Annotated in this window: 34 protein-coding genes and 2 pseudogenes; 12 read left to right on the forward strand and 24 right to left on the reverse strand. The window is 73.7% G+C overall.

Annotated elements, in window-relative coordinates; genetic code table 11:
• Positions 1-142, reverse strand: a pseudogene (locus PUR61_RS16620) (electron transfer flavoprotein subunit beta); the annotation flags it as partial.
• Between the two features lie 439 nt (positions 143-581).
• On the opposite strand from PUR61_RS16620, the gene PUR61_RS16625 reads away from it, so the two are divergent.
• On the forward strand, positions 582-2,039 hold the full coding sequence (locus PUR61_RS16625) for a hypothetical protein (RefSeq protein ID WP_329879623.1): 1,458 nt from the start codon (positions 582-584) through the stop codon (positions 2,037-2,039).
• Between the two features lie 2 nt (positions 2,040-2,041).
• Positions 2,042-2,674 carry a hypothetical protein gene (locus PUR61_RS16630; RefSeq protein WP_329879624.1) on the forward strand — a complete coding sequence of 211 codons (633 nt, stop codon included), beginning with the start codon at positions 2,042-2,044 and terminating at the stop codon, positions 2,672-2,674.
• A 29-nt stretch (positions 2,675-2,703) separates the two neighbouring features.
• On the opposite strand, the gene PUR61_RS16635 is transcribed toward PUR61_RS16630, so the two are convergent.
• The gene (locus PUR61_RS16635) at positions 2,704-4,698 is read right to left on the reverse strand and encodes an ATP-binding protein (protein WP_329879625.1); all 1,995 of its coding nucleotides are present in this window, start codon (positions 4,696-4,698) and stop codon (positions 2,704-2,706) included.
• Between the two features lie 465 nt (positions 4,699-5,163).
• Here PUR61_RS16635 and PUR61_RS16640 point away from each other — a divergent pair, with 465 nt between their 5' ends.
• On the forward strand, positions 5,164-8,325 hold the full coding sequence (locus PUR61_RS16640) for an AfsR/SARP family transcriptional regulator (protein WP_329879626.1): 3,162 nt from the start codon (positions 5,164-5,166) through the stop codon (positions 8,323-8,325).
• A gap of 401 nt (positions 8,326-8,726) precedes the next feature.
• Here the strand turns inward: PUR61_RS16640 and PUR61_RS16645 are convergent, their stop codons facing one another.
• From PUR61_RS16645 to PUR61_RS16655, 3 genes are all read right to left on the reverse strand, one after another.
• Complete coding sequence (locus PUR61_RS16645) at positions 8,727-9,524, reverse strand: family 1 encapsulin nanocompartment shell protein (protein ID WP_329879627.1); 798 nt, start codon at positions 9,522-9,524, stop codon at positions 8,727-8,729.
• The gene (locus PUR61_RS16650; RefSeq protein ID WP_329879628.1) at positions 9,521-10,633 is read right to left on the reverse strand and encodes a Dyp-type peroxidase; all 1,113 of its coding nucleotides are present in this window, start codon (positions 10,631-10,633) and stop codon (positions 9,521-9,523) included. The genes PUR61_RS16645 and PUR61_RS16650 overlap by 4 nt, the downstream gene beginning before the upstream one ends.
• A 211-nt stretch (positions 10,634-10,844) precedes the next feature.
• The gene (locus tag PUR61_RS16655; protein WP_329879629.1) at positions 10,845-12,203 is read right to left on the reverse strand and encodes an MFS transporter; all 1,359 of its coding nucleotides are present in this window, start codon (positions 12,201-12,203) and stop codon (positions 10,845-10,847) included.
• A gap of 255 nt (positions 12,204-12,458) precedes the next feature.
• Here PUR61_RS16655 and PUR61_RS16660 point away from each other — a divergent pair, with 255 nt between their 5' ends.
• Entirely contained in the window at positions 12,459-12,863 is a 405-nt protein-coding gene (locus PUR61_RS16660; RefSeq protein ID WP_329879630.1) for a winged helix-turn-helix transcriptional regulator, read from the forward strand.
• 109 nt (positions 12,864-12,972) lie between these two features.
• On the opposite strand, the gene PUR61_RS16665 is transcribed toward PUR61_RS16660, so the two are convergent.
• The 4 genes from PUR61_RS16665 to PUR61_RS16680 all read right to left on the reverse strand — a co-directional run bounded on the left by PUR61_RS16665 (position 12,973) and on the right by PUR61_RS16680 (position 16,829).
• A complete protein-coding gene (locus PUR61_RS16665) occupies positions 12,973-13,626 on the reverse strand; it encodes an FMN reductase (protein WP_329879631.1) in 654 nt (217 codons plus the stop codon).
• Entirely contained in the window at positions 13,623-14,750 is a 1,128-nt protein-coding gene (locus PUR61_RS16670; protein ID WP_329879654.1) for an LLM class flavin-dependent oxidoreductase, read from the reverse strand. The genes PUR61_RS16665 and PUR61_RS16670 overlap by 4 nt, the downstream gene beginning before the upstream one ends.
• A 184-nt stretch (positions 14,751-14,934) precedes the next feature.
• Positions 14,935-16,137 carry an MFS transporter gene (locus PUR61_RS16675; protein WP_329879632.1) on the reverse strand — a complete coding sequence of 401 codons (1,203 nt, stop codon included), beginning with the start codon at positions 16,135-16,137 and terminating at the stop codon, positions 14,935-14,937.
• Positions 16,138-16,232: 95 nt separating this feature from the next.
• Positions 16,233-16,829: a TetR/AcrR family transcriptional regulator gene (locus tag PUR61_RS16680; RefSeq protein WP_329879633.1), complete on the reverse strand. Its 597-nt coding sequence runs from the start codon at positions 16,827-16,829 to the stop codon at positions 16,233-16,235.
• 165 nt (positions 16,830-16,994) lie between these two features.
• On the opposite strand from PUR61_RS16680, the gene PUR61_RS16685 reads away from it, so the two are divergent.
• Positions 16,995-17,756 carry a PP2C family protein-serine/threonine phosphatase gene (locus tag PUR61_RS16685; protein ID WP_329879634.1) on the forward strand — a complete coding sequence of 254 codons (762 nt, stop codon included), beginning with the start codon at positions 16,995-16,997 and terminating at the stop codon, positions 17,754-17,756.
• A gap of 169 nt (positions 17,757-17,925) precedes the next feature.
• On the opposite strand, the gene PUR61_RS16690 is transcribed toward PUR61_RS16685, so the two are convergent.
• The 3 genes from PUR61_RS16690 to PUR61_RS16700 all read right to left on the reverse strand — a co-directional run bounded on the left by PUR61_RS16690 (position 17,926) and on the right by PUR61_RS16700 (position 22,311).
• The gene (locus PUR61_RS16690; protein WP_329879635.1) at positions 17,926-20,511 is read right to left on the reverse strand and encodes a collagenase; all 2,586 of its coding nucleotides are present in this window, start codon (positions 20,509-20,511) and stop codon (positions 17,926-17,928) included.
• Between the two features lie 364 nt (positions 20,512-20,875).
• Positions 20,876-21,391 carry an RNHCP domain-containing protein gene (locus tag PUR61_RS16695; protein ID WP_329879636.1) on the reverse strand — a complete coding sequence of 172 codons (516 nt, stop codon included), beginning with the start codon at positions 21,389-21,391 and terminating at the stop codon, positions 20,876-20,878.
• Between the two features lie 347 nt (positions 21,392-21,738).
• Complete coding sequence (locus tag PUR61_RS16700) at positions 21,739-22,311, reverse strand: DoxX family protein (protein ID WP_329879637.1); 573 nt, start codon at positions 22,309-22,311, stop codon at positions 21,739-21,741.
• Between the two features lie 320 nt (positions 22,312-22,631).
• On the opposite strand from PUR61_RS16700, the gene PUR61_RS16705 reads away from it, so the two are divergent.
• Both PUR61_RS16705 and PUR61_RS16710 read left to right on the forward strand, forming a co-directional pair.
• Positions 22,632-23,228, forward strand: coding sequence for a TIGR03086 family metal-binding protein (locus PUR61_RS16705; protein WP_329879638.1), 597 nt, complete (start codon positions 22,632-22,634; stop codon positions 23,226-23,228).
• A 186-nt stretch (positions 23,229-23,414) separates the two neighbouring features.
• A complete protein-coding gene (locus tag PUR61_RS16710; RefSeq protein WP_329879639.1) occupies positions 23,415-24,044 on the forward strand; it encodes a hemerythrin domain-containing protein in 630 nt (209 codons plus the stop codon).
• On the opposite strand, the gene PUR61_RS16715 is transcribed toward PUR61_RS16710, so the two are convergent.
• The 12 genes from PUR61_RS16715 to PUR61_RS16770 form a co-directional block, all read right to left on the reverse strand.
• Positions 24,028-24,819, reverse strand: coding sequence for a VOC family protein (locus PUR61_RS16715; RefSeq protein ID WP_329879640.1), 792 nt, complete (start codon positions 24,817-24,819; stop codon positions 24,028-24,030). The two genes, PUR61_RS16710 and PUR61_RS16715, sit on opposite strands and share 17 nt — an antisense overlap.
• 243 nt (positions 24,820-25,062) lie before the next feature.
• Positions 25,063-25,839 carry a hypothetical protein gene (locus PUR61_RS16720; protein ID WP_329879641.1) on the reverse strand — a complete coding sequence of 259 codons (777 nt, stop codon included), beginning with the start codon at positions 25,837-25,839 and terminating at the stop codon, positions 25,063-25,065.
• On the reverse strand, positions 25,836-27,317 hold the full coding sequence (locus tag PUR61_RS16725; RefSeq protein ID WP_329879642.1) for an ABC transporter ATP-binding protein: 1,482 nt from the start codon (positions 27,315-27,317) through the stop codon (positions 25,836-25,838). Before PUR61_RS16725 ends, PUR61_RS16720 begins: the two co-directional genes overlap by 4 nt.
• Positions 27,314-28,108, reverse strand: coding sequence for an ABC transporter permease subunit (locus PUR61_RS16730; RefSeq protein WP_329879643.1), 795 nt, complete (start codon positions 28,106-28,108; stop codon positions 27,314-27,316). Before PUR61_RS16730 ends, PUR61_RS16725 begins: the two co-directional genes overlap by 4 nt.
• A gap of 106 nt (positions 28,109-28,214) precedes the next feature.
• On the reverse strand, positions 28,215-29,162 hold the full coding sequence (locus tag PUR61_RS16735) for an ABC transporter permease (protein ID WP_329879644.1): 948 nt from the start codon (positions 29,160-29,162) through the stop codon (positions 28,215-28,217).
• Positions 29,159-30,784: an ABC transporter substrate-binding protein gene (locus tag PUR61_RS16740; protein WP_329879645.1), complete on the reverse strand. Its 1,626-nt coding sequence runs from the start codon at positions 30,782-30,784 to the stop codon at positions 29,159-29,161. The genes PUR61_RS16735 and PUR61_RS16740 overlap by 4 nt, the downstream gene beginning before the upstream one ends.
• A gap of 3 nt (positions 30,785-30,787) precedes the next feature.
• Positions 30,788-31,636, reverse strand: a complete 849-nt coding sequence (locus PUR61_RS16745; RefSeq protein WP_329879646.1) for a class I SAM-dependent methyltransferase — start codon at positions 31,634-31,636, stop codon at positions 30,788-30,790.
• A complete protein-coding gene (locus tag PUR61_RS16750; RefSeq protein ID WP_329879647.1) occupies positions 31,633-32,859 on the reverse strand; it encodes an MFS transporter in 1,227 nt (408 codons plus the stop codon). Before PUR61_RS16750 ends, PUR61_RS16745 begins: the two co-directional genes overlap by 4 nt.
• On the reverse strand, positions 32,856-34,046 hold the full coding sequence (locus PUR61_RS16755; protein WP_329879648.1) for a dipeptide epimerase: 1,191 nt from the start codon (positions 34,044-34,046) through the stop codon (positions 32,856-32,858). Before PUR61_RS16755 ends, PUR61_RS16750 begins: the two co-directional genes overlap by 4 nt.
• Entirely contained in the window at positions 34,043-35,245 is a 1,203-nt protein-coding gene (locus PUR61_RS16760; protein WP_329879655.1) for a PLP-dependent cysteine synthase family protein, read from the reverse strand. Before PUR61_RS16760 ends, PUR61_RS16755 begins: the two co-directional genes overlap by 4 nt.
• Positions 35,246-35,250: 5 nt before the next feature.
• Positions 35,251-36,042, reverse strand: a complete 792-nt coding sequence (locus tag PUR61_RS16765) for a Rossmann-like domain-containing protein (protein ID WP_329879656.1) — start codon at positions 36,040-36,042, stop codon at positions 35,251-35,253.
• Between the two features lie 182 nt (positions 36,043-36,224).
• Entirely contained in the window at positions 36,225-37,544 is a 1,320-nt protein-coding gene (locus tag PUR61_RS16770; protein WP_329879649.1) for an ATP-grasp domain-containing protein, read from the reverse strand.
• Positions 37,545-37,732: 188 nt separating this feature from the next.
• Here PUR61_RS16770 and PUR61_RS16775 point away from each other — a divergent pair, with 188 nt between their 5' ends.
• The 5 genes and pseudogenes from PUR61_RS16775 to PUR61_RS16795 all read left to right on the forward strand — a co-directional run.
• Complete coding sequence (locus PUR61_RS16775) at positions 37,733-38,320, forward strand: GNAT family N-acetyltransferase (protein WP_329879650.1); 588 nt, start codon at positions 37,733-37,735, stop codon at positions 38,318-38,320.
• On the forward strand, positions 38,317-38,961 hold the full coding sequence (locus PUR61_RS16780; protein ID WP_329879651.1) for a terpene synthase family protein: 645 nt from the start codon (positions 38,317-38,319) through the stop codon (positions 38,959-38,961). Before PUR61_RS16775 ends, PUR61_RS16780 begins: the two co-directional genes overlap by 4 nt.
• A 141-nt stretch (positions 38,962-39,102) precedes the next feature.
• Positions 39,103-39,771, forward strand: a complete 669-nt coding sequence (locus tag PUR61_RS16785) for a TetR/AcrR family transcriptional regulator (RefSeq protein ID WP_329879652.1) — start codon at positions 39,103-39,105, stop codon at positions 39,769-39,771.
• A gap of 148 nt (positions 39,772-39,919) precedes the next feature.
• Complete coding sequence (locus PUR61_RS16790) at positions 39,920-41,440, forward strand: MFS transporter (RefSeq protein ID WP_329879653.1); 1,521 nt, start codon at positions 39,920-39,922, stop codon at positions 41,438-41,440.
• Positions 41,441-41,721: 281 nt separating this feature from the next.
• A pseudogene (locus PUR61_RS16795) lies at positions 41,722-42,051 on the forward strand (ubiquinol-cytochrome c reductase cytochrome b subunit); the annotation flags it as partial.

Genomic DNA, 42,051 nt, shown 5'->3' on the forward strand with positions numbered 1-42,051 from the left:
ACGCCTGCTCCACGCCGTACTCGTCCAGCTCCGACAGAAGGCCGTCCACGCCCTCCCGGTCGGTGGTGTGATCGTCCGAGAAACGACGGTCACCCGTCGCGTCCGGCACGTGCTTCACACAGACAACGATCCTCAAGCTCATGAGCGATTCTCCTGGTACGGGTGCACTTGGTACGGGTGCACTGGTCCACGGCCTCAGGTCATGCCGAGGGTACTGAGTGCCAAGTCCGGCGCACCGCGCCCTGCGTGCGGCGCGCGCCACCTGGACCGGCATGCCCTGTCGGCTCTCTTCGACTGGCGTCAGAGGCTCTCCCGAGAGAATACGGCACTCAGTACCCCTCGTAAAGGAACTCAGTACCCTTCGGCCCTCCGGCGGGTCCGGCAGAGGGGCCGCGAACGGCGCCCGCGAGCCGGCGAGCCGCGGGAACGGGCCGGGCGGTGGACCGGGGAAAGACTGCGCGCAAGGTTTGCGCAAGCACCTGCCAGGACCCGTCATGGAATCCGCCAGACCGCCCGGGCAGACCCTCGTCGGGGCCGCCGAGACCCGGGGCCCCGGACCGGGATCAAGGAGGGGGACCGACATGACCTTGGTGCACGGGGAAGTCCGCCACGGGGAACGGCGGAACGGACAGCAGGGCGGGGAACGGCCGGGCAACCGGCGGTCGTGGGCCACGCTGACCGACTGCAAGGAGGTGCTGGTGGTCGTGCACTCCATGGTGTACGGCCAGCGGCTGCACGACATCTACCCGCTGCTCGGCGCGGACCTGCGGGTCCACGTCCAGTTCACGGTGGCGCCGCACGCCTTCAACGGGGGTGCGGCGGCACACGTCCGGCGGCTCGGTGGCACGGTGCTGCCGTGGGCGGAGGCCGTCCGGCGGGAGTTCGACCTGGTGCTGGCAGCCGGCTCGCAGGGGCTGGAGCAGTTGCGCGGCCCGCTCGTCCGGCTGCCGCACGGGGCCGGGCACATCAAGCTGTCACCCGGGCAGGCTGGGGTGGCAGGGGTGGCAGGCGCGACCGGCCCGGCGGAGGCGACGGGCGGGGGCTCGGCCGGCGAGCGCGCGGCAGGAGGAGACCCGACGGGCCGGGGTGCGGCGGGGGCGGAACCGGTGGGCGCCGAGTCCGGGCGGTCCGCTCGAACGGTCGCCGGGCTCGGGCCCGAGTACGTCACCTGGAACGGGCAGCTGGTGCCCACCGCGTACGCGCTCGCCCACCAGGACGACCTCACCGAACTCGGCCGCGGCTGCCCGGAGGCGCTGCCGATCGCCGAGGTGGTCGGCGACGGCTGCTACGACCGGATCGCCGCCGCGCTCCCCGCCCGCGAACGGTACCGGGCGGCGCTCGGGCTGCGGCCCGACGAGCGGCTGGTGGTGGTCTGCTCCACCTGGGGCAGCGGCTCGCTGTTCACCAGGCTGGACGCGGTCCTGCCGCGGCTGGCCGCCGAACTGCCCCGGCACGGCTACCGGACCGCGCTGCTGGTCCACCCCAACGTCGCCGCCCAACACAGCCCCTGGGCCGTGCGCTCCTGGGCGACGGCGACCTCGCGCGGGGCCGTCACCGTGCTCTCGCCCGAGGAGGACTGGCGGCCGCTGCTCGTCTCGGCCGACTTCATCATCGGCGACCACGGCTCCGTCACCCTGTACGGCACGATGACCCGGGCGCCGATCCTGCTCGCCGAGTACCCGCACCGGGACGTCAATCCGCGGTCGCCCGGCGCGCTGCTCGCCCGCACGGCGCCGTCACTCACCCCCGCCCACCCGCTGACCGCCCAGCTCGCGTACGCGGCGGAGCAGTACCGGCCCGAGGAGTACGCCGCCATCGCCGCGCGGATCAGCTCCGAGCCGGGCCGGTTCGACCGGCGGATGCGGCGGCTGCTCTACCGCGTCCTCGGTCTGGGCGAACCCGCCCACGCGCCGGAACCACCGGCGCTGCCCCTTCCCCTGCCCCTGTCGCTCGTGTCGTCCTCGGGGGGCGCGGGGTTCGCCGGGCCCGGCGAAGACGGCGGATCTGCCGGACACGGCGGACACGGCGGGTGGGGGTGACCGTGGCCGCACTGCACACGGTGCGGCTCGCCCCGGCCGACGGCCTCGCGCCGTCGGCCGGGGCGCCCGCCTCGCTCTTCGAGGCCCGCGTCCACTCCCCCGCCGGTTTCTGCCACGGTCTGCTCACCAGCTGCCTGCGGAACGATCCGGACGGCGACCCGCTCGCCCGCACCTTCGTCGACGAGCACCTGGCGCTCGACCTCACCGACCCCGACGCCGGCCGGTGGCGCCACCATGCCGACGTCCTCCACCTCCGCGCGCCCGATCCCCGACAGGCACTCGCCCGGCTCGCCGCCGTCCTTCGGGCGCACCCCGGTTGCGCGGTCGCCTCGGCCGAGTGCGGCGGCGGCTCGTTCCTCGTCCTCGCCCGGACGGGAGGACGGCTGGCCCTCCGGCTCCGGCCCGGCACCGGCGGTCCGCCGTCCTCCTGGCCGCGGTCGGCCGTCGGTTCGCTCGCCCACGCCTGGTTGGCCGCCGGGCGGGCACTGGCCGAGATCACCACGTTGGCCGCCTCGGCGTCCTCCCCGCACGGGTCGCTCGGCGGCGGGTTCGGCCGCGGACGGCGACCCGGCACACCCTCCCCGCCGGCCGCCCCGCCGACCGGGCGCCCACCCGGACGGCCCGACGGCCGGTGAGCCGAACCGACCTGCGCCCGGCGGCACCACTACTCCGGGCCCGCCTCCCCGTCGTCCGGCGGGGAGGCGGCGGCCCCCAGGGCGTCGAGGCCGGCGGCCAGGCGGGCTGCGTCGGGGGCGGCCAGCGCCCGGTAGTGGGCCAGCGACTCCCGGTACCGGGCCGCCGCCTCGGTGAGGCGCCCGCGGTCACGGGCCAGGTCGCCGGTGAGTTCGAGGACGCGGGCCTCCCAGTGGCGGGCCTGACCGGTACGGAACTCGGCCAGCGCCTCCGCGTAGCAACGCTCCGCCTCCCCGTCCGCACCGAGCGCCGCGTGCGCCTGACCGAGGAAGGCGAGCGCCCGCGCGGCCTCGTACGCGGCGGGCACGGCGACCAGCTCACGGTGGGCGCCGGTAATCACCGGGACGGCCTCGGCGGCCCGCCCGGCGGCGAGCAGGACGTCACCCAGCGCCAGACGGGCGAGGGCGGTGCCACGGGCGTAGCCCCGGGCCTCACGCAGGGTGACCGCCCCGCGGAGGCACTCGGCCGCCTCGGTGAGCCGGCCCGCCGTCCGGTGGGTCTGGCTCAGGCCGTAGAGCGCGTCGGCCTCGACGAGCGGGTCGCCGACCGTCCGGGCCAGCGCGAACGCCTCCTCGAACCAGGCGGCCGCCTCCTCCCCCTCCCCGGCGTTGCGCAGGCCGGTGCCGCCGGAGGTGAGCATCCGCAGCTCCCCGGCCCGGTCGCCGGCCGCGCGGGCGGCGGCCCGGCCGATCCGGTGCGCCTCGATCCAGAGCCGGGCCGGACGCCGCCGGAGGAACAACGGCCACATGGCGTCGACGAGTTGCCAGGCGACGGCGGTCCGGTCGGTGGCGGCGGCCCAGCGCAGCGCGTCCGCGAGCCGGTCGGCCTCGGCGTCCAGCCAGCCGAGGGCCTCCGCCTCCTCGGTGAACTCTCGTGCGCGGGGCACCGGTTGCCGCGTGTAGTCACGGCCCAGGGTGCGGTGGCTCGGGCTGAGCAGCGCCTCGGCAGCGGTCGCGGAGGCCAGGTACCAGTCGAGGACACGGTCGACGGCGGCCCGGCCCTCCGGCGCGTCACGGACCTCGACGGCAAGCGCCCGGGCGTGCAACTTCACCAGATCGTGAAAACGGAATCCGCCCTCCATCTCCTCCAGGAGGTGGACGTCGATCAGGCCGTCGAGCAGCCGGTCCGCCACGCCGGGCGCCAAGTCGCCCACGGCGCAGGCGACATCGAGCGTGAAGACGGGGAAGGGCAACAGACCGAGAAGCCGGTAGAAGCGCGCCGCGTCCGCGTCCAGCACCTCGAAGGACGCGTCCAGCACCTGGTGCACGGCCTCTCCCTCCACGTCGAATGCGGCGAGCCGGTCGGATTCGTGGCCGAGCGCCTCGGCGGTGGCGGCGAGCGACTGGACCGGGCGGGCCGCGATCCGGGCGGCGGCCAGACAGACCGCGAGCGGCAGGCCCGCGCAGCGCTCCACCACCTCGGCGGCGGCGGCGCGTTCGCGGGCCACCCGGTCCTCGCCGACCCGCTGGGTGAGCAGTTGCGCCGCCGCGTCGTCCGAGAGCAGGTCGACCTTGCGGAACACCGCCCCGTCTATGCCGAGGCCGGTGAGGCGCCGCCGGCTGGTGACCACGACGACGGCGTGCTCCGAACCGGGCAGCAGCGGGCGGACCTGCGCCGCCGTGGAGGCGTTGTCGAGCAGCACGGCGATCCGGCGCTCGGCGGCCAGCGAGCGCCACAGCGCGGCCCCCTCCGCCAGGCTGCCGGGCACCGGCGTGATCCCGAAGGCCCGCAGGAAGGCGCCCAGCGCCTCGGCCGGGTCGGCCGGCCCGCCCGGGGCGTGACCGCGCAGGTCGGCGTAGAGCTGGCCGTCGGGGAACCTGCCGGACAGGCCGCGCAGCCACTGGGTGGCGAGCACCGTCTTGCCCACCCCGGCCGGCCCGGTCACCACCACCGTGACGTCGGCGGCGTCGGTCGCGTCGCCCAACGACCGGTCCAGCGCCGCGAGATCGTCCTCACGTCCGACCAAGCGCCGTGGCACAGGGGGGAGTTGGCGTGGCACCGGAAGCGCCGGGGCCGGGGCGGGCCCGCCGTGGATGTGCACGCTCCGGATCGACCCGGCCTGGACCACCGAACCGCCCACCCGGGTACCGGAGACCGAGTAACTCCCGCCCGTCGACTGCTGATCCGCCTCACTCACCGGCCGCTCCCGCCGGCCGGCCGTGCACCCGGCTGCACATCCGGCTCCGTGAACGTCACAGGCTCCACTGGTCCCCCTACCCGCAGAACGACGTATCCGAGTGGCAGGACCCCGACGGTGATCAGAGGTGATCAAATACCGTGCAGCCGATACCACATGACGCATGGTCATATGGAGAATATGCCAATAACCTCGATCCCTGAAGAAGGCAGACGGTATAGCAGCGGCGCCCGAAGGCGTGGGATGCTCACCTCCGACACGGCAAGCTGGTAGCCAACCGGCGGGGGGCGTCGAATGGAGTTCCATCTTCTGGGCTCGGTTGAACTTTCGGTGAACGGCGAGTTGTTGGCGATTCGCTCGGACAAGCGTCGCCGCCTGCTCGCCGCCCTGGCCCTGGAGGTGGGGCGACCGCTCTCGCACGAGTGGCTGGCCAACAGGATCTGGGACGAGGAACCGCCGCCCAGCGCGCTGGCCAGCATCTACAGTCACGTCTCCCGCATTCGGAGCGAGTTGCGAAAGGCCGCCGACGCGGAAGGCCTCAGCGCGCCCCGGGACGTCCCCACCATCGACACCCGATCGCACACGTATGCGCTGCGCACCGACCCCCAATTGATCGACTGGCATCGCTATGTCGACCTTTCGCGGCGAGCCCGCCAACTCGCCGACAACGGGGACGACGTCCAGGCGCGGACCGTCCTGAGCCGGGCCGAGGAGCTGTGGCGCGGCGAACCGCTCGCCGGACTCCCCGGCGGCTGGGCCCAGTCCACCCGCGCCACCATGGCCGACCAGCGCCTCGCCACCACCCTCCTGCGGGTCGAGATCGACCTCCGGCTCGGCCGCCACAGCGAACTCATCCCCGAACTCACCGCGCTCCGCGAGGAGCGCCCCACCGACGAACGCGTCGCCGCCCACCTGCTGGTCGCCCTCCACGGCGCCGGCCGCCAGGCCGAGGCGCTCGCCGTCTACCCCGCCGTCGTCCGCCGCCTCCGCGCCGACCTCGGCACCGCCCCCGGCGCCGCCCTCACCCGCCTCCACGAGCGGATGCTGCGGGGCGCCCCGCTCTCGGGACCGGACGGGCGGGCGGAGCCGCCGCCCGAGGACCGGACGGATGGACGCACCGACCGGCGGACGACGGCTCGGCCGCACCCTGCGCGCACGACGCCCGCCCAGCGGCCAGTCCCGGTCGGCCCACCGGCTCGACACATGATCGGCCGCCACGACGATCTCCGACGACTGCTCGGCGAGCCCGAGGACGGGAACGAGCAGGGCGGCGTGGTGACCGTGTCCGCGATCCTCGGCATGGCCGGCGTCGGCAAGACCACGCTCGCCCTGCATGCGGCACACCTGATGCGGTCGCGCTTCCCCGGTGGCTACGTTCACCTCAACCTAGGTGCCCACGCGGGCAACCAGCAACCGCTCACCACCGAGGCCACAGCCACCGCACTGCTCCGGCGACTCGGTGTTCCGGCCGCGACCATCCCGCTCGACACCGAGGAGCTCTTCGGGCTCTGCGCCGAGGTCCTGGCCTCGCGCCGGGCCGTCGTGGTGCTCGACGACGCCTCCAGCGCAGCCCAGATCCGCCCCCTGCTACCGACCGCCCCTGCCTCCCTGGTCTTCGTCACCAGCCGCCACCGGCTCGCCGAGCTACCCGGCTCCAGACCGATCTTCCTGGACATCCTGCCCGTCGATGACGCGGTCGCCCTGTTCACCTCGGTGGTCGGTCGCGAACGGGCGGGCGACCGCAGCCGGATCGTCGAAATCGTCGACCGCTGCGGCCTTCTGCCGCTGGCCATCGAACTGGCCGCGAGCCGGTTCAAGGCGCGCCCCTCGTGGACCCTGGATCATCTGGCCCAGCGACTGTCCCGCAAGACCGGCCGGCTCGCGGAGATCCGGCACGGCTCCGAGAGCATCGCCCGCGCCTTCGAGGTCTCCTACCGCTCCCTGCCCCGCGAGCAGCGGGAGGCATTCCGGCTACTGGGCCTCTACCCGGGGCCGGACATCGGCCTGCACGCGGCGGCGGCGCTGCTGGGGCGATCGGTCGACGAGACGGACCAGATTCTGGAGGCCCTGCACCACTGCCACCTCCTTGGCGAGGACGTGCCGGAGCGCTTCCAACTCCATGACCTCCTCCGCGAGTACGCGATTCTGCTAGCTCGCGAGGAGGGGGGCCCGGAAGAGGTCGATGGAGCCATCCGCCGGCTGCTCGGCTTCATGCTCGGGGCGGCCGACCAAGCCGACCGGCTGCTGTATCCGCGGCGGTCACGTCTCGCGTTGCCACCGCTCCGTCAATTACCCGGACTGGAAACACTCCTGTACGACATTGACCTCAACTCAACCGAATCCGCGCGGGACTGGCTTGACACCGAGCAAGCGGGACTGATCGCGCTCGCAGCCCATGCACAGAACACCGAGCACCCCGAGGCCGCCGCCTGGCTGGCTCACGTACTGGCCGGCCACCTTGACGCCCAGGCCTACTGGAGTGAGGCCCACGACCTGCATCAAGCCTCGGTCACGTACTGGCGTTCGGCAGCGAACGACCGCTGCGAGGCACGGGCGCTGATCAACCTCGGCGCGACCCTCGCGAACGCCTCGCGCTACCCGGCGGCGTTCGAGGCCCTGGAGCGCGGGCTCGCCCTGGCTCGGGCCGAGGAGGACACAGATGCCATCGCAGAGGCACTGAGCCTGCTCGGCGAGCTGCTCTGGCACCAGAGCTCCCTGCCCCAGGCTCTTGCCATGCAAGAGGAGGCGCTGCGAATCCGAAGAGAGAGCGGCGACCGCTGGAACACCGCCCGGTGCCTCGCCAGCGTCGGAATCGTGCAGAGCTCACTAGGAAATCAGGAAATGGCCCTCATGGCCTATCGGAGCGCCCTTCCGTTGGCTCGGCAATTCAATGACAGAACTTTCGAACTGATAATTCTCAACAATATCGGCGACCTCCACCTGAGCGCCGGCGACCTTCCGGCGGCCCGCATCGCATTCGAACGCATACTCGAACGCGGGGTGGACTTCATGTCTCATTTCGACCTGGCGGTCGTGAAGATCAACCTGGCATCCTCGCTCAGGATCCCGGAGGAACTCGATCGCGCCCTGACTCTCTACCGGTCAGCCCTGTCCGTGTTCCGCTCAGTCGGCGGCATCCGACACGAGGCGGACACGCTCAACAGCCTCGGTGACACACTTCGATCGGCCGACCGTCCGGCGGAAGCTCATGATCAGTACACCATCGCCCTCGCGCTGGCCCGATCCATCGGAACGACCCGCGAAGAAGTGGCCGCCCTACGGGGGCTCGGCTGCTCCGAGGTCATGCTCGGACAGAGCGTCGCCGCGATCGGCCACCTCACTGCGGCGATCTCGATCGCCCGGCAGATCGGCGCCGCCGACCAGGCCGACCTGGCCGAAGAGGCGCTTACCAAGATCCATCCACGAAGCGCAGATGGAGTGCCGCGTTCCGATTGACTGCTCGTCGACTCTATGCACTTCTGATCGAATTTGATCGTAGAGATACTAAGCAGTCGCTACATGGATCCAACGATTGCACGGTACCGAACACATGCCAATGTGTCAGACACCGCTTTGTGTTGCCCCTGACGACTCTGCTACACATGGCTCGGAGCGCAGCAGATCTTCGCGCCCCGAACCATCGCTACACGCAGAGAGACACAGAAAATGAGCGACCTTCACGCCCCGATAGTCGAATGCCCTCGGATCCGAGCCACCGAGCCGGCCAATAATTCCGCGGAACCGGCGGCACCGGGGTTCTTCTGGCGGATGCCCATCTGGTACTGAGGCGCCGCGCCATCTCCGAGGGCGTGATCGGGGCTCCGATCACGCCCTCGGAGATGACCCCGCCCGACTTCTCAGCCGCCCAGGGCTACGGCGGCCTCCGCGGTGAGGAGACGGAAGGTCAGGGACTCCTGGAGGTAGAGGTCCACGGTGTCAGGGGTGTGGGAGAGGTACCCGACGGAGACGTCCTGGCCGAGGACCAGTTCGAAGTCTCCGCCACGGGCGGAGAGCAGGAAGGCGCCCTCGACGGCCGGGGCCCAGATGATCTCGCCGTCGAGCAGGCGGGCGATGTGTGCGGCCACCGGGTAGCCGTGGTCCGAGGTCTCGCTCACGGCGGTATAGGCCCCGGCGCCGAGGAGCAGGGCGTACGGGCCGCCGACGCCGGCGAGGCGGAGGACGGTGAGGGCCTGGCTGACGGCGGTGGGATAGTCCCGGACGTCGGCCGGGAGCGGCACCGCCGGGTTGGACGCGCCGGCGCGGATGCCCTCGATCCCCGCGGCCCGGTAGCCCTCGAAGACGGTGCGGTCCTCGGCCAGGGCGAGCGCCCGGGCGGCGTCCTTGACGGGCTGCCAGTCGGAGTCGCGGGAGCCGCGCTCGACGTCGTCGACGGCCGCGCGCGAGACGGTGAACGGGACGCGCAGTTCGACGACCGGCCGGGCCTCCCTGGCGTGGGCCACGACACCGTCCGCGGGCGGGTCGATGGAGGTCAGGTGGCCGGTTCCGACGGCGGCGAGCGCGAGGCCCTCGGGGCCGCTCAGGTCGACCACCCGGCGGCCGGCGACGTGCAGCTTGAAGGTCTGCCGGGCCTCCTCCTCGATCTCCTCCCAGGCGGCGGCCGAGACGGGGGCGAGGTCGCGGTGCAGGTTGTTCATCGTGACGGGGTCTCTTTCAGGCTGCCGATGGCGAGCGAGCCATCGAAGGAGGCGAGGGACGGGGCGCGGGGCGGCGCTGCGGGGACGGGCGGGGCGTCGGCGGTGTCCGCGGCGGGTGCGGGCGGCGGGTCGTCGAGGAAGTCCGCGGTCGGCACGTGGAAGAGGGTCCCGGTGACGGCGGTGGAGACGTCCAGCAGCCGGTCGTACGCGCCCGGCGGGCGGCCCACGAACATGTTCCGCAGCATCTCCTCCGTCACCTCCGGGTCGCGCGCGTAGCCGATGAAGTAGGTGCCGAACTCGCCACCGTCCTCGAACGATCCGAAGGCCATGTTGAACCGCATGATCTGCCGTTCCTCGCCGTCCGGGCCGGTGATCGTGGTCAGGGAGACATGCGAGTCGGCGGGTTGGGAGTCGTCGTCGAGTTCGATGTCGGTGAGCTTGGTACGGCCGACCGCCCGCTCCTGTGCCTCGACCGGCAGCCTGTTCCAGGCGTCCAGGTCGTGCAGGTACTTCTGCACGATGACGTAGCTGCCGCCCGCGAACTCCGGGTCCTCGGGGCCGACCCGGACGGCGGCGTCCGCGGCCCGGCCCTCGGGGTTCTCGGTGCCGTCGACGAAGCCGAGCAGGTCACGGTCGTCGAAGTAGCGGAAGCCGTGGACGGCGTCCACGACGGTGGCCGCCCCGGCGAGCCGCCGGGTGAGCTGGCCGGCCAGTTCGAAGCAGAGGTCCATGCGGGCGGCCCGCAGGTGGAACAGCAGGTCGCCCGGGGTGGCCGGGGCGCGGTGACGGGCTCCGGCCACCTCCCGGAAGGGGTGCAGCGCCGCCGGACGGGGGCCGGCGAAGAGGCGGTCCCAGGCGTCGGAACCGATGCCGGTGACGCAGGTCAGGCCCGCGTCGGGGGCGCGGAAGCCGACGGAGCGGCGCAGTCCGGCGAGGTCGGGGAGCAGCGCGCGGACGGTCTGCTCGCCACCGGGGTCGACGGTGAGCACCAGGAAGATCGCGGCGCTGGTGAGCGGGGCGAGGACGGGTTGCGCGTCGGGCGGGTCGGCGGGCGGCGCCGGGTCGGCGGCCGGGAGTCGGGCGGCGGACGGGGGCGGCACGGAAGGCATGGCGGACTCCGGTCTCCGGGGTCTGATCGTCCGTACGATTACACCCCAGAGCGGACATTACGGCGCGGTCGCCGCCCCGAACGCGGGAAGGCCCGTACCGGACGGAGGATCCGTCCGGTACGGGCCGGCAGGTGACACGGTCCCCGGGGCAGGTCCTGGGGCGGGGCCGGCGCGGGGCCGGGCGCGACGGTGCGGCGCAGTGGCGCGGGGGTCAGCCGCGGGTGCGGCGGCGCAGGCCGGTCGCGGTGACCAGGGCGCCGAGCACGACCGCCGCCACCGGCACCACCAGCGCGGCACGGAAGCCGTCCAGCCCGGCCTGCGCGGTGCCGTCCGTGCCGGTCGCCGCCAGGTTGACGGTGGTCACCACCGAGAGGCCGAGTGCCGCGCCGAACTGGAAGGAGGTGTTGAGCAGCCCGCCGGCCAGCCCCTGCTCCTCCTCGGCCACGCCGTCGGTGGCGGCGATGGTCAGCGGCCCGTAGGCGAGCGCGAACGCCAGTCCGGTGAGGATCATGGTCGGGAACATCATCGGGTACGTCCAGTCCAGCCCGACCGGCAGGAACAGTGCGTACGAGACGGCCGCCAGGCAGAAGCCGCCGAGGATCACCCGGGCGTTGCCGAACCGCTCGACCAGCCGGGGCGTGAGCGTCGGGGCCAGTACCGCGTCCACGCCGACGGCGAGCAGCGCGAGCCCGGTCTGGAGGGAGCTCCAGCCGCGCAGGTCCTGGAGGTACAGGGTGACGACGAACTGGAAGCCGAAGAACGAGCCGGCGAAGAGCAGCGCGCCCAGGTTGGCCCGCAGGAGCGGCCCGGAGCGCAGCAGGCCGAGACGGACCAGCGGTGCGGCGGAGCGCCGTTCGATCGCCGCGAAGGCGGCCAGCAGGGCCAGTCCGCCGGCCAGCGAGGCCACCGTCCAGAGTGCCTCGGCGCCGGGCTCGCCGAGCCTGACCACCCCGTAGACCAACAGCAGCATCGCGCCGGTGGCGGTCGCGGCGCCGGCCAGGTCGAAGCGTTCGCCGGCGCGACGGGTGGGCGCCTCGTCGCGCGGGATCAGCGGCAGTGCGGCGATCAGCAGGGCGCCGGCCAGCAGGACGGGAGCGAAGAAGACCCAGCGCCAGCTGACGGCGGTGAGCAGCCCGCCGGCCACCAGGCCGAGCGAGAAGCCGGCCGCCGCCGTGCCCGCGTAGACGAGCAGGGCGCGGTTGCGGCGGGGCCCCTCGGCGAAGGCGGTGGTGATGACGGCCAGTCCTGCGGGGGTCATGAAGGCCGCGGAGAGGCCGGTGACGAAGCGGGCCAGGATGAGCATCCAGCCCTCGGTGGCGAGACCGCCGAGGCCGGAGAAGAGGACGAAGACGGTGAGCCAGAGCAGGAACATCCGGCGCCGGCCCAGCAGGTCGGCGGTCCGGCCGCCGAGCAGCATGAACCCGCCGTAACCGAGCACGTAGGCGCTCAGCACCCAGCTGAGTGAACCGGTGCTCATCCCCAGGTCGGCGCGGATCGACGGGAGCGCCACGTTGAGCATCGCGACGTCGATGCCCTCCAGGAAGATCGCGCCGCAGAGCACGAGGAGCACGGCTGCCTCCCGCCCGCCGAAGCGGGACGGGGGCCCGGAGGCGGCGTCGACCCGGCCGCCGGACGGGCCCGGGCTTCCGACAGGGCCCGGGCTTCCGGTTTCGGGCACGGCTGATGACACGGACACGGAGGTCTCCTGGGAGTGCGCGGGGAGGCGAGGGCGACAGAACGAGCCGGTTCCTCTTCGGCCGGTCGGTTCCCTCTTGTAACCACTGGCCATCCTGAGGCAGCATCAGGAGCTGTGGAAGAAGGCACTTTGAAGTTACCGACGCACTGCGCGGGTACCGAGGACGGCTACGACGTGCTCCAGTGGGACACCCGGGAGGACTGCGAGGTCCGGCAGATCCTCGACCGGATCGCCGACAAGTGGTCGCTGCTGGTCATCGCCCTGCTCGACCGCCGCTCGCTGCGCTTCACCGAGCTGCGGCGCGAGATCGACGGGGTCAGCCAGCGGATGCTCACCGTCACGCTGCGGCAGCTGGAGCGTGACGGCCTGGTCGAACGGACGGTCCACCCGGTGGTGCCGCCCCGGGTGGACTACGCACTGACACCGCTGGGGCGGACGCTGCACACCACCATCCAGTCGCTGGTGACGTGGACGGAGTCGCATCAGCGGGAGATCGCGACGGCCCGCGCCTCGTACGACGCGCGCGCGGTCTGAGCACCCGCCGCACAGCACGGCGAAGGGGCGGGCCCGGGTCGGGTCCGCCCCTTCTTGCCGCGGGTTCGCCGCGCGGCGCCGGCGCCCTGCCGCTCCCGCCGCCTCGCCGTCAGACCCGCAGGGCGGCGAGCTGCTCGGCGAACGGGACCACGGCCTGGGCGGCCGGGGCTTGCGCGCCCGGGGCGGTCTGCTCCGGCCGGGCCGAGGGGACGCGGCCGGCCAGCAGCGCGGCGAGCTCGCCGGCCGCCCGATCGATCCGCCCGGGGAGGCCGTCGGTGAGCCGGTCCCCCGCGGCGCCCCAGTCGTCGGTGGCCGCGTACACCGCGGTCGGGACGACGACCGCCCGCAGGTAGCTGAAGAGCGGCCGGACGGCGTGCTCCAGCGCCAGCGAGTGCCGGGGCGTGCCTCCGGTGGCCGCGATCAGCACCGGCTTGCCGGTGAGCGCGTCCGGGTCGATCACGTCGAAGAACGACTTGAACAGCCCGCTGTACGAGGCCGCGAAGATCGGCGTCACCGTGATCAGGCCGTCGGCGCGGGTGACCTCCTCGATCGCCTCGCGCAGCGCGGCGCCGGGGAAGCCCGTGACGAAGTTGTTCGCGATGTCGGTGGCGAGGTCGCGCAGTTCGACCACCGTCACCTCCACCGGCCGCCCGGCGGAGCCGAGCCGGCGGCTCGTCGACTCGGCGAGCCGGTCGGCGAGCAGCCGCGTCGAGGACGGCTTGCTCAGGCCGGCGCTGACCACCACCAGTCGGTACGCGGTCACTTGGTCACCTCCGTGGTCTCCTGCTGCTCCTGCTGCTGCTCGCCCTGCCGGGCGAGCTCGGCCGCGACCCGGGCCTCGTGGGTCGGCCCGTCCGGGACCTCGGCCGGGCGGCCCTTCGCGAACTCGGCGCGCAGGACCGGCACGACCTCCTCGCCGAGCAGGTCCAGCTGCTCCAGCACCGTCTTCAGCGGCAGGCCCGCGTGGTCCATCAGGAACAGCTGGCGCTGGTAGTCGCCGAAGGACTCGCGGAAGGTCAGCGTCTTCTCGATGACCTCCTGCGGGCTGCCCACGGTGAGCGGGGTCTGGTCGGTGAACTCCTCCAGCGAGGGGCCGTGCCCGTACACCGGCGCGTTGTCGAAGTACGGGCGGAACTCGCGCACCGCGTCCTGCGAGTTCTTCCGCATGAACACCTGGCCGCCGAGCCCGACGTACGCCTGTTCGGCGGTGCCGTGCCCGTAGTGGGCGTAGCGCTCCCGGTAGAGGTTGACCAGCTTCTGGAAGTGCTCCTTGGGCCAGAAGATGTTGTTCGCGAAGAAGCCGTCACCGTAGTAGGCGGCCTGCTCGGCGATCTCCGGGCTGCGGATCGAGCCGTGCCAGACGAACGGCGCGACGCCGTCCAGCGGGCGCGGGGTGGAGGTGAAGGACTGCAGCGGGGTGCGGAAGCGACCCTGCCAGTCCACCACGTCCTCGCGCCACAGCTGGTGCAGCAGCGCGTAGTTCTCGATCGCGAGCGGGATGCCCTGGCGGATGTCCTTGCCGAACCACGGGTAGACCGGGCCGGTGTTGCCGCGACCCATCATGAGGTCCACCCGGCCGTCCGCGAGGTGCTGGAGCATCGCGAAGTCCTCGGCGATCTTCACCGGGTCGTTGGTGGTGATCAGGGTGGTCGAGGTGGAGAGGATGATGCGGTCGGTCTGCGCGGCTATGTACCCGAGCATGGTCGTCGGCGAGGACGGCACGAACGGCGTGTTGTGGTGCTCGCCGGTCGCGAAGACGTCCAGGCCGACCTCCTCGGCCTTGCGTGCGATGGCGACCATCGCCTTGATCCGCTCGTGCTCGCTCGGGGTGCGGCCCGTGGTCGGGTCGGGGGTGACGTCGCCGACGGTGAAGATTCCGAACTGCATGCTGCTCACCACACTCCTGATGAATCCCGGTCGGGATCCGATCGTCAAAGTTTCAACCACCTTAGCATCGACCGTCCCGCCGATATTCCCCGAGCACCCATCTCCTCGCCCCCGACTGCCCACCGACCCCCTCCCCGGGCTGTCGAGGGCCGCCGGGGGCGGGAGCGGGGGCCGGGAAGGGAGGTCAGTCGGTGTAGGCGGGCTCGGGGATGCGGTCGGTGGGGACGGGGGTGGGGTGGGCGGGTCGGGCGCGGCGGGTACCGAGCGCCTCGGGGAGGAGGGTGAGCAGGCCCGCGACGGCGAGGCCGGCGCCCAGCCAGAGGGGCGCGCGCAGGCCCCACGCGTCGATCGCGAGGCCGCCGAACGAGGTGCTGATGATGATCCCCAGGGTGATGAAGGAGGAGTGGACGGTGTTCACCAGCGGGCGGGCGTTGCCGGTGCGCTGGACCCGGGACACCATTGCGGGGTTCATCGTGACGCCGACCAGACCGATGCCCAGCAGGAACGCGACGGCCGGCACCGGCAGGTCCGCGAAGAGCGCGAAGCCCACCAGGAAGACGGCGTTCAGCGCCAGGCCCAGGGTGAGCACGGGCACCGCGAAGCGGTCGGCGAAGCGCCCGACCACGGTGTTGCCGACGACGGTGGCCGCGCCGTACGCGACCAGCAGCAGCGGGACGGAACCGGCCGAGAAGCCGGTGACCTCGGTGAGGATCGGGTTGGCGTAGCTGAACGCGGCGAAGGTCGCGCCGATGATCAGGGTGCTGGTGGAGAAGGTCAGCCAGAGCCTGGGGTTGCGGAAGACGCCCAGTTCGGAGCGGACGGAACCGCCGCCCTCGGCATGGTCGACGTCGGACACGCCGGCGAGGGTGCAGAGCGCGGCGACCACCGTGAGCACGGCGACCGTCCAGAAGGCGGCCCGCCAGCCCAGGCGCTCCCCGATCACGGTGGCCAGCGGCAGTCCCAGCAGAGTGCCGAGCATCAGGCCGTTCATCGCGACGGCGATGGCCCGCCCACGGATCTCCGGGCGGGCGAGCTGCGCGCAGAGCGAGATCGAGACGCCGAAGAACGCCTGAGCCGCGACGCCGGTGACCACCCGGGCCACCAGCATCACCGGGTAGCCGGAGGCGGTCGCGGCGATCAGGTTCCCTGCCAGGAATATCGCGAAGAGAAGGATCAAGGCGTTCTTCTGACGCATCCTCAGGACCGTGACGGTGAGGAACGGGCCGCCGAACGACATCGCGACCGCGAAGGCCGTGATCAGGTAGCCGACCTGCGGGACGGTGACGTCGAGGCCCTCCGCCAGTTGCGGCATGAGCCCGGCGACCGCGAACTCGCTGGTGACCATCGCGAAGATGCCGAGGGCGAGGACGTACACGGCACGTGGCACGGTGTTGCTCCCAGGTGGTTTTGGATTGATCGGTTCAAAATTAGGGCAGGCGAAGCCACGGGAAGGCGGAGGGGAGGTCCGGTCGGGCGGTGACCTCAGGGGGCCAGGGCGTCGAGCGCGGTCGCGGCGACGGCTTCGAGGGCGGCCCGGTCGGCCCCGCCCTGGGCGGCGATCCGCATGCCGCCGATCACCGCGTTCAGGAACCGGGCCAGGTCGCCCGGATCCCGGCGGGAGGCGATCTCGCCCGACCGCTGCCCCGCCGCCAGCACCCCCCGGAGCGCGACCAGCCGGATCTCCTGGTCCCGGCCCACCATCGCGGCCGCCTCGGGGTCGCGCCCGGCCAGTTCGACGATGGTGTTCACGGTCAGGCAGCCGATGCTGCGCCCCTCCGGGCGCAGGGCGAACTCGGCGTCGACGATCCGCTCGAACAGGGCCCGGATCCGCGCTGCCGGGGGCAGCTCCGGGTCCTCCAGAAGGGCGATCTGCGGGATGGTCATCAGGTCGATGTAGCGGGCCAGCGCCCGCTTGAACAGGTCGCGCTTGCTGCTGAACGTGTTGTAGATGCTGCTCCGCCCGAGACCGGTCGCCGCACAGAGGTCCTGTGTGGAGGTGGCCTCGTAACCGTTCGCCCAGAACGCGCGCATCGCCGCGTCCAGCGCCCGGTCCTCGTCGAAGGTGCGCGGTCTCGCCATGGCAGCACCGTAGCTTTTTGGATCGGTCGGTGCAATACCCGGGAGCGGGCCCGCCCGGCCCACCAGCCCGCCCGGCGCGGACGGCGCGGACGGCGCGGACGGCGCGCGCGACAATGGGAGGAGTCGGGCGCGGCCGGCCCGGAGCTCCGGAAGGACGGCGAACCGATGACGGCCTACATCGAGGTGAGCGCGCTGAGCCACGAGGGCCTGGTGCGGGAACAGAACGAGGACAGCCTGGCCGTCGGGCCGTGGACCCTCTGTGCGACGGTGACCACCAATCCGCAGACCATGCTCTTCCCCGTCGGCCCGCCATGCGTGGTGGCGGTCGCCGACGGCCTCGGCGGCCACCCCGGCGGCGAGGTGGCCAGCTCCCTGGTCGCGCGGCGGCTGGCGGCGGCCGGCCCGGACCTGGTCAGCGAGGAGGCCGTCCGCGAGGCGCTCCAGGACTGCAACCGGGCGGTGTACGCGGCGGCGGCCGACGATCCGGAGCTGGCCGCGATGGGGACGACGGTCGCGGGCCTGGTGCTGCTGCCCGACGAGGCCGTGGTGTTCAACGTCGGCGACAGCCGGGTCTACCGGGTCGAGGGGACGGGGCTGCGCCGGGTCAGCGTGGACGACAGTCCGCCGCTGCAACCCGGTCGGCGCACCACCTCGCTGGTCACCCAGTCGCTCGGTGGCTCGCTCGGCCTCACCTTCGTCGAACCGCACGTGCGCCGCGCCCCGCTGGCGGTCGGCGACCGGTACCTGGTGTGCAGCGACGGGCTGACCGACCCGCTCCCGGAGGACGAGCTCTTCGCCCTGCTCGACCTCCCGCCCGACGATCCCGGACGGGCCGACGGACGGGCCGCGTTCGCACTCTGGAAGGCGGCGATCGAGGCCGGCGGCCCGGACAACATCACGCTGGCGCTGGTACGGGTCGGGGCGTGAGCGGGGTGGGACGACCACGGAGGTGCCCCCGGCGGTGCGCGTCGCGCGCCGCCGGGGGCACCCGGTGGACCCTCCGGCCGGAGCCGGCCGGCCGGTGGTTCGGCCTCAGCAGTTCGACGTCAGTGCGTCGGCGTCAGCGGTCGGACGTGGGGCCGGACGTCGGGCCGGGTCAGTACTCGGCCTTGATGTTCGCGCCGGAGAAGCCCTGCTGGCCGTAGAGGCTGACGAACACGTAGCCGGCCGGCGGGTTGGTGATGGTGAGGGTCTCGGTGTTGTTGGAGGCGTTGACGGACCGGGCGGTGTAGGCGTTGGTGTACGCCCAGCTGCCGGTGTTGAAGTACATGTCGGCGTTCCCGGTACCGCCGGTGCTGGTGAGCTTCAGCTGCTTCACGCCGGCCGGGAGGTACAGGTAGAAGTGGGTGTAGTTGCCGGTGGTCGCCGCGAGGTTGCCGCGCCGGCAGTTCTTGTCGAGCTGCCGGACGTCGGCGCCGGAGCACTCGGGCAGGCCCGCGACGGTGACGTTCTGCCGACTGCTCGCGGTGGCGCCCTTGTTGTCGGTCACCGTGAGCGTGACGGTGTAGGTGCCCGCCTTGGCGTACCACTTGGTCGGGTTGGTGGTGGTCGCCGTGGTGCCGTCGCCGAAGTCCCAGGCGCGGGCGGTGATGCTCCCGTCCGGGTCGGTCGAGCGGTCGGTGAAGGTGACGGCCAGCTCGCCGATCGCGGTGCCGAACGCGGCGGTGGGCGGCTGGTTGCCCGGCGGGTTGGTGGTGCCGCAGGAGCCGGCGGCGCAGGCGGTCAGCCAGCGGTCGAAGTCGGCGTCGAACCGGGTGCCGATGGTGCCGGTCAGGTAGCTACGGGCGCCGGCCCAGTCGCCGGAACGGTACTTGGCGAGCACGGCGTCCATGTCGGAGCGGTGCTGCTCCAGCATGTAGCGGACGGCCAGGTAGCCCCAGCGGTAGACCCGCTCGCTGTCGGAGTTGTTGTAGGTGGTGTCGAAGAGGGTGGAGAGCTTGTACGTGTGGAGGCCGGCGGCGGAGATCGCCGCGTCGTACGAGAGCTTGCGGTAGGAGTAGGAGACGTACTCGGCGAAGCCCTCGACCCACCAGACGGTCGGGGTGGTCATGCCGGCGTTGAAGTCGCCGTACATGTCGAACCGGCCGTCGAGGTAGTGGGTGTACTCGTGGTTGAGGTTCCAGATCTGGAATTCCGGGCGGGCCCAGTCGGCCTCGTAGGCGAGGAAGCGCGGCTGGTTGCCGGCCTCGGCGGGCTTGCCCTCCAGGTACATGCCGCCGTTGTTGGTGTCGATGCCGTAGACGCTGGCCGCGAACACCCCGTAGTCGAACCGGGAGTGGAAGACCACGACCTCGATCGTGGTGTTCCTGTCGTCGGCCACCGGGCCGTTGTCCTTCGCCACCGCGTGGAAGTACGCGTCCTGGGCGGTCAGGCTGGAGCAGGCGGTGCCGAGCTGGCCGGAGTCCAGGGCCTGGGCGATGATGCGGATGCTCGGGCTGCAGGTGTAGTTGACCGTCAGGACGGCCGACTTGAGCCGGTTCGCCGAGTCACAGGTGCCGTAGTAGGAGCAGTTGCCCGGGTCGAAGGCCTCGGCCATCTCCGCGGCTGCCGCCCACTGGTAGGCGGTGCGGCCGGACGGCGAGGACTGGTCGGCCAGGCCCTTCTCCAGCGGCCGGACCTTGGCCTTGAGCGGCGCGTACTGCAGGAAGCGGCCGAGCTCGCGGGTCGCGTTGTACACCAGGAAGCTGTAGTCGCCGCCGAGTTGCGCGTTGTTGGCGGTGACGAAGGAGTACATCGTGTCGAGCACGCTCGGGTCCGCCTGGACCGCAGCGGCGAAGCCGGCCGTCTGGTGGCCGCGCCAGAGCACGGTGAAGACGCTGTTGAGCGCGTTGCCCATGCCCGCGGGGTTGTGGGTGGTGGCGTCGTAGGCGCCCAACAGGCGCTTGACGACCGGGAGGTAGCGGACGTTCTCCTGCGCGCTGTCGATCAGGGTGATCGCCTCGCCGAGCGTCGCGGCGTTGGCGGCGGTGACGTCACGCGAGTGGGCGCTGCCGAAGAAGGCGTCCAGCGCGGGCCGGATCGCGTTCTGCAGGGCGGTGCCGTAGGTGCCGACGTCGGACGCGTGGTACCACTGCACGAAGTAGCCGGCGCGCAGGTAGAGCACCAGCTGGGCGGTGGAGGTGGAGTTGTCGCCCGGGTAGGCGGCGGCGGTGTCGCGCAGGGCGTTCGCCACGGTGACCATCTGGGACTCGCGGAAGGCCCCGCTCGCGTCCCCTCCCGTGAGGACGAACAGGTCGTTGATGCAGCCGAGTTCGGCGCTCTTGATCGTCTGGACCAGGGCGCTGCCGGTGCGGCCGGTGAAGTCGGACACGTTGCAGGGCTGCTCGGCGGCCGCGGCCGCGCCCTCGCCGAAGCTCTTGGCGAGAGCGCTGTTCTTGGCGGCCTTCGACCCGCTGTCGGCCGCCTTGTCGGGCGCGGTCGTCGAGAACGGGGCGCGCTCGCGCGCGGGCACCGGCCGGTTCTTGCCGTGGTCGTCGGGCGTCTCACCGATGGCCGGCTGGGGGGCCGGGTCGGTGGGGGCGGCCGAGGCTGCGGGCGAGCCGCCGCCGGGCTGCGGCGAGGCCGGGGCGGGGGCGGCCTGGCTGCGCGGCGCGAACAGTCCGACCGACAGGAGCAGCGCCAGGGCCAGCGTCAACAGCCTGGCGAGACGGGGTATTTGGTGCAGAGGGCGTGCGGCTCTCACGTGGGGGCCTCCGGGCCTGGTCAGCCGCGTTGGGGGCGCGGCCGGTGGGGGGGTGAGGACCGTTGCGACGGCGCCGTGGGGCGGCCCCGTCGAGCACCGGTGGGGAGTGTGACATGTACAATGGCACACATCACATGACGAGGGGAAGGCCTCGGAACGGACGAAAAGCGAACGGCCGCGTCCGCGTGGAGTTCCGTGCGCGGACGCGGCCTTGGCCCGGCCGGGGCGCGGCCCTGGGCGACGGCGGGCCGGGTCGCACCGGGCCGCCGAGGGCACCCGGGCCGGCGCCGGGGTACCTGATTGGCGGGGCGCCGGATTGACGGGGCACCGGTTCCGGCGGGTGACCCGGCGCCCGGCATCCGCCCTAGAGTCCGGCCGGTCCCGCCAGGCGTTCCAGCGGGAACGGCGGTTGGGCCGGCGGTCGGGTGGCCATCCTGAGCAGGAGCAGCGGACTGTCGTCCCCGGCGGTCCGGTTGGCGCTCAACTCGTCGCAGGCCGTGCAGCGGTGGATGATGACCCACTCCCCCGCACCGCGCACCGAGATCGAGATCGGTTCCATCCGGGCCCGGCACTCGGACGCCCGGTCGCCGGGGACGCGGTCGTCGAGGTGCAGGCTGAACAGGCAGTTCGGGCAGTGGTTCCGGTGTGCGGTGCCCGGCGCGCGCAGCGGTACGTCCAGCCGGCAGTTCCGGCAGCGGAACGACTCGGCGGCGCGGCCGGCCGGCTCGCCGGAGCGCCGGCCGGCGCGGCGGTCGGACGGGTCCGGGCGGGCGTCGGCACGGGAACGGGCATGGCTGTGGGTTTGGAACTCCGCGTACTCGGCGGAGAGTTCGAGGTGGTCGGTGCGGTGTTCGAGGCGGTCACGGTGTCGTCGGGACACGTCGGGTGGCTCCCTGCGGGATGCGGTCAGAACGGTCGGCCCAGGATGAGGTGAGCGCCGTCCGTCCGCCCCGGAGGCGGAACCGCGGTCGGGTCAGACCGGCCGAGTGGCGGCCGGTCCGGGCGATGCGGGCTCCGTCCGGGACGTACGAAGAGCGCTCGCTGTCGACCTGGGCACAAACCCACCACTTTCATCACGTCACAGGGGACCGTCGCCGGTCGCGACACGCGCGGACACGGCAGGGGCCGCCGGTCGGTCGACCGGCGGCCCCTACTGAAGCCCGGCGGCTCAGGCCCTCGCAACCGGTTTTCCGGTGCACGGCCGCGAACCGCGGTGGTGCGGGTCCGTCACTTGCGCACGAGCAGAACGATGCCGGCCGTCACCAGGCCGACCACGACGGCGGCGGCACCGTACAGCAGTCGGTGCGAGCGCACCACGGGCAGGTAGCGGTCCACGGCGTAGCGGCCCGGGCCGGTCAGTGCGAGCGCGGCGGCGACAGCGATCAGCAGCAGCTCGTACTCGCTGCCGCCCTTCGCCGCGAAGAAGTTGCCGCTCCAGGTGACGGCGAGGGCGTTGAGCATGGTGCCGAGGATCGCCGCCGCGGCCAGCGGGGTCAGCAGGCCGACGACGAGAGCGAGTCCGCCGCCGACCTCGGTGAGGCCGGCCACGACGGCCATGGCCTTGGGCGCGGGGTAGCCGCTCACCTCGAAGAACCGACCGGTGCCGTCGAGACCCCCGCCACCGAACCAGCCGAACAGCTTCTGGACGCCGTGGGCGGCCATGGTCAGGCCGAGCGCCACGCGCAGCAGCAGCAGGCCGGCGTCGTAGGCGTGCGGAGAGGTCGCTCCGAACTCGGGGATCGCCCGGGCGGAAGCGGAGGTGGTGGTGGGGGCGGTCGTGCTCGGGCTGCTGCTCGGCATGCGCGTCTCCATCGATGGGGGGTCGGTCGGTCGGTCGAGGAAGCTGGTTGTTCAAATTCGAACCAGCGCTGTTCGACCGTACCTGGAAGTTTGAATTTGAACAACCGGCGGGACGGGGAAATTTGGCGGGGGCGGGTCAAGGAGTGGTGCAGACCGGCGCGCAGTGGCGCGCGACGGGGCGGACCCGGAGCAGCCCGGCGGGGCGGACCCGGCTGCCGACCCGGAGCAGCCCGGCGGGGCGGGCCCGGCGGGCCCCGCCGAGGGTCCTGCCACCGGACCACCGGCGCGCGTCCCCGGGCGCGACAGGGCAGGGTGGAGGTATGGCTCATCGCAGGGAACACCGGGCGGCGGCACGGCAGGACACCCCTTACGCCGAGGCGCTGGCCGCGTTCGGCGACCGGCTGCGGCTGGTCACCCCCGACCAGTGGGACGCGCCCACACCGTGCGCCGACTGGTCCGTCCGGGACCTGGTCAACCACCTCACGGCCGAGCAGCTCTGGGTGCCCGAGATGCTGATGGGCTCGACGACCTCGGAGGTCGGCGGCCGCTTCGACGGCGACGTGCTCGGAACCGATCCCGTCGCCACGTGGACGGCCGCCGCCGAAGCCTCCCGGGACGCGTTCGCCCTTCCCGGGACCACGGAGCTCACCGTCCACCTGTCCTTCGGCGACGTCTCCGGTCAGTACTACCTGGATCAGCTCACCGCCGACGCCGTCGTGCACACCTGGGACCTCGCCGAGGGCATCCGCCACCGCACCCGGCTGCCCGCCGGCCTGGTGGAGTTCGCGCTCGGCGAGTACACCGGCTACGGCGACCTGTCCGGCAGCGGCCTCTTCGACCCCCCGCTCCCGGTCCCGGACGACGCCGACCCGCAGGCCCGCATGCTCGCCCTCACCGGGCGCCGGGACCACCCCTGACCCGAGGGGTCGCCACGGGAACGCCGCCCTGCGCGTCCGTGTCGGGGCCCCCGGCCCGCACCCCTGACCTGCACTTCCGCCGAGGGGCGTCCGGACACCTGCCGCGACGCCGGATACTGGAGATGTCGGACACATCGGACGAGAACGTACTGGACCGGACAAGACCGGACAGGAGGCGGGCGCACCATGAGCCGCAGGCCGGACATCCTGGACGAGTTCACCGCGGAGCACCGAGCGGTGGAAGAACTGCTCGCCCGGATCGAGGCCGCCGGGCCCGGACAGCCGTCCGAACCGTCCCCGACCCCGGCGACGACGGGGACCGCAGGTGCCACGGACGAGACGGGGGCGGCCCGGGCGCCGGCGGAGGCGCCCGAGGCGGCCCCCGGATCGGGGTCCGCCGGATCGGCGGCGCCCCCGGGCCTGCCCGACGAGCCGGTCGGTCTCCTCACCGACCTGCTGTTCAGCCACTGCGCCGCGGAGGAGGAGCACCTGTTCCCGGTGGTCCAGCACGACGTGCCGGACGGTGGCGCACTGGTCTTCCAGTGCATCCACGACCACCTCGCGATCGGCCAGTACCTCGCCGACCTCCAGGCCCTTCCCCCCGGCGATCCGACCTCCGGCACTCTGCTGAACGGACTCACCGAGCTGCTCCGCCGACACCTCGCGACGGAGGAGAGGCAGCTCTACCCGGCCGCCCGCAAGGCCCTGCCGCCCGGGGCCCGGGCCGCACTCGCCGAACGGCTGCGGGCCACCCGGGAGGAGGTCGCCCGGAACCTCGGCGGGGCCTCGCCCGACGGCGTCAGCGCTTCGGGCTGATCACCGCGAACCGGCCGCCCTCCGGGTCCTGGAGCCGCGCGACCCGCCCGTAGGGCGAGTCGAAGGCCGGACCGATCGCCGTCCCGCCCAGCGCCTCCGCCCCGAGCAGCGCGGCATCGGTGTCCGGCACCGAGAACGACACCTCCCAGTGCGGGCGCATTCCGGTCGGACCGCCCGCCTGTTCACTGGCGAGCGCGGCGACGCTGTGCCCCTCCGCCCGCAGCACCACCCGGTCGTGCTCCCAGCGCACCTCGAACCGCTCCGGGTCCCGGCCGTCCCAGCGGAACACCTCGCCGTAGAAGAGCGCGGCCGCGAACGGGTCGGGCGTGCGCAGCTCGATCCAGACCGGGGCGCCCGGCAGGTCCAGCTGCCGGGCCCGGCCCGGCGGGCCCTCCCAGATCCCGAACAGCGCGCCCGCCGGGTCCGCCGCGAACGCCACCCGGCCGGCGTCGAAGGCGAGCGGGCCGACGGCGAGCGTCGCCCCGCGCTCGCGGACCGCGTCGGCGGCGGCATCGGCACTCTCGGTGCCGAAGAAGCTGGTCCACGCGACGGACATGTCCCAGTCGCCGCCCGCCACACCGAGTCCGGCGACCGCCTCCCCGCCGGCCACCGCGTGCACGTACGGGCCGAAACGATCCGGCGCCGGCTCGAACTCCCACCCCAACAGCGGTCCGTAGAACGCCTTGGCCGCGTCGAGATCGCGCGCCACCAGGCTCACCCAGCACGGAACGGCCGCTACACAGCGCACCGCGGCCGTTGCCTCACCGCTGCCCATCGCGTACCTCCTGGTCCCGGCCGCCGGGCCCCTCCCGACTCGCACGGCCGACCGGCCGCCCGGGCGAGTTCAGCCTAGGCCGACGAGGCGACCCCGGCGCGGCACGGCACGCAGGGCGGCGCGGGTGCGGGCCGCCGCGCGCGCCGCACACGGGCGCCGCCACGGCGGAGCGCGGAGGTTGACGGCCGGGCGGGTGGCCGCTGCGGCGGTCGGCGGTTCCGGCGGGCGCGGGGCGGGGGCGGGTCAGAGCTCGGGCGCCCCCTCGAAGCCGTCGTGGCCCGCTCCCGGTGCGGTCAGGGCGAGCCAGCCGTGGCCACGGACCGGGGTCTCGGCGGTGATGGCGGCAGGGTCGACGGACAGGCCCGCCGCAGCCGCGCTGATCGACGTGACCCGCGAGGCGTTGGGCCCGGCGTCGTCGTCATCGTCGTCATCGTCGTCCGCCTCCCCCTCGGAACCGGCCGCGCCGGGCAGCGACTCCCACGGGAACGGCTCCCCCGTCCACTCCGGATCGTCGGCGCGCCAGTAGCCCCGGACCAGCGCGCCGTGCTCGGCGGCCGCCCAGATGACGGAGTCGGCGAACGGGTCCTGGAAGAAGACCTGGGCCTTGCCGCAGGCGGCGCTCAGGCGTTCGACGACGTCGTACGGCCACCAGGTCGTCTCCCGCAGCGGAGACTCCGCGTAGATCAGACGCCACCCCGCGTACTCGGGCGTGACGAACACCCGGTGCACCGGCTCCGGGGTGTCCTTCTCGTCGTCCTCCTGCGCGGCCAGGCCGTACCGGACGGTGACGGGTATCCGGTCGTGCAGACCGAGGACCGTGAACGCCTCCTCGTACGTCTCGCCGGGGACCGCGAGCCACCAGTGGTCCGGCAACGGGCCCGGCCGCTCGGCGGCGAACGCCCGGCGGGCCGTCTCCGCGAGGCCGGTGGCATCCGCGCCGGACGCGGCCCGGGCGGCCAGGACGTCGACCAGTGCGGCGAGTGCCTCGGGGGCGGGGACGGCTGCGATCACGGTGCTCATGCCGGCGACGTTAGCCCAGGGGTCTGACACTCCGTCGCCCGGGCGGGCGGGCCGGTGACCAGCCGGCCCTCCGCCATCGTGACGACCGCGTCCGCCAGCGCGCCGACGGCGGCCAGGTCGTGGGAGATGAAGAGCAGCGCGAGGCCGGTGCGGTCCCGCCGCTCGGCGAGACGGGCGAGGATCGCCGTCCGGGTGTCGGCGTCCAGCCCCGAGGTGATCTCGTCGCAGACCAGCACAGCCGGGTCGACGACCAGCGCCCTGGCCAGGGCGGCCCGTTGCAACTCGCCGCCGGAGAGTCCGGCGGGCGGTCGGGACGCCTTCGCCGGGTCCAGGCCCAGCGCGGCCAGCAGGGTCCTGGCCTCGTCGGCGGCCTCGGCGGACGAGCGGCCGCGGAGGCGGACGGCCGCCCGGGCCACCTGGTCGAGAACCGGGCGGTGGTCCGCGAACGTGCTCCTGGCGTCCTGGAACACGTACTGGACGGCCGACAGCCCCCGCCGCCCCCGGCGCCGGACGCTGCGCGGCAACGGCTCGCCGTCGAGCCGGACGGAACCGTCGTGACGCGGGTGCAGCCCGGCCAGGCAGCGCCCCAGGGTGGTCTTGCCGCTGCCGGAGCGGCCGACCAGAGCGAGGCACTCCCCCGCCCGCAGCGTCAGGCCGACGTCGTGCAGGACCGCCGCGCCCCCGGGGTGCCGGGCGGTGAGTCCGGTGACGGAGAGGCGGACCGGCCCCGGCTCCGGTCGGTCGGACCGCGACGGCGCCGACGGGGCCTGCTCCTCGGCGGCCGGCAGGACGTCCGCGGGCGGACCGGTCCGCACCGTCCGGCCCGCCTCCAGGACCACCACCTCGTCCGCCAGTTCCCGCACGGTGCGCAGGTCGTGGCTGAGGAGCAGCAGTCCGGTGCCGCGCGCGACGAGTCGGCCGAACAACGCGGCGACCCGGGCCGCCGTCCCCGGGTCCTGGCCGGTGGTGGGCTCGTCGGCGACGATCACCCGGGCGCCGGTCAGCAGCGCCTGGGCGAGTACCACGCGCTGTTGCTGGCCGCCGGACAGTTGGTGCGGGTACCGGCTCAACACCCCCTCCACGTCGGCCAGTTCAGCGTCCATCAGGGCACGTCGGACGGCCTCCGGGCCGCCGCCGTGCACCCGGGCGAGGTCGCGCAGCAGCACGCCGACCCGGCGGGCCGGGTTGAGCACCGTGGCGGGGTGCTGCGGCACGTGGCCGACGCGCACGGCGCCGGGGCCCGGGGCGCCGGGCCGCCCGGTGCCCGGCATCCCGCCGGTGACCGTGCCGGTCACCCGCGCGCCGTCCGGGTACACGCCGAGCAGGGCGAGCGCCGTGGTCGTCTTGCCGCTGCCGGACGGGCCGACCAGCGCGGTCACCCGGCCGGGCCGGACCCGAAGGCTGACGCCGTCCACCAGCGTCCGCCCGCCGACCGCGACACCCAGGCGGTCCACCCTCACCAGCTCCGGTTCGGTCACCGTCGGACCTCCTTCCCGCCCGCCCGGTGCAGGGCGGCGTCGAACAGCAGATTGGTGCCGGTGGAGAGCCCGGCCACGAGCAGCGCCGGAACGACGACCGCCCAGGGCTGGAGGAAGAGTCCCGGCCGGTTGCGGTCGACCATCACCGCCCAGTCGGCGGCGTCCGGTTGCACGCCCACGCCGAGGAAGGCCGCCGTGGCGACCAGGTAGAGCGCGCCGACCAGTCGAGTCCCGGCGTCGGCGGCGACCGTACGACGGATCGTCCGGGTGACCTGGTCGAACGCGATCCGCCACCACGACTCGCCGTGCAACCGCAACGCCTCCACGACCGGCCGGGCCGCCGCCTCCACCGCCGCCGCGTGCACCACCCGGGCGACGTCGGGCACCGCCGCCACCCCGACCAGCAGGGCGAGCCCGCCCGGACCGGGTTCCAGCGCGGTGGCGACCAGCAGCACCAGCAGCAGCGAGGGCACCGCGATCAGCACGTCCAGCGGCCGCAGCAGCACCTCCTCCCACCAGGCCCGCCCGGTCAGCGCGGCGGCCAGCGCGAGCGGCAGCGCCAGCGCGTACGCGAGCACCGTCGCCGCGATCGCCACCAGCACCACCGACCGGCCGCCGAGCAGGACTTGGCGCCAGACGTCACGGCCGGTGAAGTCGGTGCCCAGCCAGTGCCCGCCGCCCGCCGTGAACGACACCGCGCGCGGCCCCGGCTCCCCGGCGACCAGCGGTCCGGCCAGGGCGATCAGCAGCGGCACGGCGATCAGCGCCGTACCGAAGGCGTACTTCCTCACTCCGTCGCCTCCCTCGGCGTGGCGGCCAGACCCCGGGGGTCGGCGGTGGGCGAAGGCCCGTCGGGCGCGCGCCCGGCAGGCGAAGGCCCGGGCGGGCGGGGGCCGGTCACACCACCACCTCCGCGCGCGGCGCGAGCCGGCGCGCGACCAGGTCGGCGGCCAGGTTGAGGACGACCGTCACCACGCCGAACAGCACGGCGAGGCCCTGCACCACGGGAACGTCGCGGGCGGCGACGGCGTCCAGCAGGACGGTGCCCAGGCCGGGGATGACGAAGAGGGCCTCGGCCACGATGACGCCGCAGAGCAGCCAGTCGGCCGTACGCGCGAGCTGCTGCGCGGCCGGGGCGAGCGCGTTGGGGAGGGCGTGCGTCCAGCGGACGCGGCCGGGCGGGACGCCGCAGCGCAGCGCGTGGACGGCGTACGGCGCGGCCATCGCCTCGATCAGCCCGGCCCGGACGAGGCGGGCGACGGAGCAGACCGGGCGGGCCAGCAGCACCACGACCGGCAGGACCAGGACGGCCGGCTGCTCCCGGACCCCGCCGACGGCGGTCGGCGGCAGCCAGCCGAGGCGGATCGCGAAGACCGCGGTGAGCAGCACTCCCAGCGCGAACTCCGGTACCGCGTACACCCCGAGGGTCGCGGTACTGATCGCGCGGTCCAACGGGCCGCCCTCCCGGCGGGCGGCGAGCATGCCGAGGCCGACCGCCACGGGCACGAGCAGGACGAGGGTGACCGAGGCCAGCAGGACGGTCGGGGCGAGGCCGTCCGCGAGGTAGTCGGCGACCGGGCGACCGCTGACCAGCGAGCGGCCGAGCTCGCCGTGGACCAGCTCCCCCGCCCAGTCGGCGAACCGCTCCACCGCCGGCCGGTCCAGCCGCAGCGCGGCCCGGATCGCCGTGATCCTCGCCGGGTCGGGGTCGTCCCCGGCGATGGTCACGGCGGCGTCGCCGGGCAGCGCCTCGGTCAGAACGAAGACCAGGACCGGGACGGCCGCGATCTGCCCGGCGCCGAGCAGCAGCCGGCGCCGGGCCCAGCCGCGCAGCGGCGTCGTCATGCCAGCCAGACCTTGTCGAACCTGGCCCAGTCCAGGGTGTTGGCCGGAGCCTCGGCGGAGACGCCGCGCAGACGCTGCGCCGTGCCCACGATCCAGTCGGCGAAGCCCCAGATCAGGAAGCCGCCCTCGTCGTACAGCCGGCGCTGCATCCGCTCGTAGAGGGCGGCGCGCGCGGCCGGGTCGGCCGTGGACTGGGCCTGGGTGTACAGGTCGTCGAAGTCGGGGCGGCGCCAGTGGGTCGCATTGGTGGTGGAGCCGGACAGCAGCCGCTGGGAGATGTGCGACTCGACGGGCAGCGCGCCGGACCGGTAGGAGGCGAACACGCCGCCGTCCAGGATGTCCTTCCAGTAGGTGTCCTTGCTGCCGACCTTGACCTCCACGGTGACGCCGGCCTTGGCGGCCTGGTCCTTGAGGATCCCGGCCGCCTCCACGAAGCCGGCGGCGACCGGGGAGGTGTCCAGGGTGACCCTCAGGCCCTCGGCGCCCGCCTCGCGCAGCAGCGCGCGGGCCCGGTCGAGGTCCTGGGCGCGCTGCGGGAGACCGGCAGGGTAGTACTGGGCGCCCTTGCCGAACAGGTCGTTGCCGATCTCGCCCGCGCCGGAGAGCGCGCCGTCGACCAGCTCCTGCCGGTCGGCGATGAGGAAGAACGCCTGCCGGACCCGGACGTCGTCGAAGGGCGGCCGGTCGGTCTTCATCACGAAGCCCTGCATGGCGCTGTTGCGCAGCCGGACGATGCCGATCCGTCCGCCGCGCTCGTGCGCGCGGGCGGTGGCGGGGGTCAACTCGTGGGCGTACTCGGCCTGTCCGGCGAGCAGGGCGTTGGCCCGGGCGGACTCCTCGGCGGCGGCGAGGATCTCCAGTTCGTCGAGGTGCGGTGCGCCGTCCCAGTAGCTGTCGAACCGCCGCACCAGCAGCGAGGTTCCGGGCCTGAAGGAGACGAAGGAGAACGGGCCGGAGCCGACCGGGTGCTGGAAGTCCTCGGTGCCCTCGGGGACGATGTAGGCGCCGAACGCGGCCAGGACGTTGGGGAACTCGGCGCAGGGGCGCTTGAGCCGGAACTCGACGGTGCGGGCGTCGATCGCGCGGCTGGCGGCGAGGTCGACCGGTTCGAGGGACGCCCGGGCCCGGAACGCCCGCTTGGGGTCGGCTATTCGGCGGTAGCTGTACAGGACGTCGGCGGCGGTGACCGGCCGGCCGTCGTGGAACACGGCCTCGCGCAGGCGGACGGTCCAGGTGTCGAGTCCGGCGTTGGGCTCCCATCCGGCGGCGAGACGGGGGACGGCGGCGAGGTCGGAGCCGGAGTCCGCGAGCTTCTCGTAGAGCGCCTTGGCCCGGGCCGCGTCGGCGAACAGGTTGACCAGGTGCGGGTCGAGGGTCTCGTTGGCCCCGCCGCCGGCGAAGAGGGCGCGCAGCCGGCCGCCGCGCCGGGGGGTGCCGGACGCGCCGGCGGCGGCGTCTCCGGGGGTGCCGGCCGGGCCCGGGGAGCAGGCGGCCGGCCCGAGGGCTACGGCGGCTCCGGCGGAGGCGACGAGCAGGGTGCGGCGGGCTATCGGGCGCGCCGTGGGGCGGGCGGCGGGGTTCGGGGAGCCGGGGGCGGGCCGGGAGGCGTGCGGACGGTCCATGGGTCAACTTCTCTTTCGTGTGCGGTGGTCCAGCCTGGCGACCAGGTGGAGGCGGTCTTCGTCGGCGGTGTCGGCGGGGAGGTCGCCGTCCGTCCAGGGCGGTTCGGTGCGCGGGCCGGGGCGGTCGTAGAGGGCGAGCACCGTGAAGCCGTGGGCGGCGAGCAGGTGACGCAGTTCCTGCGGGAAGAGGAGCCGCCAGGCGGAGTGCTGCGCCACCGGCGCGGCGCCGTCGTCACTGGTCCAGGTACGGGTGCGGCGCAGGAGTTGGGCGGCCCGGTCGATCCACAGCGTGGTGTGCGAGGTGTGGGTCACGCCGTCCCGGGTCACGGTGTCGATCCGCGGGGCGTCCAGGAGTTCGGTGCGGCCGAGGAAGAACGCGCCGTTGCGCATCTCGGCGACCAGCAGGCCGCCGGGGCGCAGGTGGCGGCCGAGCCGCCCGAGCAGGGCGTCGAGGTCCTCGTTGGTGTGGCAGTAGAGCAGCGCGCTGTCCAGGCAGAGCGCCGCGTCGAACCGCCCGGCGGCGAAGGGGAAGGTCCGCATGTCGCCGACGTGGTAGACGGGCCCGGGGTGGTGGGCGCGGGCGTACTCGATCATCGTCGCGGAGCTGTCCAGACCGGTGACGGTCCGCCCGGCGGCGCGGTGCAGCCATTCGGCGTCCCGGCCGGTGCCGCAGCCGAGGTCGAGCACGTCGGGCCCGGCGCCGTAGCCGCGGAGCACCGACTCGGCCCACCGCGCGGCGGTGAATCCCGGGTCGGGGAAACGGAGTTCGTAGAGCTCCGGATCGTCGGTGAGGAGGTTGCGGTGACCGGCCGCAGGGGCGGCCGGCTCGGTCGGGAGGGGCCGGGGCGTCATCGGGCCTCGCTGGGGAGAGGGCGGGCGGGGGTGGGAAGGGGACGGGCGGGCGCGGGGAGCCGTCCGGCGCGGTGCAGCCGGGTGAGTGCGGCGGCGGAGCCGAGACCGAGCGCGGCGCAGAGCAGCCAGGGGGCGGCGGCGGCACTGTCCATGGCCCGGCCGACCGCCGTGTTGCCGAGGGCGGCGGCGAAGCCGGAGACGACGTAGTAGAGGCCGTAGTAGGTGCCGGTGAGGCCGGGGCGCCCGAACGCCGGGATGAGCGCCAGGACGAACGGCTGGGCGGTCATCAGGCCGGTCTGGAGCAGCAGCACGCCGCCGAGGACGCCGGGCAGGCCGGGGACGACGAGCGGCAGCAGGAAGCCGGTGGCGGCGACGGCGAGGCCGAGCGGGATCCACCGGGCGGCCGGCCCGTCCCTCTGGAGCCTCGTGGTGATGCGGAGTTGGAGGGTGAGGTTGGCCAGGGTGCTGGTCAGGAAGACCAGGCTGACCGCCCCCTCCCACCCGGTGGCGCGGCGGGCGGCGTCGGGCAGCAGCAGGTAGAGCTGGCTCTCCATCCCGAACAGGCCGACCATGGCCAGCGAGAAGGCCAGGAACCTCCGGTCGGAGGCGACTTCGCGCCAGTCGGCGAACACGCCGCGCGGCGGCGGCGGGACGGCCCGCTCGGGCAGGGCGAGGGCCTGGGCGACGGTGAGGACGGCGAAGATACCGGCGGCGGTGAGCGCGGCGGCCCGGAAGTCGACCAGCAGCAGGACGGTGCCGAGCAGCGGACCGGCCAGCGCGCCGATGGTGGCGAACATGTTGAACAGCGCGAACGCCTCGGCCTTGCGGTCGGCGGCCTCGTTCGCCACGTAGGTGCGCACGGCCGGGTTGAACAGCGCGCCGGCCAGCCCGCTGAGCGCCGACGCGGCGAGCAGGATGCCGAGCGAGTCACCGAGCGCGAAGAGCCCGAAGCCGACGCTGCGCAGCGCGCACCCGGCGATGATGACGCGGCGCGCGCCGAGCCGGTCCGCGGCCGAGCCGCCGAGGATGAACAGGCCCTGCTGGCTGAGGTTGCGCAGTCCGAGCACGGCGCCGACGGCGAGCGCGGAGAGGCCGAGGTCGTGGCCCAGGTGGCCGGCCAGGTACGGGATGAGGAGGTAGAAGCCGGTGTTGACGCCGAGCTGGTTGACCAGAAGGAGCCGTACGGGCACGGGGAAGGACCGTACGGCGCGCAGTATTCTCACCGGCCGGCCACCGGGCGGGTGCCGGCGCGGGGGCGGGCTTCCCCGGCGCGGCCCCGGACAGCCCCTCGGGCGGCCTCCGGCACCGACCCCGCCACCGGCCCCGGGGCGGGGCCCAGGGCGGCATCCGGGACGGCATCCGGGACGGCATCCGGGACAGGCAGCACGCCGAGACCCGCCCGGTCCGGTGTGCGGACGGTGCCGTCGGTTCCGCCGATGCCCTGCCAGGGATCGTGGGCGAGCAGCAGGTGCCCGTCCAGGTCGATCCAGCGGGCCCGGTCGGCGAGGTGGACGGCGGGCGCGATGCCGAGCGAACTGGCGGCCAGGCAGCCGAACATCAGCTCGGTCCCGCTGCCGCGCAGCTCCTCCTCGATCCGCAGCGCCTGGTGGACGCCGCCGCACTTGGCGAGCTTGAGGTTGACCCCGTGGACCCGCCCGGCGATCCGGCGGACGTCCTCGAAGGTGACGGCGTCCTCGTCGGCGATCACCGGGATCGGCGACCGCGCGGCGACGGCGGCGAGCACGTCCGGGCTGCCGGGGGCGATCGGCTGCTCCACGGCCTCGACACCCGTGGCGGCGAAGGCGGGCAGCAGTTGGAGGGCCTGCTCAGGCGTCCAGGCACCGTTGGGGTCCAGCAGCAACCGGGCGTCCGGGGCGGCCTCGTGGACGGCCTGGACCCGGACGAGGTCGAGGCCCGGATCGGCGGAGCCGGCCTTGACCTTCAGCATGGTGAACCCCGCGTCGGCGAGCCGGGCGGCCTGCACGGCGGCGCGCGCGGGCGGTTCGATGCCGATGGTGCGGGCGGTCGCGACGACCACCGGTTCGGCCCGGCCGAGCAGCCGGTGGACGGGTTCGCCGGCCCGCTTGCCGACCAGGTCGAGCAGGGCCGCCTCGACGGCGGCCAGCACGCCGGCCGCGAGGCAGACGAACGGGACTGCGGCGAAGCGGAGTTCGGCGAGCGCCTGCTCGGGGTCCGGGTACCGCTCCAACGCGGTTCGCAGTCCTTCGAGTTCGCGCCGGATCCGGTCGGTGGGCAGGTGCAGGTAGACGCTGCTGACGGCTTCGCCGTGTCCGGTCAGTCCGCCGTGGCCGAGCGCGAGCTGGACGGCGTCGCGTTCGGTGGTGACCGAGCGGGAGATCCGCAGCGGCTCGGCGAGCCGGAGCCGTACGGTACGGACGTCGAGCCTCATCGGTCCTCCTCGGGTCGGACGGTGTCGCCGCCGGTCGCGGCCCCGACGCCCGCCCGGTCCGGCGGGCCGGCCGGGGGCGGGACCACCAGGCCCGGCGGTACGGCCGGGGCCGTCGGAGCGGCGGGGACGGCCGCCACCGCGGTGGCGGGTGCCGCACCCCCCGTGCGGCAGCGCGCCCAGCCGCTGACCTCGACGGCAGCCGGGTGCGGGATCTCGATCGGGCGGAGCGCCGCCCGCTCCGCGTCCAGGCCGTGCCGCCGGCAGAAGGCGTCGTCGTAGACCGTGCCGAGGTAGCGGTGCGGGCCGTCGGGGAAGACGGTGGCCACGGCGGCGCCGGGGTGGACCCGGGCCGCCCAGGCCGCGACCAGGGCCACCGCCCCGGTGGACCAGCCGCCGCTGACGAAGGCGCCCCGGGCCAGCCGCCGGCAGGCGTCGACCGCCTCGGCCGGGCCGACCCAGTGGACCTCGTCGAAGGTCTGGTGGGCGACGTTGCGCGGGTGGATGGAGCTGCCCAGGCCGCGCATCAGGCGGGGCCGGGCGGGCTGTCCGAAGATGGTCGAGCCCACCGAGTCGACGCCGATGATCCGCAGCCGGGGCCAGCGGCGGCGCAGCGCCTCGGCGAGGCCGGCGCTGTGTCCGCCCGTCCCGACGCTGCAGACCAGGACGTCGAGGTGGTCGAGGTCGGCGGTGATCTCCTGGGCCATGGCCAGGTAACCGGCGGCGTTGTCCGGGTTGTTGTACTGGTCGGGCCAGTAGGCGCCGGGCAGCCGGTCGAGCACCTCGCGCAGCCGGGCCAGCCGGGCGGCCTGCCAGCCGCCGTGCCGGGCCGGCCGCTCGACGAGCTCCAGGCGGGCGCCGTACGCGCGCAGCAACTGCCGCATGGACGGTTCGAGTTCGGTGTCGCCGACCAGCACGACCGGGTGGCCGAGCGCCTGCCCGGCGAAGGCCAGGCCGACGCCCATGGTGCCCGAGGTGGATTCCACCACCGTGGCGCCGGGGCGGAGTTCGCCGCGGGCGTGGGCGCCGCGGAGCATGGCGACCGCGGAGCGGGCCTTCATGCCGCCCGCGCTGAGGCCCTCCAGCTTGGCCCAGAAGCCCGGGTGCGGGTGCGGCAGCGGGGTGGTGATCCGGGCCAGCGGGGTGTGGCCGAGCAGCGACAGCAGCGCGGGGTTGCCCAGTACGGCGCCGGAGTCGAGCAGTGCGGTCACCGGGCCCCGCCCCCGTACAGGTGGAGGTCGGTGGGGCCGCCGTCGAGCCAGAAGAAGGGGTAGGGCTCGGCGCTGACGGCGCTGACCCCGTCGCCGAGCAGCCGGGGCAGCACGGCGCTGCCGGTCTGGGCGAACAGCACCAGGGGCTTGCCGGTGGTGCGTGCGTGGGCGAGCAGCGGGTCGAGGGTGCCGTTGCCGAGGGTCATGCCGGAGGCGAGGATCGCGTCGCAGTCGTCGAGTCGGGCGAGGGCGTCGGTGTGCACGGGCTCGCCCCATTCGGTGACACCGCCCTTGAGGTCACAGGGGAGGTACTCGGCACCGATCGAACGGAGCTGTTCCAGCAGGGAGTTGACCACGCCGACGACCAGCACGCGGCGGACCTCGGCGAGCGGCAGCAGACGGACCACGGCGGCGGCCCGGGCGCGGGACTTCTCCAGCGAGGATCCGGCCGGCAGGGTGAGCGTCCGGGCACCGCCGGCGGAGGTGTGCGGGCGGCAGTGGCCCAGGTAGGCGTCGAGTGCGGCGACCCGGACGGCGGCGAGCGGGTGGTCGAGCAGCTCGTCGACGCGGGCACCGACGCAGTCGTCGAGCGCTCCGGCGGGCAGTTCGCCCGGTTCGACGGCGCAGGAGCCGACGGCGGCGTCGAGTCGGAGGCTGAGCACCTCGTTGCGGTACCCCTGGGCGCGGCCGGCGTGCCGGACGGCCTGCGCGGTGGTGAAGGCGAGCGCGATCCGCAGGCCGGCCGGGTCCGGCCCGTACGAGCCGGCGCGGGCCCGGTCGGCGACCAGATCGAACGCGGACGGGGCGGCGACCGGGGCTCCGGAGGCGGCGACGGCGGGCTCCGCAGCCCCGGCGAGGGGGGCGGCGCCCGTCGTGGCGGTGGCGGCCGTCGCGGTGGCGGCCGTCGCGGCGGTGGCAGGAGCGGCGGTGGCGGTCGTCGTGCGGGCGGCGACAGGAGCGGCGGCCGGGCTCACGCGGGCACCGCCGCGGGCTCGGCAGGACAGTCCGCCGCCGCGTACCGGGGGGTGAGCCCGGTGAGCAGGCGCTCGGCCGTGCCGCGGGCGCCGGGGCCGCCGGTGTCGGCGGTCATGACGTGCCCGAGGTACTCGTTGTTGCTGGTGGCCGGCCGCACCTCGCGGCCGGGACCGGCGAGGCTGAGCTCGACCACCGCGGGGTCCCGGCGGACCTCGGCCTCGCCGTCGAACCCGTCCAGCAGCCCCGCACCCGCCCGCCCCTCCCCCGCGACCGGGAACTCGCCCGGGACCAGGAAGGCGATGGCCGCGCTGACGACGCCGGTCGGATGGACGGCCAGGTCGGGCCGGCGCCCGAGGGCGACGTCGACGGCCGCTGCGGCGAGGTCCACGCCGGTGACCCGCCGGACCAGCTCGGTGATCCGGTTCCCGGCGGGGCGTGGATTGACCTCGACCACGCGGGGCCCCGCGGGGGTCAGCTTGATCTCGGTGTGCGCCACGACCTGGTCGAGGCCGAGCGCGGACAGCGCGGCGACGGCGGTGTCGGCGGCGGCGGCCGCGTCGGCGGGATCGAGCGCGGCCGGGAACATGTGGCCGGTCTCGACGAACGCGGGCGCGCCGCCGATGCTCTTGTCCGTGATCCCGACGACGTGGGCGACACCGTCGGAGGAGACCGTCTCGACGCTGACCTCGGGACCGGTGAGCAGTTCCTCGATCAGCACCACCGGGTCCCGCCGCTGGCCGCGCGCGTTGACCGGGAAGGATTCCACGGCCCGGACGGCCGCGAGGAGCCCGGCCTCGTCGGCGACCTCGCGGACGAACATCCCGGCGCACAGGTCGACCGGCTTGACGACCAGCGGGTAGCCGATCGCCCGGGCGGCGGCGCGGGCCTGGTCGCGGTCGGAGCAGAGCGCGTACGCGGGCCCGGGGACGCCGGCCCCGGCGAGCGTGCTGCGGGTGAGGTCCTTGCGGCAGGCGGCGGTGACCGCCTCCGGGTCCGGCCCGGGCAGGCCGAGCCGGCGAGCCACCCGGGCAACCTGTGGCAGGTAGTAGTCACAGGAGGAGAGCACCCCGTCGAAGCCGAGCAGCCCGTGCAGCCGTTCGGCGTACGGGAGCAGCACGGCCGGGTCGTTGGTGTCGACGGTGAGGATGTTCTCGGCGGCGAGCAGCGGGTGCGGGCCGTCGGCGGGGGCCGCCCGCAGGTAGTGGTGGAGGTCGCGGGTGAGGAAGGTGAAGCGGTGGCCGCTCTCCCCCAGCGCCCTTGGCAGCAACCTGCTCATGGAGCCGACCCAGCTCTCGATCACCAGCAGATGCGCCACGACTCTCCCTCTCGACGGACACGCAGACACGGCGGCAGGCCGGTTTCGGCAGGCCGCGAGAGGAACGTAACGGGATTCGTTTTCATTTTCAACACGCCGGCACGCACTTCCGTTGCCGTGTTAGATGAAAGTGGTTTTCATGTACGCTAACAGTCACCCACCCCGGTCCGTCCCGTCGGAGTTTCCTGATGACTCGTCAATACCCTTATCTGGTACGGCATGCACTGCCCGCGGATGTCCCGGGTGCGCGCCGGCTGATCCTCGACACGTTCTACCGCGAGTTCGGCTACGGCTACGTGCCCGACTGGCACGCCGACGTGGTCGACCTCCAGGGGCACTACCTCGACCACCCCCGGCACGCGCTGCTGGTCGCCGTGCGCGACGGCGAGGTGGTCGCCACCACCGCACTGCACTCCACCGGCCCGGCCCACCCGCCGCACCCGCGCGAGGTCGCCGAGCGCTACCCTTCGGGCACCACCGCACAGCTGGTCCGGGTGTACGTCCGGGCGGAGCACCGACGGCACGGCCTGGCCCGTGAACTGGTGGGCCGGGCCTGCGAGTTCGCCTCAAAAGAGGGCGGCTACCGGCGGCTCTACCTGCACACCAACACCGCCGTCCCGGGCGCCGAGGCGTTCTGGCGCAGCCTCGCCGAGGAGGTCTACGACGCCCGGCCGACCGGCGAGCACGGCCCCGGCGTGGCCACCGTCCACTTCGAGATCCCGCTCCGCCGGCCCGCGGCACTGGCCCGCGGCGGGGGCGGTCACCCGATCGGGTGAACCCCCGGCCGGCTCAACCCCCGGCCGACCCCCCGCCCGCCTGCCTGCCTGCCTGCCTGCCACAGGCCACCCCGGCCGCGCCGGGCCCGCGGCACCGGCTCCGGGACGCCGCGCCGCACGTCGCCGCCGCCAACCTCTGGGAGCTGGACAACACCCTCGCCGGGCGCGTCCCCGATCCGGTCGAGTACCTCCAGATGCGCCGCCGCACGGCCGGGACGCCGCCGTCCACCGTGCTGCCGCTGCACGTCCGGGGACGGGACCTGCCGCCGGAGCTACTCGCCCACCCGACCGTCACCGCGCTGATCGAGGCGTTCACCGACAACGTGGACCTGCGCAACGACCTCTACTCCTGCCGCAAGGAGACGGAGCTGGAGGGAGATCTCGACAACGCCGTCCCGGTCTTCCGGCACTTCCTGCGCTGCTCCCGGCAGACCGCGGTGGACACGGTCACCGACCTGATGAACGCCCGGCTGGACCGCTTCGACCGCATCGCCCGGGAGGATGTCCCGCACCTGGCGGAGGAGTTCGGTCCGGAGGCCGGGCGGACGGTGGCGGCTTTCACCGACGCACTGAAGGACCGGCCGGCCGGCGACCACGCCCGGTACCCGCGGACCGGCCGCTACACGGTCGCCACCGGCTGACCGGCGGACCCGTGAACGAGGGAGTTTCGAGATGTGACGCAGGTCACATTCGAAAGTGAAATTTCCGGGGAGGGATTCCCCGTTTGGCTCTTCGTAGGACTAAGCGGGGAGAGATTCCCCGGAATCCGGGAGGAGCACCGAGTGAGCACCGCCGCCGTCGAGCCGACCCGCACCGCGGAGCCGCCGGTCCGCACGCCGAAGCTGCGTGCGGACGCGAGCCGGAACCGTGAGCGGATCGTGCTCGCAGCCCGCGACGCCTTCGTCGAGCACGGCGCGGATGCGCCGCTGGACGAAATCGCCAAGCGGGCCGGCGTCGGAAACGCTACGCTCTACCGGAACTTCCCGACCAGGGCCGCGCTGATCCGCGAGGTGGCACTGCTCGTCAAGAACCGCATCGTGGCGAACGCGGAGTCGGCGGCCGCCGAGGGAGCCGGCCCGTTCGACGCCCTCCAGCGGTTCGCGCACCGGACCGTCGACGAGAAGATCGGCGCGCTCTGCCCGATGCTGACCAACCGGGTCGACATGTTCGATCCGGACCTGGTCGAGGCACGGGAGCGCCTGATGAGCGTCGTCGGCGGTCTGCTGGAGCGTGCGAAGGCGGCCGGCGAACTGCGCGCGGACGTCGACCACGGCGATCTGTTCATCGCGATGAGCCAGCTCACCCGCCCCCTGCCGGGCACCTCCTGCGTGGTGCTGGACGAGTTCGTCCACCGGCACCTGCAACTGTTCCTGGACGGCATGCGGGCGCCCGCGCGCTCCGTCCTGCCCGGCCGGGCCGCGACCTTCGAGGACTTCCACACCGACCACTGACCCACCGAGTCACCGACCCGTCACCGCGGGACCACCGCGCGGCCACCTCCGCGTGCCCGTTCGCGCGGTTCGTCCTGATGTACTTCCGATCCGCACCGTTTCCGTCCGCACCGTTCCGCACGCCTCGCACCGTGAAGTGAGTACCGCCATGCCAAAAACCGATTCCCTGCCCGCCGTCCAGCCCGATCCGAGGCGATGGAAGGCCCTGATATTCATCGGGCTCGCGCAGCTGATGGTCGTCCTCGACGCCACCATCGTGAACATCGCGCTGCCCTCCGCCCAGGAGGACCTGGGCATCACCGACGGCAACCGCCAGTGGGTGATCACCGCGTACGCGCTGGCCTTCGGCGGACTGCTGCTCTTCGGCGGCCGGGTGGCGGACCTCTGGGGCCGCAAGCGGACCTTCGTGGTCGGCCTGGCCGGCTTCGCGTTCGCCTCCGCGCTCGGCGGCGCCGCCGCCAACACCGCCATGCTGCTCGGCGCCCGCGCCCTCCAGGGCGTCTTCGGCGCACTGCTCGCGCCCGCCGCGCTCTCGCTGCTGGCCGTGATGTTCACCGAGGCCAAGGAGCGCGCCAAGGCGTTCGGCATCTACGGCGCCATCGCCGGTGGCGGCGGTGCGATCGGCCTGATCCTCGGCGGCCTGCTGACCGAGTACCTGAACTGGCGCTGGACCTTCTTCGTCAACATCCCGTTCGCCGTGGCCGCCGCGATCGGCGCCGTCATGGTGATCCGCGAGCCGGCCGAGGGCCGCAACCGCAACCGCCTCGACGTCCCCGGCGTCATCCTCGTCACCACCGGCCTGGTCGCCCTGGTCTACGGCTTCACCCGGGCCGAGTCGGACGGCTGGTCCTCCGGCATCACGATCGGCCTGTTCGTGGCCGCCGTCCTGCTGCTGGGCGCGTTCGTGGCGGTCGAGGCGCGGGTGAAGGCTCCGCTGCTGCCGCTGCGCGTCATCCTGGACCGCAACCGCGGCGGGGTCTACCTGTCGCTGGGTCTGGCCGTGATCGGCATGTTCGGTCTGTTCCTCTTCCTGACCTACTACCTGCAGATCGTGCTCGACTACAGCCCGGTCCTGACCGGCGTGGCCTTCCTGCCGATGGTGGCCGGCATGATCGCCGGTTCGACCCAGATCGGCGCCCGCCTGATGACCCGCGTCCCGGCGCGGTACCTGATGGCGCCCGGCTTCCTGGTCGCCTCGATCGGCATGCTGATCCTCACCCAGATCGACCTGGACACCTCCTACCCGGCGCTGATCCTGCCCGGTCTGGTCCTGATGGGCCTCGGCATGGGCACCGCGTTCATGCCGGCGATGAGCCTCGCCACGCACGGCGTCGAGCCGCGCGACGCCGGTGTGGCCTCCGCCATGGTCAACACCTCGCAGCAGGTCGGCGGCGCCATCGGCACCGCCCTGCTGAACACCATCGCGGCCAGCGCGACGACCACCTGGCTGGCGGCCCACCTGGGCGGCGCGACCACCCCGGACGCCGCCAAGGCGGTGCAGTTCCAGGGCATGGTGCACGGCTTCTCGACCGCGATCTGGTGGTCCTTCGGGATCCTGGTGCTGGCCGCCGCGATCGCCTTCGTGCTGATCAACGCCGGGCGCCCCGACGGCGCGACGGCCGGCGAGGGTGCGGCGAACACCAACGAGGTGCCGGTGCTCGTGCACTGACCCTCGTGGTGTGACGCGACGGTGCGCTGCGGCCCGTCCGGTGTTCGAAAGGACACCGGACGGGCCGTTCGCCGTCTCCGGCCGGGGCGGCGGCGGGCGGGGCCGCGAGGGCTGCGGCGGGCGGAGCCGCGAGGGCGCGGGGGGCGCGGGGGGCGCGGGGGCGGACGCGAAGCCGCCGGAACGCACCCCCCACTAGAAGTGGGGATCACCCCCCGTTTATCCTGGGTCCAGCTTCGAAACGGGGACAGATCCCCGTTTCACTTCGACCGAGGTGCGTGGACATGACCCCGAATGAGAGCCGCCCCGGAGCCGGGCGGGGGCAGCGCGCCGCCGACTGGGCGGACGGCCGGCTGGGGATCTACACCCTGGCCCGGGCCAACCTGCGCAAGATCTTCCCGGACCACTGGTCCTTCATGCTGGGCGAGATCTGCCTCTACACCTTCGTGATCATCATCCTGACCGGCATCTGGCTGACGCTGTTCTTCAAGCCCTCCATGGGCGAGGTGATCTACGACGGCGTGTACATCCCGCTCAAGGGCATCCCGATGTCCGAGGCGTACGCGTCGACGGTCGACATCAGCTTCGAGGTGCGCGGCGGTCTGCTGGTCCGC

This window comes from Streptomyces sp. BE20 (genome assembly GCF_036322525.1).
Classification (GTDB): domain Bacteria; phylum Actinomycetota; class Actinomycetes; order Streptomycetales; family Streptomycetaceae; genus Kitasatospora.

Bases quoted from the DNA above. Each gene is read 5' to 3' on its own strand.
- PUR61_RS16685 (WP_329879634.1), top strand. From the start codon at position 16,995: ATGACGGCCTACATCGAGGTGAGCGCGCTGAGCCACGAGGGCCTGGTG.
- PUR61_RS16650 (WP_329879628.1), bottom strand. From the start codon at position 10,633: ATGCCTTCCGTGCCGCCCCCGTCCGCCGCCCGACTCCCGGCCGCCGAC.
- PUR61_RS16740 (WP_329879645.1), bottom strand. From the start codon at position 30,784: ATGGACCGTCCGCACGCCTCCCGGCCCGCCCCCGGCTCCCCGAACCCC.
- PUR61_RS16790 (WP_329879653.1), top strand. From the start codon at position 39,920: ATGCCAAAAACCGATTCCCTGCCCGCCGTCCAGCCCGATCCGAGGCGA.
- PUR61_RS16775 (WP_329879650.1), top strand. From the start codon at position 37,733: ATGACTCGTCAATACCCTTATCTGGTACGGCATGCACTGCCCGCGGAT.
- PUR61_RS16755 (WP_329879648.1), bottom strand. From the start codon at position 34,046: ATGAGGCTCGACGTCCGTACCGTACGGCTCCGGCTCGCCGAGCCGCTG.
- PUR61_RS16700 (WP_329879637.1), bottom strand. From the start codon at position 22,311: ATGCCGAGCAGCAGCCCGAGCACGACCGCCCCCACCACCACCTCCGCT.
- PUR61_RS16715 (WP_329879640.1), bottom strand. From the start codon at position 24,819: ATGGGCAGCGGTGAGGCAACGGCCGCGGTGCGCTGTGTAGCGGCCGTT.
- PUR61_RS16710 (WP_329879639.1), top strand. From the start codon at position 23,415: ATGAGCCGCAGGCCGGACATCCTGGACGAGTTCACCGCGGAGCACCGA.
- PUR61_RS16735 (WP_329879644.1), bottom strand. From the start codon at position 29,162: ATGACGACGCCGCTGCGCGGCTGGGCCCGGCGCCGGCTGCTGCTCGGC.
- PUR61_RS16720 (WP_329879641.1), bottom strand. From the start codon at position 25,839: ATGAGCACCGTGATCGCAGCCGTCCCCGCCCCCGAGGCACTCGCCGCA.
- PUR61_RS16745 (WP_329879646.1), bottom strand. From the start codon at position 31,636: ATGACGCCCCGGCCCCTCCCGACCGAGCCGGCCGCCCCTGCGGCCGGT.
- PUR61_RS16625 (WP_329879623.1), top strand. From the start codon at position 582: ATGACCTTGGTGCACGGGGAAGTCCGCCACGGGGAACGGCGGAACGGA.
- PUR61_RS16670 (WP_329879654.1), bottom strand. From the start codon at position 14,750: ATGCAGTTCGGAATCTTCACCGTCGGCGACGTCACCCCCGACCCGACC.
- PUR61_RS16640 (WP_329879626.1), top strand. From the start codon at position 5,164: ATGGAGTTCCATCTTCTGGGCTCGGTTGAACTTTCGGTGAACGGCGAG.
- PUR61_RS16680 (WP_329879633.1), bottom strand. From the start codon at position 16,829: ATGGCGAGACCGCGCACCTTCGACGAGGACCGGGCGCTGGACGCGGCG.
- PUR61_RS16705 (WP_329879638.1), top strand. From the start codon at position 22,632: ATGGCTCATCGCAGGGAACACCGGGCGGCGGCACGGCAGGACACCCCT.
- PUR61_RS16645 (WP_329879627.1), bottom strand. From the start codon at position 9,524: ATGAACAACCTGCACCGCGACCTCGCCCCCGTCTCGGCCGCCGCCTGG.